Origin of the sequence: Herbidospora solisilvae (assembly GCF_009901565.1) — a bacterium.
Classification (GTDB): domain Bacteria; phylum Actinomycetota; class Actinomycetes; order Streptosporangiales; family Streptosporangiaceae; genus Herbidospora; species Herbidospora solisilvae.
The window spans coordinates 57,188-111,561 of the sequence record NZ_WXEW01000014.1; the positions used below are offsets into that span (position 1 = coordinate 57,188).

The 54,374-nt window shown below is 71.1% G+C and carries 60 protein-coding genes (2 of these 60 running past the window's edge); 29 read left to right on the forward strand and 31 right to left on the reverse strand.

What is annotated here, in order from left to right; all coding sequences use genetic code 11:
- Positions 1–286, reverse strand: partial view of an MBL fold metallo-hydrolase gene (locus tag GT755_RS36715; RefSeq protein ID WP_161484169.1) — the beginning only. The gene continues 428 nt to the left of window position 1, outside the view; the window shows 286 of its 714 coding nt (coding positions 1–286); it begins with the start codon at positions 284–286; the stop codon falls past the left edge of the window.
- Positions 287–296: 10 nt separating this feature from the next.
- Complete coding sequence (locus GT755_RS36720) at positions 297–926, reverse strand: DUF6758 family protein (RefSeq protein WP_161484170.1); 630 nt, start codon at positions 924–926, stop codon at positions 297–299.
- Between the two features lie 72 nt (positions 927–998).
- On the opposite strand from GT755_RS36720, the gene GT755_RS36725 reads away from it, so the two are divergent.
- Positions 999–1,358, forward strand: a complete 360-nt coding sequence (locus GT755_RS36725; protein ID WP_161484171.1) for an NUDIX domain-containing protein — start codon at positions 999–1,001, stop codon at positions 1,356–1,358.
- A gap of 3 nt (positions 1,359–1,361) precedes the next feature.
- On the opposite strand, the gene GT755_RS36730 is transcribed toward GT755_RS36725, so the two are convergent.
- Both GT755_RS36730 and GT755_RS41470 read right to left on the reverse strand, forming a co-directional pair.
- Positions 1,362–4,100: a beta propeller repeat protein gene (locus GT755_RS36730; protein ID WP_161484172.1), complete on the reverse strand. Its 2,739-nt coding sequence runs from the start codon at positions 4,098–4,100 to the stop codon at positions 1,362–1,364.
- Positions 4,101–4,892: 792 nt separating this feature from the next.
- Positions 4,893–5,819, reverse strand: coding sequence for a CPBP family intramembrane glutamic endopeptidase (locus tag GT755_RS41470; protein ID WP_161484173.1), 927 nt, complete (start codon positions 5,817–5,819; stop codon positions 4,893–4,895).
- A 146-nt stretch (positions 5,820–5,965) separates the two neighbouring features.
- On the opposite strand from GT755_RS41470, the gene GT755_RS36740 reads away from it, so the two are divergent.
- Together GT755_RS36740 and GT755_RS36745 are read left to right on the forward strand one after the other, a co-directional pair.
- Complete coding sequence (locus GT755_RS36740) at positions 5,966–6,640, forward strand: hypothetical protein (RefSeq protein WP_161484174.1); 675 nt, start codon at positions 5,966–5,968, stop codon at positions 6,638–6,640.
- Positions 6,641–6,673: 33 nt separating this feature from the next.
- Complete coding sequence (locus GT755_RS36745) at positions 6,674–7,231, forward strand: DUF6529 family protein (protein WP_161484175.1); 558 nt, start codon at positions 6,674–6,676, stop codon at positions 7,229–7,231.
- Positions 7,232–7,296: 65 nt separating this feature from the next.
- Here GT755_RS36745 and GT755_RS36750 read toward each other — a convergent pair whose 3' ends face one another.
- A complete protein-coding gene (locus tag GT755_RS36750; protein WP_202610950.1) occupies positions 7,297–8,232 on the reverse strand; it encodes an HpcH/HpaI aldolase/citrate lyase family protein in 936 nt (311 codons plus the stop codon).
- A 115-nt stretch (positions 8,233–8,347) separates the two neighbouring features.
- Here GT755_RS36750 and GT755_RS36755 point away from each other — a divergent pair, with 115 nt between their 5' ends.
- Positions 8,348–8,908 (forward strand): biotin transporter BioY, encoded by a 561-nt coding sequence (locus GT755_RS36755; protein WP_161484177.1) that lies wholly within the window; start codon positions 8,348–8,350, stop codon positions 8,906–8,908.
- Positions 8,909–8,940: 32 nt separating this feature from the next.
- Complete coding sequence (locus GT755_RS36760; RefSeq protein ID WP_161484178.1) at positions 8,941–9,306, forward strand: hypothetical protein; 366 nt, start codon at positions 8,941–8,943, stop codon at positions 9,304–9,306.
- On the opposite strand, the gene GT755_RS36765 is transcribed toward GT755_RS36760, so the two are convergent.
- Positions 9,290–10,237: an EamA family transporter gene (locus GT755_RS36765; RefSeq protein ID WP_202610951.1), complete on the reverse strand. Its 948-nt coding sequence runs from the start codon at positions 10,235–10,237 to the stop codon at positions 9,290–9,292. The genes GT755_RS36760 and GT755_RS36765 overlap by 17 nt on opposite strands.
- An 81-nt stretch (positions 10,238–10,318) precedes the next feature.
- Here GT755_RS36765 and GT755_RS36770 point away from each other — a divergent pair, with 81 nt between their 5' ends.
- Both GT755_RS36770 and GT755_RS36775 read left to right on the forward strand, forming a co-directional pair.
- The gene (locus GT755_RS36770; RefSeq protein WP_161484179.1) at positions 10,319–11,527 is read left to right on the forward strand and encodes a magnesium transporter MgtE N-terminal domain-containing protein; all 1,209 of its coding nucleotides are present in this window, start codon (positions 10,319–10,321) and stop codon (positions 11,525–11,527) included.
- Positions 11,520–11,993 carry a DUF1003 domain-containing protein gene (locus tag GT755_RS36775; protein WP_030451817.1) on the forward strand — a complete coding sequence of 158 codons (474 nt, stop codon included), beginning with the start codon at positions 11,520–11,522 and terminating at the stop codon, positions 11,991–11,993. The genes GT755_RS36770 and GT755_RS36775 overlap by 8 nt, the downstream gene beginning before the upstream one ends.
- Here the strand turns inward: GT755_RS36775 and GT755_RS36780 are convergent.
- Positions 11,952–12,401 (reverse strand): MarR family winged helix-turn-helix transcriptional regulator, encoded by a 450-nt coding sequence (locus GT755_RS36780; RefSeq protein WP_328794747.1) that lies wholly within the window; start codon positions 12,399–12,401, stop codon positions 11,952–11,954. The genes GT755_RS36775 and GT755_RS36780 overlap by 42 nt on opposite strands.
- Positions 12,402–12,465: 64 nt before the next feature.
- Here GT755_RS36780 and GT755_RS36785 point away from each other — a divergent pair, with 64 nt between their 5' ends.
- On the forward strand, positions 12,466–13,605 hold the full coding sequence (locus GT755_RS36785) for an Mrp/NBP35 family ATP-binding protein (RefSeq protein WP_161484181.1): 1,140 nt from the start codon (positions 12,466–12,468) through the stop codon (positions 13,603–13,605).
- A 138-nt stretch (positions 13,606–13,743) separates the two neighbouring features.
- On the opposite strand, the gene GT755_RS36790 is transcribed toward GT755_RS36785, so the two are convergent.
- The 4 genes from GT755_RS36790 to sigE form a co-directional block, all read right to left on the reverse strand.
- Positions 13,744–14,100 (reverse strand): sec-independent translocase, encoded by a 357-nt coding sequence (locus GT755_RS36790; protein ID WP_030451820.1) that lies wholly within the window; start codon positions 14,098–14,100, stop codon positions 13,744–13,746.
- Positions 14,101–14,162: 62 nt separating this feature from the next.
- A complete protein-coding gene (locus GT755_RS36795; protein ID WP_161484182.1) occupies positions 14,163–15,545 on the reverse strand; it encodes a S1C family serine protease in 1,383 nt (460 codons plus the stop codon).
- 126 nt (positions 15,546–15,671) lie between these two features.
- Positions 15,672–16,205 carry an anti-sigma factor family protein gene (locus GT755_RS36800; RefSeq protein WP_161484183.1) on the reverse strand — a complete coding sequence of 178 codons (534 nt, stop codon included), beginning with the start codon at positions 16,203–16,205 and terminating at the stop codon, positions 15,672–15,674.
- A complete protein-coding gene (gene sigE, locus GT755_RS36805; RefSeq protein WP_030451823.1) occupies positions 16,202–16,831 on the reverse strand; it encodes an RNA polymerase sigma factor SigE in 630 nt (209 codons plus the stop codon). The genes GT755_RS36800 and sigE overlap by 4 nt, the downstream gene beginning before the upstream one ends.
- A gap of 127 nt (positions 16,832–16,958) precedes the next feature.
- Between sigE and GT755_RS36810 the strand changes: the two genes are divergently transcribed.
- Entirely contained in the window at positions 16,959–17,588 is a 630-nt protein-coding gene (locus tag GT755_RS36810) for an O-methyltransferase (RefSeq protein ID WP_161484184.1), read from the forward strand.
- Here the strand turns inward: GT755_RS36810 and GT755_RS36815 are convergent.
- Positions 17,572–18,951 carry a leucyl aminopeptidase family protein gene (locus GT755_RS36815; RefSeq protein WP_161484185.1) on the reverse strand — a complete coding sequence of 460 codons (1,380 nt, stop codon included), beginning with the start codon at positions 18,949–18,951 and terminating at the stop codon, positions 17,572–17,574. The two genes, GT755_RS36810 and GT755_RS36815, sit on opposite strands and share 17 nt — an antisense overlap.
- A gap of 143 nt (positions 18,952–19,094) precedes the next feature.
- Positions 19,095–19,262 carry a DUF3117 domain-containing protein gene (locus tag GT755_RS36820; protein ID WP_081898355.1) on the reverse strand — a complete coding sequence of 56 codons (168 nt, stop codon included), beginning with the start codon at positions 19,260–19,262 and terminating at the stop codon, positions 19,095–19,097.
- A gap of 183 nt (positions 19,263–19,445) precedes the next feature.
- Between GT755_RS36820 and GT755_RS36825 the strand changes: the two genes are divergently transcribed.
- Positions 19,446–20,213, forward strand: a complete 768-nt coding sequence (locus GT755_RS36825; RefSeq protein WP_161484186.1) for a PaaX family transcriptional regulator — start codon at positions 19,446–19,448, stop codon at positions 20,211–20,213.
- On the opposite strand, the gene GT755_RS36830 is transcribed toward GT755_RS36825, so the two are convergent.
- Positions 20,203–20,748 carry a DNA-3-methyladenine glycosylase I gene (locus GT755_RS36830; RefSeq protein WP_161484187.1) on the reverse strand — a complete coding sequence of 182 codons (546 nt, stop codon included), beginning with the start codon at positions 20,746–20,748 and terminating at the stop codon, positions 20,203–20,205. The genes GT755_RS36825 and GT755_RS36830 overlap by 11 nt on opposite strands.
- The gene (locus GT755_RS36835) at positions 20,742–21,077 is read right to left on the reverse strand and encodes a hypothetical protein (RefSeq protein ID WP_051759467.1); all 336 of its coding nucleotides are present in this window, start codon (positions 21,075–21,077) and stop codon (positions 20,742–20,744) included. The genes GT755_RS36830 and GT755_RS36835 overlap by 7 nt, the downstream gene beginning before the upstream one ends.
- Before the next feature lie 44 nt (positions 21,078–21,121).
- On the opposite strand from GT755_RS36835, the gene GT755_RS36840 reads away from it, so the two are divergent.
- Positions 21,122–21,319 carry a hypothetical protein gene (locus tag GT755_RS36840; RefSeq protein WP_161484188.1) on the forward strand — a complete coding sequence of 66 codons (198 nt, stop codon included), beginning with the start codon at positions 21,122–21,124 and terminating at the stop codon, positions 21,317–21,319.
- Between the two features lie 7 nt (positions 21,320–21,326).
- On the opposite strand, the gene GT755_RS36845 is transcribed toward GT755_RS36840, so the two are convergent.
- The 3 genes from GT755_RS36845 to dapE form a co-directional block, all read right to left on the reverse strand.
- Positions 21,327–21,896, reverse strand: a complete 570-nt coding sequence (locus tag GT755_RS36845; RefSeq protein ID WP_034383615.1) for an LOG family protein — start codon at positions 21,894–21,896, stop codon at positions 21,327–21,329.
- Complete coding sequence (locus tag GT755_RS36850; RefSeq protein ID WP_030451831.1) at positions 21,896–22,666, reverse strand: LOG family protein; 771 nt, start codon at positions 22,664–22,666, stop codon at positions 21,896–21,898. The genes GT755_RS36845 and GT755_RS36850 overlap by 1 nt, the downstream gene beginning before the upstream one ends.
- A gap of 240 nt (positions 22,667–22,906) precedes the next feature.
- Positions 22,907–23,956, reverse strand: a complete 1,050-nt coding sequence (dapE, locus tag GT755_RS36855; RefSeq protein WP_161484189.1) for a succinyl-diaminopimelate desuccinylase — start codon at positions 23,954–23,956, stop codon at positions 22,907–22,909.
- Positions 23,957–24,003: 47 nt separating this feature from the next.
- Between dapE and GT755_RS36860 the strand changes: the two genes are divergently transcribed.
- Positions 24,004–24,774 carry a hypothetical protein gene (locus tag GT755_RS36860; protein WP_328794748.1) on the forward strand — a complete coding sequence of 257 codons (771 nt, stop codon included), beginning with the start codon at positions 24,004–24,006 and terminating at the stop codon, positions 24,772–24,774.
- Here GT755_RS36860 and GT755_RS36865 read toward each other — a convergent pair.
- The 3 genes from GT755_RS36865 to fdxA are packed head-to-tail and all read right to left on the reverse strand — an operon-like array spanning position 24,771 to position 26,865.
- Positions 24,771–25,373 carry a DUF4178 domain-containing protein gene (locus tag GT755_RS36865; protein ID WP_161484190.1) on the reverse strand — a complete coding sequence of 201 codons (603 nt, stop codon included), beginning with the start codon at positions 25,371–25,373 and terminating at the stop codon, positions 24,771–24,773. The genes GT755_RS36860 and GT755_RS36865 overlap by 4 nt on opposite strands.
- Positions 25,374–25,429: 56 nt before the next feature.
- Complete coding sequence (gene dapC / locus GT755_RS36870; protein WP_161484191.1) at positions 25,430–26,515, reverse strand: succinyldiaminopimelate transaminase; 1,086 nt, start codon at positions 26,513–26,515, stop codon at positions 25,430–25,432.
- A gap of 23 nt (positions 26,516–26,538) precedes the next feature.
- Positions 26,539–26,865, reverse strand: a complete 327-nt coding sequence (gene fdxA / locus GT755_RS36875; protein ID WP_030451836.1) for a ferredoxin — start codon at positions 26,863–26,865, stop codon at positions 26,539–26,541.
- Positions 26,866–26,962: 97 nt separating this feature from the next.
- On the opposite strand from fdxA, the gene GT755_RS36880 reads away from it, so the two are divergent.
- From GT755_RS36880 to GT755_RS36925, 10 genes are all read left to right on the forward strand, one after another.
- Positions 26,963–27,169, forward strand: coding sequence for a putative acetyltransferase (locus tag GT755_RS36880; RefSeq protein WP_202610952.1), 207 nt, complete (start codon positions 26,963–26,965; stop codon positions 27,167–27,169).
- 46 nt (positions 27,170–27,215) lie between these two features.
- The gene (locus GT755_RS36885) at positions 27,216–28,295 is read left to right on the forward strand and encodes an ABC transporter substrate-binding protein (protein ID WP_161484192.1); all 1,080 of its coding nucleotides are present in this window, start codon (positions 27,216–27,218) and stop codon (positions 28,293–28,295) included.
- Between the two features lie 82 nt (positions 28,296–28,377).
- Positions 28,378–29,130, forward strand: coding sequence for a class I SAM-dependent methyltransferase (locus tag GT755_RS36890; RefSeq protein WP_161484193.1), 753 nt, complete (start codon positions 28,378–28,380; stop codon positions 29,128–29,130).
- A 105-nt stretch (positions 29,131–29,235) separates the two neighbouring features.
- Positions 29,236–30,978, forward strand: coding sequence for a hypothetical protein (locus GT755_RS36895; RefSeq protein ID WP_161484194.1), 1,743 nt, complete (start codon positions 29,236–29,238; stop codon positions 30,976–30,978).
- A gap of 6 nt (positions 30,979–30,984) precedes the next feature.
- A complete protein-coding gene (locus tag GT755_RS36900; RefSeq protein ID WP_030451841.1) occupies positions 30,985–33,039 on the forward strand; it encodes a UvrD-helicase domain-containing protein in 2,055 nt (684 codons plus the stop codon).
- Between the two features lie 48 nt (positions 33,040–33,087).
- Positions 33,088–34,917: a sigma factor-like helix-turn-helix DNA-binding protein gene (locus GT755_RS36905; RefSeq protein WP_161484195.1), complete on the forward strand. Its 1,830-nt coding sequence runs from the start codon at positions 33,088–33,090 to the stop codon at positions 34,915–34,917.
- A 46-nt stretch (positions 34,918–34,963) separates the two neighbouring features.
- A complete protein-coding gene (locus GT755_RS36910) occupies positions 34,964–35,926 on the forward strand; it encodes a GH25 family lysozyme (protein WP_161484196.1) in 963 nt (320 codons plus the stop codon).
- 10 nt (positions 35,927–35,936) lie between these two features.
- Positions 35,937–36,635 carry a hypothetical protein gene (locus GT755_RS36915; protein ID WP_161484197.1) on the forward strand — a complete coding sequence of 233 codons (699 nt, stop codon included), beginning with the start codon at positions 35,937–35,939 and terminating at the stop codon, positions 36,633–36,635.
- A 20-nt stretch (positions 36,636–36,655) separates the two neighbouring features.
- The gene (locus GT755_RS36920; RefSeq protein WP_202610953.1) at positions 36,656–36,922 is read left to right on the forward strand and encodes a FitA-like ribbon-helix-helix domain-containing protein; all 267 of its coding nucleotides are present in this window, start codon (positions 36,656–36,658) and stop codon (positions 36,920–36,922) included.
- On the forward strand, positions 36,919–37,308 hold the full coding sequence (locus GT755_RS36925) for a type II toxin-antitoxin system VapC family toxin (RefSeq protein WP_161484198.1): 390 nt from the start codon (positions 36,919–36,921) through the stop codon (positions 37,306–37,308). Before GT755_RS36920 ends, GT755_RS36925 begins: the two co-directional genes overlap by 4 nt.
- Here the strand turns inward: GT755_RS36925 and GT755_RS36930 are convergent.
- Genes GT755_RS36930 through mshB form a run of 5 tightly spaced genes read right to left on the reverse strand, consistent with a single transcriptional unit; the run spans position 37,301 to position 40,465 of the window.
- Positions 37,301–38,251 carry an MBL fold metallo-hydrolase gene (locus tag GT755_RS36930; protein WP_328794749.1) on the reverse strand — a complete coding sequence of 317 codons (951 nt, stop codon included), beginning with the start codon at positions 38,249–38,251 and terminating at the stop codon, positions 37,301–37,303. The genes GT755_RS36925 and GT755_RS36930 overlap by 8 nt on opposite strands.
- A 28-nt stretch (positions 38,252–38,279) precedes the next feature.
- Positions 38,280–38,714: a hypothetical protein gene (locus GT755_RS36935; protein WP_161484199.1), complete on the reverse strand. Its 435-nt coding sequence runs from the start codon at positions 38,712–38,714 to the stop codon at positions 38,280–38,282.
- A 15-nt stretch (positions 38,715–38,729) separates the two neighbouring features.
- Positions 38,730–39,218, reverse strand: coding sequence for a flavin reductase family protein (locus GT755_RS36940; protein ID WP_030451849.1), 489 nt, complete (start codon positions 39,216–39,218; stop codon positions 38,730–38,732).
- Between the two features lie 5 nt (positions 39,219–39,223).
- Positions 39,224–39,667 (reverse strand): DUF6113 family protein, encoded by a 444-nt coding sequence (locus GT755_RS36945; RefSeq protein ID WP_161484200.1) that lies wholly within the window; start codon positions 39,665–39,667, stop codon positions 39,224–39,226.
- A gap of 9 nt (positions 39,668–39,676) precedes the next feature.
- Positions 39,677–40,465 (reverse strand): N-acetyl-1-D-myo-inositol-2-amino-2-deoxy-alpha-D-glucopyranoside deacetylase, encoded by a 789-nt coding sequence (mshB, locus tag GT755_RS36950; protein WP_161484201.1) that lies wholly within the window; start codon positions 40,463–40,465, stop codon positions 39,677–39,679.
- Positions 40,466–40,484: 19 nt separating this feature from the next.
- On the opposite strand from mshB, the gene GT755_RS36955 reads away from it, so the two are divergent.
- Positions 40,485–42,518: a prolyl oligopeptidase family serine peptidase gene (locus tag GT755_RS36955; protein WP_161484202.1), complete on the forward strand. Its 2,034-nt coding sequence runs from the start codon at positions 40,485–40,487 to the stop codon at positions 42,516–42,518.
- 10 nt (positions 42,519–42,528) lie between these two features.
- Here the strand turns inward: GT755_RS36955 and GT755_RS36960 are convergent, their stop codons facing one another.
- Both GT755_RS36960 and GT755_RS36965 read right to left on the reverse strand, forming a co-directional pair.
- The gene (locus GT755_RS36960) at positions 42,529–44,262 is read right to left on the reverse strand and encodes an ABC transporter ATP-binding protein (protein ID WP_161484203.1); all 1,734 of its coding nucleotides are present in this window, start codon (positions 44,260–44,262) and stop codon (positions 42,529–42,531) included.
- Positions 44,259–45,941 (reverse strand): ABC transporter ATP-binding protein, encoded by a 1,683-nt coding sequence (locus GT755_RS36965; RefSeq protein WP_161484204.1) that lies wholly within the window; start codon positions 45,939–45,941, stop codon positions 44,259–44,261. The genes GT755_RS36960 and GT755_RS36965 overlap by 4 nt, the downstream gene beginning before the upstream one ends.
- Before the next feature lie 92 nt (positions 45,942–46,033).
- Between GT755_RS36965 and GT755_RS36970 the strand changes: the two genes are divergently transcribed.
- Together GT755_RS36970 and GT755_RS36975 are read left to right on the forward strand one after the other, a co-directional pair.
- Positions 46,034–46,267, forward strand: coding sequence for a hypothetical protein (locus tag GT755_RS36970; RefSeq protein ID WP_030451855.1), 234 nt, complete (start codon positions 46,034–46,036; stop codon positions 46,265–46,267).
- Between the two features lie 2 nt (positions 46,268–46,269).
- Complete coding sequence (locus GT755_RS36975; RefSeq protein WP_161484205.1) at positions 46,270–46,845, forward strand: Clp protease N-terminal domain-containing protein; 576 nt, start codon at positions 46,270–46,272, stop codon at positions 46,843–46,845.
- Positions 46,846–46,909: 64 nt separating this feature from the next.
- Here the strand turns inward: GT755_RS36975 and GT755_RS36980 are convergent, their stop codons facing one another.
- The 3 genes from GT755_RS36980 to GT755_RS36990 are packed head-to-tail and all read right to left on the reverse strand — an operon-like array spanning position 46,910 to position 50,312.
- Entirely contained in the window at positions 46,910–47,656 is a 747-nt protein-coding gene (locus GT755_RS36980; RefSeq protein WP_161484206.1) for a succinate dehydrogenase/fumarate reductase iron-sulfur subunit, read from the reverse strand.
- Positions 47,653–49,578 (reverse strand): fumarate reductase/succinate dehydrogenase flavoprotein subunit, encoded by a 1,926-nt coding sequence (locus GT755_RS36985; RefSeq protein WP_161484207.1) that lies wholly within the window; start codon positions 49,576–49,578, stop codon positions 47,653–47,655. The genes GT755_RS36980 and GT755_RS36985 overlap by 4 nt, the downstream gene beginning before the upstream one ends.
- Positions 49,575–50,312, reverse strand: a complete 738-nt coding sequence (locus tag GT755_RS36990) for a succinate dehydrogenase cytochrome b subunit (protein WP_328794750.1) — start codon at positions 50,310–50,312, stop codon at positions 49,575–49,577. Before GT755_RS36990 ends, GT755_RS36985 begins: the two co-directional genes overlap by 4 nt.
- 153 nt (positions 50,313–50,465) lie before the next feature.
- On the opposite strand from GT755_RS36990, the gene GT755_RS36995 reads away from it, so the two are divergent.
- The 4 genes in view from GT755_RS36995 to GT755_RS37010 are tightly spaced (at most 48 nt apart) and all read left to right on the forward strand, a layout consistent with a single transcriptional unit that may run on beyond the window.
- Positions 50,466–51,410 (forward strand): LysR family transcriptional regulator, encoded by a 945-nt coding sequence (locus GT755_RS36995; protein WP_161484208.1) that lies wholly within the window; start codon positions 50,466–50,468, stop codon positions 51,408–51,410.
- 48 nt (positions 51,411–51,458) lie between these two features.
- Positions 51,459–52,613, forward strand: a complete 1,155-nt coding sequence (locus GT755_RS37000; RefSeq protein WP_161484209.1) for a PP2C family protein-serine/threonine phosphatase — start codon at positions 51,459–51,461, stop codon at positions 52,611–52,613.
- Position 52,614: 1 nt separating this feature from the next.
- Positions 52,615–54,174: a sensor histidine kinase gene (locus tag GT755_RS37005; protein WP_161484210.1), complete on the forward strand. Its 1,560-nt coding sequence runs from the start codon at positions 52,615–52,617 to the stop codon at positions 54,172–54,174.
- Positions 54,167–54,374: the 5' end (the start) of a response regulator gene (locus GT755_RS37010; RefSeq protein ID WP_161484211.1), read on the forward strand. The gene runs 245 nt beyond the window's last position; the window shows 208 of its 453 coding nt (coding positions 1–208); it begins with the start codon at positions 54,167–54,169; the stop codon falls past the right edge of the window. Before GT755_RS37005 ends, GT755_RS37010 begins: the two co-directional genes overlap by 8 nt.

Here is a 54,374-nt window from a genome sequence, read left to right on the forward strand (position 1 = left end):
GCCGCCACAGACGCTTGTCTTTGGGGGCGAGGGCGATCACCGCCTCGTCGCGGGCGGCCACCTCGATGGCGCCGCCGACGTGGTCGGGCAGCCCGTGGGTGCAGATGACGGCGAGAACCTGCCGCTCGCCCACCTTCTCCAGGATCTTCTCCGCGTCGCGCGCGGGGTCGATGACGATGACCTCGTCGTCGTCTCCCACGATCCAGGTGTTGTTCTCAACCTTGTGCTCGACGTCGTCGATCTCGACGACCCCCGAGGTCACCACTCGCTCGATACGCGCTGTCACGAACAGCACTCTAGCCCGTTCCCGCCGCGCCTTCCCCCGTCAGACGTGGAGAGAACGCCCCGAAGGGCACGTCCCACTCCAGATCACGGAGATCGGCCAGCGCGAGTTGCATCAGGGCGATCAGATTCCCGGCTTCACCCGGCCAGGCGACCGTCCAGAGCCAGCATCCGGCGGCCTCGCCGACGTACACCGCTCTGTCCCCCGGCACGCCGTCGGTCACCACCCAGAGCGGGATGGAGTGCCCGTTGACCTCGATCTTGGTGAGCGGGACGCCGGTCACGACGTCACCGGGGTCGGGGCCCGGCAGGCCGGCGTACGCCGACCCGAGGCCGACCCCCGGCTCCTCCGAGATGATCAGCACGTCGGCGGGCCCGAAACTGAGCGACGGCCCGGAGACCGCGACCACGGCGGCCCGGTCACCCGCCTCGGCGAAGCCGGTCACCAGCCACCCGGCGGGCAGGGGCCAGGGCACCCAGGCGGGCACGGCCGAGCCCCTGATCAGCTCGACGGCGGCCGGACCAGGCCGATGGGAGCGATGCGGCAGCACCTCGCCGTGGACGGTGCACCGCCAGGCGCTCGACCAGATATTGGGTTCGCTCAGCGGGCCGAAGCACCGGGGACAGGTGGGCGCGGCTCTCACAGTTACTCACCGTGCTCCGATGCCCGGGACCCGTCAAGGCCTCCCGGGGGTTTTAGCCGTAATCTTGGCGTTATGCGCTGTGTTGGGGCAATCATCCGCGACACCGAGGGTCGCCTCCTGCTCATCCAGCGTGGCCATCCCCCGTCGGAGGGCCTGTGGTCCCTGCCCGGCGGCCGCGTCGAAGAGGACGAGACCGACGGCGACGCCCTGCGCCGCGAGGTCCGCGAGGAGACCGGCCTGGAGATCGAGGTGGGCGCCCTGGCCGGGACGATCGTGATCGGCTTCTACGAGATCTTCGACTATTACGCCCACGTGATCGGCGGCGACCTCAGGCCGGGCGACGACGCGGCGGCGGCCGTCTGGGCCACCGCCGATGATCTTGTACGTCTCCCGCTGACGAAGGGCCTCCTCGACTTCCTCGACGATCTGTGATCGCTACGCGTCCCCCGACGACAGCGTGCTGCGCCAGATGGTGATGTTGTCGGTCCTGCTCGTCGTCGAACGCCCCACCGCGATGACCCGCTGGCCCGAGATCGTCACCGCCTCCAGCCACTGCGCGCCCGCCCCGCCGAGCCCGTCTTCCACGAGCCCGTGCCGGACCCACACCAGCCCGTCCTCCGACGCCCACACCGAGCTGTCCACCTCACTGCCGGTCCCGTGGGCGCCCACGGCGACGATGCCGCGCTCGCTCGCCGTCAGGTCGAGCACCACGGCCGGGGCCTCGGCGGGCAACCAGGCGAACTCCCAGCTTTCGCCGCCGTCGCCGCTCACCGCCGAGAACGGCCGGGTGCCGTCGTCGGTCAGGGCGGTCCCGGTGGCGATCAGCTTTCCGTCGCGGACGACGATGTGGCGCAGCCCCGCCGACTGGGCGTCGTCGGGCAGCACCCGGTTCCTGGCCTCCCACTTCAGCCCGTCGGCGGAGACCCAGACGACCCCGTTCTCGCGTTCGGAGCGGCCGGTCCCGCCGATGGCCACGAAGCCGTCGCCGGTCGCGGCCACGTCGTGGATGCGCACCTCGGCCGCCCCCGCGGGCAGGTCGCCCACGCGGGTGAACTTCTTCAGGTCGCCGGTGAACCAGAGCGCGGGGCCGATCCCGGCGCCGGTCTGGTCCTCTCCGGCCAGCACGTAGCCCTTGGGCCCGGCGGCGACCGTCTGGGGCGCCAGGTAGTAGTGGCCCTCGGGCGCGGACATCTCCGGCCCCGGCCGCCAGCCCTTGCCGTCGGACGACACCACCAGCAGCGGCTTGGTCACCAGCAGGTCGGCCATCGTGCTGCCGACGGCGAGCCAGCCCTTGGGGCCGTAGGCGACGTCCGAGAGCGCCTGCCGGCCGGACCCGCCGAGCCACTGGGAGTTGATCGCCTTCCAGTTCGCGCCGTTGTTCCCGCTGGTCCAGATGCCCGCGTCGCCGTTGGCCGAGCCCACCGCGACGAACGCGCCCCCGGCCGCCAGCACGCCCGAGGTGTTGCGCGCCAGCCGGTTCAGGCCGGGCACGCTCTCCAGCGGCACGGCCCGCGCGGCCTTGCCCTTCTCGGCCGTCATCAGGACGGGCAGGTTCTCCACGTCTCCCGCGCCGCGTTTGTCGCCACCGGCGACCAGGCGTCCGCTGTCGGTGATGGTCAGCCCGCGCAGCGTTCCGGGGATGAGGCCGAGGTCGGCCCGTTTCCGCCAGTCGCGGCCGTCGTCGCTAGTGAAGAGGGCGTACTCCTCCCACGCCGACTCCACGACGGCGGCCAGGCCCGCGCCCGAGGCGGACAACCCGCGCACGCCGCTCCCGGCCGGGCTCAGGGGCCCGATGGTCCCGCACGCGGTCCAGTTCTGGCCTTCGGGCGAGCAGTGCACCCGTACACCCGGACCCGGGAAACGCTGCCCCGTCGGCACCAGCACGAAGCCGTCGGCCGAGGCCGCCAGCGCACCGGTCTCGGGCCTGATGTCGGGCAGCGCCGTCGCCGTACGCAGCCACGATCGCCCCCCGTCGTCGGAACGCAGGATCACCGTGGCGGTGCCCGAACCGGGCTCGGCCAGGGCGACGACCTTGTCTCCCTTGGCCACGACCGCCTTGACGGTGCGGATCATGTCGGGAGTGCCGATCCTGGGGGTCTCCACCCGCGTCCACGCCTGCCCGTCGGCGGAGGTCCAGGCGACCGCGCCCGGCGTGCCGTCGCGCTGGACGGTGCTGCCGACGGCGACGAAGCCGGTGGCGGTCCGGGCCAGATCGGTCACCCGGTCGGATTCGAGGAACATCCCCAGCCTGGCCGGGTCGACCGCCGCCCACGACTGGCCGTCGGCCGACGTCCACATGCCCCGGCCCTCGGGCCCGGCGGGGTCGGTGCTGACGGCGAGCCACTTGCCGCCGCTGCCGACCACGCGGCCGGGCGATCCCGGCGCGGCCTCGTAGCCGGGCGGCCCGTTGACCTCGCCGAGCGTCCAGTCCTTGCCGTCGTTGACGGAGACGATGAACAGGGGCCGCGCGATGGCGCTGGTGGTGTCGGTGCCGACCGCCACGATCGTCGACCCCGATGAGGCGACCGAGGTCAGCACCTGCCGCGACCCGTTGCCGGGCAACCCCGGGGCCTGGAACGCCGAGTCGCCCGACTGCCCGTCGCCGACCGCGAGCCGGATGCCCGACGTGGCCGGGGCCGTCGCCCACCGCACCACGAACAGCCCGAACGCCGCGGCCGTGATGACCGCCACGATGACCAGCAGCGGCAACCCGATCCTCGGCCGCCGCCGCTGCGCCCGCACCCCGCGCCGCCCGTGCTTGCCGCCACGGGGAGGCCCCAGCGTGGCCAGCACGTCAGGCCGCAACGGCCGCCCCCCGGGTGGCTTCCCGATCCGCTCGGGCGGCGCCTTCCGAACAGCCGGCACCACCGCCGGCACGTCCTTCTCCCGCCGCCCCGGCCCGAACTCGGGCTCCGGCACGAACTCGGGTTCGGCCGCGATGGCCGGCCGGACCCGGATGCCGTGCTCACGGGGCGGTCCGGAGGCGACGAGTTTGTCGGGATAGTCCGTACGCGCGGGCCGGTCGTCGTCATCGGGCCGCTGCGGAGTCGAGTAGGGCCGATGATGCCGGGGCGGAAAGTCGGAGGGCCGGCTCTGCCGCAGGCCGGGGTCGGGCGGGTAGATGCCCTCGGGCGTGGCGTCTTCGGCGCGGATGGCGGGGTCGACGGGATACATGGGCTCGACACCGGGCGGCAGTCCCCCCTCCCGGACGGCCGACCGTGCCACATCACCGAAAGGCCCCGCGTCATCCGGTGACCGGCCGAGATCACCACTCGCCGAGACCGCGCCTAACGATCGACCGGCCTCGGCATAGGGATCAGCACCTCGCGATCGACCTGCTTCGCCAGGAGAATCGGCACCCCGCAATCGATCGGTCTCGCCATAAGGATCAGTCCCTCGGGATCCGCCCAGCCCTTCGACCGGTGCTACCTCTCGCGGTCGTGCGGGCCCGCCCAACGGGTCTGACGCCTCCGGCTCAGTGAGATCGCCCTCGCCGGAAGGTGGCGGCGGCTGGGGTAACGGGGATTTGCCGAGTGGCCAGATCACCTGGTCCTGGGGTTCGCCCGGGCGCGGGCCGATCGGGCCGTGGCGGCGTTCGCCCAGGGCCTCGAACGGTAACGAGCCGATCGCGCGCCGGGGCTGGGTCGTCTCCAGGTCGCCCGGCCGGGGCTCGGGCTCGTCGGCGTCGTAGGGGCGGCGGCCTCGTACCGGAGGATCTTCGGGAGTCGGCGCGGCGAAGGGCGGCAGAGCCCAGGGTGAGGTGCGCGGGCGGGGACTCTCCTCAGGGGTCGTGGCAGGGCCCGGTGGCGAGTGATGGAGCTTCGGGGGCACATCCGGCTGCTCCTCGTCTTCGGGGGGCACGGCCACTTACCTCCTCTATCAGGACCGTTCCACATATGTCTGGGAGGGACGCAATCCCTCTGATACCCCTCCCGCAACCCACGATCACCTCCTCTCTAGTGAGATTTATCCGCCCTCCACTGAAATTCCCGACTTACGAGCAAGAACCACGACACCAACCCCAAAAACGCCAAATTGCACGATCGTTCCCACCAGGGTCTGCCAGGGCAGCGATCCCTGCGCCAGCGCCGAGCCGAGCTCCCCCGCCACCGCCGCGATCCCGAACGCTCCGATGTTGTTGACCGCGTGCAGCGCGATGGCCGCCTCCAGCCCGCCGGTGCGTACCGAGACCCATCCCATCAGCACGCCGAACCCGAACGTATAGGCGATCCCGAAGTCGGTGTAGCCGTGGAAGGCCGCGAAGACGCCCGACGAAATCAGGATCCCCCACCAGGGATTGCGCAAATAGGCGCCGAAAGCCTGAACCACCCAGCCCCGGAACGCGTACTCCTCTGCAGCCGCCTGCACGGGCACGAGGAGAAGGATCATCACCAGCGGCACGAGCACTTCCGACCAGCCCGCCCAGCCGTATCCCGGAGAGACGCCCGTCGCCAGCAGGGTCAGGGCCTGGGCCGCCTCCCCCAGCACCACCGCGAGGATCGCCAATGGAACGCACCGCAGGAGCCACCCCCACCGCAGCCGCCCCGCGACCGAGGAAAGGGTGCCGGGCGGGCGACGCTGCACCAGCCAGGCCGCCCCCAGCACGAGCGGGGTCATGATCGCGATCGCCACGAGCTGGAAGGCGAGGTCGAGCACGGGGTCTTCGAACAGGGCCCGGCCCGGGGTCGTCGCCGTCGGCTGACGCGTGACCACGGCCACGAGCACCGCGACCAGGCCCAGCGCCGCCGTCAGGGCGACGTAGACGACCACGATCAACACGGTCCCGAGCGGCGGCCGCCACCAGCGGTGCGCCGGGGTGCGCGCGAGCTGGTCGTACCGCGAACCCGGAGGCGGCGGGACGATCCACGACGTGAGCGATGGCTGCTGGATCACGGTCCCATTGTCATCACAGACGAGTGCGCATTAGTCCACAGACAGACGCGGCCCGCCGCGATTCACTCTGGGGCAGGAAACAAACCCAGGAGAGACGGAACATGAGCCGGCTAGGACCCATTTACACATTGGCCGTCGGAGTGGTGATGACCGCGGGCCTGACGGTGGCCAGCGCGACCGCCTCGCCCCAGATCCAGGAGACCTCGGCCGTGCCCGCGGCGGCAGGGGCCGACCCGCTGGCCACGCCCGAGGCGACCGACGAGGCCACCCCCGACGCGACCCAGGAACCCGAAGAGGTGGCCGCCCCCGAACCGGAGGAGGACCCGACCCCGAAGAAGGCCGACTACGCGGGCGTCGTCGACCAGAACGGCGGCCTGATCGCCATCTCGATCAGGAACGGCAAGGTCGTCGGCTACTTCTGCGACGGCAAGATCGAGGCGTGGCTGAAGGGCACCGCCGCGGACAACACGCTCACCCTCGAAGGCAAGGACACCCTGGTCACCGCAGCGCTGCGCGGCGGCAAGGCGCAGGGCCGCATCGAGTACAAGAACAAGAGCTGGCGCTTCTCCGCCGCCACCGTGAAGAAGCCCTCGGGCCTCTACCGCGCCACCGCCCAGGTCCGCGGCGCCCGCGTCGTCGGCGGCTGGATCAAGCTCCCCAACGGCCAGTCGGTCGGCCGCATCATGCTCGGCGAGAACTCCGGCGAGGCCGCGGCGGCCTTCGACGGCGGCGTCCAGGAGTGGTACGGCATCCCGCTCACCCCCCAGGACCCCGACCAGTTCATCGACTCCTTCCTGGCCCCCGCCGCCCCGGCCTCCTGAACCCCGCCGCCCCCGAACGCTTGAGAGCCTGAGATGTCCCACACCCAAGTCGCCCCGCAGCACCGCGGCGCCGTCGCCCTCCTCGTCATCCCCGTGCTCGCCGGCGGGCTGGTCGCCGCCGCCCTCGGCGTGTACGGCGAACTGCACCCCCCGACCGGTTTCGCCTTCGGCCTGGCCGGGTTCTCCGGCCCGCTGGCCATGAAGGTCTGGCTGACCACACTCGCCGCGCTGCTGGCGATCGTGCAGGTGTTCTCGGCGTTCGCCATCTGGGGCCGGATCCCCGTGCGGGGTTCCTGGCCTGGGCCGGTGCACCGGTGGTCGGGACGCCTGGCGTTCCTGGCCACCGTGCCGGTCGCCTTCCACTGCCTCTACGCGGTGGGCGCGCGCTACGACGATCCTCGCGTCATGTTCCACTCGATCTTCGGCTGCCTCTTCTACGGCGTGTTCGTCACGAAGATGTTGTCGCTGCCCAAGCGCGGCCTGCCCGGCTGGGTGCTGCCCGTGGCCGGGGGCCTGGTCTTCACCCTGCTGATCGGCCTCTGGCTGACCTCGTCGTTCTGGTTCTTCACCACGATCGGCGTGCAGTTCTAGACGCGCCTTCGAAGGGCAGGTTCAGCACGCGAGACACGGCCGGCCTTCGGCCGTCCGCGTCTCGCTCAGGGCCGCTCGAAGCTCTTCGTCCGGGCGAGCCCTGCGGCGCGGCCCTTGGCCGCCACCACCAGCGCCATCTTGCGCGACGCCTCATCGATCATCTCGTCGCCGAGCATGACCGCGCCGCGCCGCTCGACCGTCGTGTAGTAGTCGTAGGCGTCGAGGATGAGCTCAGCGTGGTCGTAGTCGTCCTGCGCGGGCGAGAAGACCTCGTTCCCGGCGTCGATCTGGCCGGGGTGCAGCACCCACTTGCCGTCGAAGCCCAGCGCCGCCGCGCGCGCCGCGACCCGGCGGAACCCGTCGACGTCCTTGATCTGCAGGTAGGGCCCGTCGATCGCCTGGAGGCCGTGGGCCCTGGCCGCCATGAGGATGCGCATCAGGATGTAGTGGTAGGCGTCGCCCTCGGCGTAGCCGGGCGGCTGCTCCCCCACCACGAGCGTGCGCATCCCGATCGAGGCCATGAAGTCGGCCGGCCCGAACACCAGCGTCTCGACCCGGGGCGAGGCCTGGGCGATCTCGTCGACGTTCACCAGCCCCCGGGCGCTCTCGATCTGCGCCTCGATGCCGATGACGCCGACGGGCAGCCCGACGGCCTTCTCGACCTGCGTCAGCAGCACGTCGAGCCACCGGACGTGGGAGGCGTCCTCGACCTTGGGCAACATCAGGCAGTGGAGCCGGTCGCCCGCGCCTTCGACCACCTCGATGACGTCGCGGTAGGTCCACGAGGTCGACAGGTCGTTGACCCGCACGACCACGGTTTTCCCGCCCCAGTCGCCCTCTTTCAGCGCGGCGACGATGTTCCCGCGCGCCGACTCCTTGGCCAGCGGGGCCACCGAGTCCTCCAGGTCGAGGAAGACCTCGTCGGCGGGCAACCCCTGGGCCTTCTCCAGGAAACGGGGGTTGCTCCCGGGAACCGCCAGACACGTACGACGCGCGCGCATGCGCCCAACCCTACAAAGCCGGGCGGCGGACGTTGTGCCGGGGCGCATACGGGCTCCCCAGGTGATCTATGTGATTAATAGGGAGGTAATGCCTCTTCCATCAGGGAGTCCAGAGATGTCCCGAGTCGTCGCCGCGAGCCGTCCCGCGGTTCTGTCCGACCTCATCCCCGGCACGATCGTCCGCGACGTCGCGCTCGTCGTCGGCGCCGCCGCGCTGACCGGCCTGGCCGCCCAGGTGGCGTTCCCGGTGCCCGGCAGCCCCGTGCCGGTGACCCTCCAGACCTTCGCCGTGCTGCTCTCCGGAGCCACCCTGGGCCTCTACAGGGCCGCCGCCGGCATGGCCCTCTACCTGCTGGCGGGCCTGGCCGGCGTGCCGTGGTTCACCGCCGCCGGCGACGCCACGCTGGGCTACGTCGTCGGCTTCTTCCTGGCCGCGTCGGTCGTCGGCGCGCTGGCCGGGCGGGGTGGTGACCGCACCGTCCCGAGGACGGTCGTCACCATGATCGTCGGCACGGTGCTGATCTACCTCGTCGGCGTGCCGTGGCTGGCCGTGGCCGCCGACATGAGCCTGGCGACCGCGATCGAGAAGGGCGTCGTGCCCTTCCTCATCGGCGACGGGCTGAAGGTCCTCGTCGCCGCGGGACTGCTTCCCGCAGCGTGGAAAATCGCCTCCTGACAGGCGTTTTGACCTGTGGAAAACTGGCGGTCATGAGCCTCGCGTTGATCGAAGACGCCGCGAAGCGGTCGAGCGTGCTGTGGGTGGTGCTGCCCCAGGGCACCCGCCTGGCCTGGCACGTCTGGCATGACGACGCCATCTATCTGGTGGTCGGGGGCGGGGAGCAGAACCTCCCCGGCCTCACCGCCCAGCACGAGATCGAGGTCGTGCTCCGGAGCAAGGACAACGGCGCCCAGCTCGTCCGCTTCCCGGCGGCGGTCGAGGTCGTCGACCAGAAGACCAGCCCCGAGGTGATCGCCGCCCTCGCCAAGGAGCGGCTGAACGCCCCCGACGCGGCCGGGCTGCCCGCCCGGTGGGCCAAGCGGTCGTCGGTGGTCCGGCTCAGGCCGACGGGTTGAGCACGGGCTCGCGCGCGGCGGGCGCCTCCTGCGGGGCCCGCCGTACCGTCGCCGTCTGGGCCAGCAGCGCGCCGAGCAGCACCACCGCACCGCCGATGATCTGGTAAGCGCCCAGGGCCTCCCCCAGCAGGAAATAGGCGATCAGCGCACCGGTGATGACCTCCAGCGAGGCCACCGTCGCCCCCACGGCCGCCGAGAGCCGCCGCACCGCCGTCACCCCGGCGATGTACGCCACCACGGTCGCCACCAGGATCAGCCACCCGGCCGCCCCGGCGACGGGCAGCGTGTTGCCCGCCACGGTCACGACGTCGCCGAAGACCGCCCACTCGATCGACCAGGGCCGCGCGAACGGCAGCAGCACGACCGCCGCCCCGATCATGCCCCAGGCCACCAGGCCCAGCGGGTCGACGTGCAGGTTGTCGCTCATCAGGAAGTAACCGGCGCAGCACGCCGCCGCCAGCAGGGCCAGCACCAGCCCGAGGGCGTCGAGCCGCAGCCCGTCCCAGACCTCGACCACGACCGCCAGCCCGGCCACCGCGATCACCGCGCCGATGCAGGCCGCCTTCGGCAGCCTGATCCGGCGGACGAACCGCACCCAGAGCACCACCAGGACCGGCGAGGTGTACTCGATCAGCAACGTCACGCCGACGGGCAGCCGCTGGATGGCCAGGAAGTACAGGGCCTGGACCCCGGCGACGGCGACCAGGGCGTACACCCCGAAGAAGAGCCACTGGGAACGGGGGATGCGCAGCGCGGCGGGCCGCAGCAGCGCCAGCGCGGCCAGCAGCAGCAGCCCGGCGCCGGCCATGCGCACCCACACCGACTCCAGCGGGGCCAGCCCGGCGGCGTTCAGATACTTCGCCATGGGTCCGGAGAACCCGAAGCACACGGCGGACACGGCCGCGATTCCAAGGCTGACTGACCGGATCATGACTCTTCCCTGTAACTACCGTTGACCTACTTTGATCCTGTCATATCCAACCGGACCGGGGCATCCCCATAACCTGCCAGCGTGGAGCGGATCTTCGTGGCCCGGCTGGCCGGGCTCGCGGTGTTCGATCCCGCCGGTGACAAGATCGGCCGGATCCGGGACGTGGTCGTCGCACTGCGCGGCCCGCTGCCCCCGCGTGTCCACGGCTACGTCGTGGAGGTCCAGCCCCGCCGCCGCGTGTTCCTCCCGATCACCCGGGTGATCTCGGTGGAGGCCGGGGCGGTCATCTTCACCGGGCGCCTCAACCTGCGCCGCTTCGAGCAGCGCGAGTCGGAGACGCTCGCGATCGGCGAGCTGCTCGACCTGAAGATCACCGTCGAGGGCGAGCCCGGCACCGTCCTCGACCTGGCCATGGAGCAGCCCGATCCGCCCGACTGGCTGATCACCAAGGTCGCCTTCCGGCGCGGCACCCGCCGCAGGGGCGAGACCACGGTCGTCGACTGGGGCCAGGTCAGCGGCTTCGAGGTGGCGCAGAAGGACCAGGGCGCCCAGAGCCTGCTGGCCGCCTTCGACGCCATGCGCCCCGCCGACCTCGCCGGAGTGCTCCAGGAGCTGCCCGGCAAGCGCATGGCCGAGGTGGCCGCCGCGCTCAACGACGACCGGCTGGCCGACGTGCTGGAGGAGCTGCCCGAACGCGACCAGGTCACGGTGCTGGGCAACCTCGACGCCGAACGGGCCGCCGACGTGCTGGAGCACATGGGCCCCGACGACGCCGCCGACCTGCTCCAGGAACTCCCGCCCGAACAGGCCGAGCGCCTGCTGGCCCTGATGATCCCCGAAGAGGCCGATCCGGTACGCCGCCTCCTCGGCTACGCCGAGGACACCGCCGGCGGCATGATGACCACCGAGCCCGTCATCCTGCCCCCCAACGCCACCGTCGCCGAGGCGCTGGCCCGGCTGCGCGTCCGCGAGCAGCCGCCGTCGATCGCCGCCCAGGTGTTCGTGGCCCGCCCGCCGACCGAGACCCCCACCGGCCGCTACCTCGGCATCGCGCACATCCAGCGATTGCTCCGCGAGCCCAGCTTCGCCCTGATCGGCTCACTGGTCGACGGCAGCGTCGACCCGATCAGACCCGAGTTCTCCCTCCCCGAGGTGGCCTCCTACCTGGCCACCTACAACCTGGTGGCGGCCCCGGTGACCGACGAGGACGGCCGCCTGATCGGCGCGGTCACCGTCGACGACGTCCTGGACCACCTGCTGCCCGAAGACTGGCGGGAGCGACATGACTGAAGGCCGGCTCGACCAGCCCCGCGAACTGCGCAGGCGACTGCCCATCCGGTACGACCCCGAGGCGTTCGGCAAGTGGTCGGAGAAGTTCGCGCGTTTCCTGGGCACGGCCAGGTTCCTCGTCTACATGACCGCCTTCGTGATCGTCTGGGTCACCTGGAACACCCTCGGCCCGATGAGGTTCGACCCCTACCCGTTCATCTTCCTGACCCTGATGCTCTCGCTCCAGGCGTCGTACGCCGCCCCGCTGATCCTGCTCGCGCAGAACCGGCAGGACGACCGCGACCGGGTTCAGGGCGAGCAGGACCGCCACGCGGCGGAGCAGAACCGGGCGGAGCTCGAATATCTGACCCGGGAGATCGCCTCGTTGCGCATCGCCTTGGGTGAGGTCGCCACGCGCGACTTCATCAAGGCCGAGGCTGAATGGCTAGTGGACCAGCTTGACGGCAAGGGCGGCACACTGCCCTAGCTCGGCCCCGCTCAGCCGCTCGACGAACTGGGCCCGCACACCGCGCAGGTAGGTCGGGGTGGCCTCGTCGAGCAGCGCCGTGCCCTTGTCGGTGAGCACGGCGTAGAGGCCGCGCGCATCGCTCGGGCAGGCCTGCCGTTCGACCAGGCCGTCGCGTTGCAGCCGGTCGATCAGCCGGGTCAGCCCGCTGCGCGACAGCAGCACCCGGTCGGCGAGGTCGTTCATCCGCAGCCGCTTGTAGGGCGCCTCGGACAGTTGGAGCAGCACGTCGTACGAGGCCATCGCCAGATCGTGGGACTCCAGGAGGTCGGATTCGATGCTCCGGGTGATCCGCATCTGGGCACGCTGCATCGTGCGCCAGACCTCGATTTGTTCCGCCGACAGGACAGGCGGACTTGTCGGACTCACCCGCGTCATCCTAGAGGTGCGACCTCGATTCGTATGACAGGTCGCCAGTTCGTAGCATGACTACATGGCACCGACCCCAGAAGTGGTGACCGCGGCCCTGGCGACGGTCAACGACCCCGAGATCCGCCGGCCGATCACCGAGCTCGACATGGTCAAGAGCATCGACATCGCCCCTGACGGGCTGGTGCGCGTAGGCGTCTTCCTCACTGTCGCCGGCTGTCCGATGAGAGACACCATCACCCGCGACATCACGGCCGCCGTCTCCAAGCTCGACGGCGTCACGCGCGTCTCCGTCGAGATGGACGTGATGAGCGCCGAGCAACGTAAAACTCTGCAAACGAAACTGCGCGGCAACCGGGGCCCCGAGAAGGAGATCCCCTTCGCCCAGCCCGGCTCGCTGACCCGCGTCTTCGCGGTCGCCAGCGGCAAGGGCGGCGTCGGCAAGTCGTCGGTGACGGTCAACCTGGCCGCCGCCATGGCCTCCTCCGGCCTCAAGGTCGGCGTGGTCGACGCCGACATCTACGGCCACAGCGTGCCCCGCATGCTGGGCGTCGGCGAACGGCCGACCAAGGTCGAAGACATGATCATGCCGCCGGTGGCCCACGACATCAAGGTCATCTCGGTCGGCATGTTCAAGCCCGAGGGCAACAGCGCGGTGGTCTGGCGCGGCCCCATGCTCGACCGGGCGCTCCACCAGTTCCTCGCCGACGTGTTCTGGGGCGACCTCGACGTCCTGCTGATGGACCTACCGCCCGGCACCGGCGACATCGCGATCTCGGTCGCCCAGCGCATGCCGACCGCCGAGATCCTCGTGGTCACCACCCCGCAGCAGGCCGCCGCCGAGGTCGCCGAGCGGGCCGGTTCCATCGCCGCCCAGACCCACCAGCAGATCGCCGGCGTCATCGAGAACATGTCCTGGCTGCCCTGCCCCCACTGCGACGAGCGCATCTCGGTCTTCGGCGAGGGCGGCGGCCAGACCGTCGCCGACGCCCTGACCCGCACTCTCGGCTCCCGGGTGCCGCTGCTGGGCCAGATCCCGATCGACACCCGCCTCCGCGAGGGCGGCGACGAGGGCAAGCCGCTGGTCCTCACCGACCCCGACGCCCCGGCCGCCGCCGAACTCCGCCGCATCGCCGCGGGCCTCAGCAAGAAGAGGGGCGGCCTCAAGGGCATGAAGCTCGACATCAGCCCGGCCGGCCGCTAGATCCTTCTTCTCCGTTACGGCTCCGCCGACCCTGGCAGCCGCCCGCCGCCTCCGGTCCGCGCCGTAACCGCCGCCGACCGGCCGCGCCCGGGCAAAACGAAAGGCCCGCTCCTGTAGGAGCGGGCCTTTCGGCTGGGCTCAGGTCGCCTCGTTGTCGTAGGGCGGGATCTCGCCCGCCGTCAGCTCCACCGTCACCGGAGGAGGCGGCGGGTCGGCCGCGGCCGTCTCGCCCGGGGTGGCGTTCCAGTCCTTCTCGACGTCGTCGAGCAGGTGCTTGCGGACGAAGTTCTTGGGGTTGAGGTCGGTCGGGTCGAAGTTCTTGAACTCCGGCCCGAGGTTGGCCTCAAGGTCGGTGCGGGCGTTGTTGGCCATCTGCCGGATCTGCCGGAGCGTGCGGCCCGCCTGCGAGGCGACTCCCGGCAGCTTCTCAGGCCCGAACACGAGCAACGCGATCACTACTAGCGCCAGGATCTCCGCCCAGCCGAGTCCGAACACCGTAGATCTCCCTTGCCCTGCCCGAACCGTCGTGAATCAGACTAGTACCCGGGCAGGCGTGCTCACGAGGGCTGGGCCGACGGAGCCGGCGCCGCCCCGATCACGACGTCCACTGTTCGCTCGGCGCCCGCCCGGCTGTATTTGAACGGGACCCGGTCGCCCGGCGTCTTGCTGCGGATCGTGACGATCAGCTCGCGGCTGTCGCTGATCGGCTGCCCGTCGACCTCGAGGATCACGTCGCCCGCCCGCAGCCCGGCCTTGTCGGCGGGCCCCTGCGGGGTGATCGGCGGAACCCCCCGGTCGGGCGCGTCGGCGATCCGGACGCCCTCCCCCTGGTAGTTCTGGTCGATCGTGATCCCGATCCGGGACGTGCGGGCCGAGCCGGTCGAGATGAGCTCCTCCGCGATCCGGCGGACCTGGTTGACGGGGATGGCGAACCCGAGGCCGATGCTGCCCGACTGCTGCCCGCCGAGCTGCTGCCCGGCCCCGATCGTGGCGATGGCCGAGTTGACGCCGATGACCTCGCCCCGGCCGTTGACCAGCGGGCCGCCCGAGTTGCCAGGGTTGATCGCCGCGTCGGTCTGGATGGCGTTGATCAGCGCCGAGTCGCGCCCGCTCTCACCGCCGGCCTCGACCGGCCGGTTGAGCGAGCTGACGATGCCGGTGGTGACCGTTCCGGTCAGCCCCAGGGGCGAGCCGATCGCGATGACCGGGTCGCCGACCACCATCGAGTCGGAGTTGCCCAGCGCCACCTCGGGCGAGCCGAACGTCTCGTCGGGCTTCACCACGGCGATGTCGGAGTTGGGGTCGCGCCCCACGATCTGCGCGGTGGTCGACTGGCGGTTGGCGAACCGGATGCGGATGCCCCCGCCCGACCGCGCCGCGGCGGCCACGACGTGGTTGTTGGTGACGATGTAACCGCCCCGGATCAGGAACCCGGAGCCGGTGCCCGACTGCCCGCTGCCCTGCACTTCGAGCGAGACCACGCTGGGCAGCACCCTGGCGGCCACCCCGGCGACCGACTCGGGCGCCCGCCCGGTCGGCGCGGCGGCCGGGGTCGGGATCGCGTAGCCGGGGTCGATGCCGGCGGTCGGACGGGTCAGCAGATAGGTGCCGCACGACGCCGCGCCCCCGGCCACCAGCGCGACCACGAGCCCGAGCGCGGCCAGCGTGGAGGTGCGAGGACCGGCACGGCGCTCACGCCGGGGCAACTCGGGCATCCCGCTGGGCGGCGGCGCCCACCCCTGCCCCATGCCGTAGGCGTTGGGCGGCGGGGGTGGCGGGAAATAGGTCTGCGTCGGTTCTCCGCCGGGAAGCGGGGGCGGCGGGTGGGCCGCGCCCGGCTGCTGGGGCCGGCGGGGGGCGTCGTCCTCCTCGCCCCACTCGCCCACCGGATAGAACTCAGGCCGCCCGTACGCGTCGTCGTCACGCGTGTCGTCGGTCATCGGTGCAGTCACTCCCAGCGATCGTGGCGGGGCCGCCACCCAGTCTCATGAGAAAGGCACACGACCCGTTTTACACGCCAGATCGTATGCCGTCTCACTGCCCAGACGTGGTGCCGGTTAGTCGCGTCAAGGAACAAGCTTGGGCGAGGGACCGGGTGACGGGGAACCCGGCAGCCGGCCGTGGGGCGACGCGGTGACCTGCGGGGGGAACATCATCTCGGGCGCGGGGGCAGGGCGAGGCTCGCCGTTGACCAGGAAGAGCGACCCGAGGGCGACCGCCGCCGAGGCCACCCCGACCGCGACGTAACCGGCCGCGCGGCGGCGGGGGCTACGGCCGGGGCCGGTCGCGCCAAAAGGACGGCGGGCCGGGCGGGTGTCGGCGGGCGCGATGCTGTAGGGGCCGGGCAGCTGCCGGGGCAACTGGCCCGGTAGAGGGCGGGCCGGAGGGCCCATGTCTCCCAACCGCAGCAGCGACATGGTCAGGTCGGCCGGCATGGCGGGCGGGTCGAGGGAGCGCAGGCGGCTCTTCAGCGCCCGCATCCCGTCGACCTCGGCCCGGCAGTCGGCGCAGAACGTGAGATGGGCGAGGGCGCGCTCGCGCTCGTGGTGCGCGAGCTCGCCGTCGATCAGCGCGGAAACGCGCTCACCAAGATGCGTCATGCTCCCTCCCGGGTGAACGATGAAGGGGGAAGCTGGTCACCGCGCGGCGCACGGTGATCGAGCGCGTCACGCAGTTGCGCGCGCGCCCGGTGGATGCGGCTGCGGACGGTGCCGAGCTTGACGCCCAGCGTCGCCGCGATCTCCTCGTAGGAGAGGCCCTCGATGTCGCAGAGCACCACGGCGGCCCGGAACTCAGGCGCCAGCGCGTCGAGCGCGGCCTGGATGTCGGCGTCGAGGTGGTTGTCGTCGTAGGCCCGCTCGGGGGACGGCTCGCGGCCGTGCATGCGCTCGGCGGCGTCGTCGGCCAGCCCCTCGAACCTGATCCGCTGCTTGCGGCGGGCCCCGTCGAGGAACAGGTTGGTGGTGATGCGGTGCAACCAGCCCTCGAACGTGCCCGGCTGGTAGCTGGACAAAGAGCGGAACACCCGGACGAAGACCTCTTGGGTCAGGTCTTCGGCGTCGTGGACGTTGCCGGTCAGCCGGTAGGCGAGCCGGTATACCCGTGCCGAGTGGTTTCTGACGACCTCCTCCCAGGTGGGAGGTGTCCAGGTGGACGCCTCAGCGCCCGCCTGGTGGTCGTGATCGTCCACCGGCAATCCTCTCTCCAGGACCGTTGCTACAGCCATAGTGCCTGGTTTCGCCCCTTCCTGCGTACCAGCGGCGAACGACCTGAACAAAGACCGTTCAAAGCTGCAACGTCCCCGTTGCGGCGTGAGTTCCCGATCGGGGCGTACTCCCCTACGCTTGCCAACCATGAACACGGCGAGCCTGGCCCATGCGGAGGACTTCGTCCCGGAGGACGACGTCCTGCGCAACGCGCGACAGCGCGGCGAGGAGGTGGGCGCCACGCCCATCCTGCCCGGCGGGGGCGCCGCGCTCTGTTTCCTGGCGACCGCGGTCAACGCGCGGTCGGTGGTCGAGATCGGCACCGGTTGCGGCGTCTCGGGCCTGTGGTTGCTGCGGGGAATGCGGTCTGATGGCACGCTGACCAGCGTCGACGTCGAGCCGGAACACCAGCGGCTGGCCCGGCAGACGTTCGCCGAGGCGGGGTTCGCCAGCGGGCGCACCCGGCTCATCGTGGGGCGGGCCCTCGACGTGCTGCCGCGCCTGGCCGACGGCGGCTACGACCTGGTCTTCTGCGACGCCGCCAAGCAGGAATACGGCGACTACCTGAGCGAGGCGCTGCGGCTGCTGCGGCCCGGCGGGATCGTGGCCTTCGACAACGCCCTGTGGCACGACAGGGTGGCCGACCCCACGCAGCGCGACCCCGAATCGGTCGCGGTCCGCGAGGTCGGCCGTCTGGTCAGGAACGACGAGCGGCTGCGCCCGCTCATGCTGCCGCTGGGCGACGGCCTGCTCGCCGCCGTCAAGCTGACGAACTGAGCCAGTCGAGCAGCAGCCTGACGCCGAAGCCGGTGCCGCCCTTCTCGTTGCGCGCGGGGCCGGCGATGTCGAGGTGGGCCCACGGCCGGTCGCCGGTGAACTCCCGCAGGAACAGCGCGGCCGTGACCGAGCCCGCGCCGGTGCCGCCCTTCGTCTCGATGTTGGCGATGTCGGCGACGTCGGAATCGAGACCGGCCCGGTAGTCGGCCAGCAGGGGCATGCGCCACAACCGCTCGCCGGTCCGGCCCGCCGCCGCCAGCAGGCCGCCGGCCAGGGCGTCGTCGGTGGCGTAGAGGGCGCCGAAGCCGGTGCCCAGGGCGACCTTGGCGGCGCCGGTCAGGGTGGCGATGTCGATCAGCACGTCGGGGTCGAGGTTGCGGTCGGCGTAGGCCAGCGCGTCGGCCATCACCAGGCGGCCCTCGGCGTCGGTGTTCAGCACCTCGACGGTCCGGCCGCCGTACTGGGTGATCACGTCGCTGGGGCGCTGGGCGTTGCCGCCGAAGGCGTTCTCGGCGCAGGCGATCAGGCCGGTGACCTTGACCGGCACGTCGAAGGCCTTCAGTGCCGACAGGACGGCGATCACGGCGGCGCCGCCGGCCATGTCGGTCTTCATGTCCTTCATGGACGCCGACGGCTTCAGCGACAGGCCGCCGGTGTCGAAGGTGATGCCCTTGCCGACCAGCACGACGTGGCGGGTCGCGCCCTCGGGGGCGTAGGTCATCGTGATCAGGCAGGGCGGGTTGACCGAGCCCTGGCCGACGGCGCGGATGCCGCCGAAGCCGACCAGCTCGGTGTCGACGGTGACCTCGACGCCCTCGCCCGCCAGGGCGATCGCCTGCTCGGCCAGCCAGGCCGGGGACTTGATCGACGAGGGGGTGTTGGTCAGGTCGCGGGCGTCGCTGGTGGCCTTGGCCACCGCCTCGCCGCGCGCGACCGCTTCGGCGTCGGCGCCCGAGAGCACGATCTCGTGGACGGGCGTGGTCTTCGGCTCGCCCAGCTTGAAGGTGTAGGTGCCCAGGAGCGCCCCGGCGACCAGCTCGGCCACGTCGCCCTCGGGCGGGGCGACGATGGTCAGCCGGTCTCGGCCCTGGACGCGGCCGGCCAGCGCGGCCCCCGCCTTGCGGAGATCGGCGGCGGCGGGGCCGGTGCCGTACAGGAGCACGCGGCGCACCCCGTCGGCGGCGGCGACGGGTATCTCGACGACCTCTCCGGGCTCGCCCTTGGCCTCGTAGTGCGCGAGCAGGGCCGGGGCGGAGACCGGCAGCTCGACGTCGGGGGCCAGGTCGGGGCCGAACGGGACGGCGAGGAACTCCGCGTCGCCGTCCGCATGCGCCACGGTGGTCACGGTGGTCTCTATGGGCACGGTTTCTCCACGTTCAAGAATGGAAGCGAGACACGGACCGCCGAAGGCCGGCCGTGGCTCGCGCTGGGAATCTGCCCCAAAGGAACGCGGCCCCGGCGCGGGGATCCGCGGCGGGGCCGTCGTCGCTCGATATCCGGCTGTAGTCAGCCGACCACGTTCTTCAGCGCGTCACCGAGGGCGCCGGCCTCATCCGCCGATAGCTCGACGACAAGCCGACCGCCACCTTCGAGCGGGACCCGCATGACGATGCCCCGGCCTTCCTTGGTGACTTCCAGCGGACCGTCACCAGTCCGCGGCTTCATCGCCGCCATGCGTGTATCCCTTCCCGCGTTGTCGGCCGTCCAATGAAGGGTGGCCGGCGCATTCACGTCTTCTGTGATGTCCTATTATCCCGCCTCCGGGTTCAAAAAGGTAACGGGAGAGGACTCGGTTGAGGATCAAAGCGGTTCGCCCATGGATTGTCGGCGGCTGTTCCTGACTCCACACTGGGTGGGATGAACGCCCGAGCCGCGCTTTTCGACCTCTACGGCGACCATCTGCGCAGCCGCGGAGGCCAGGCGTCGGTGGCCGCCCTGGTCCGGCTGCTGGCGCCTCTGGAGATCGCCGCGCCCGCCGTCCGGACCGCGATCTCCCGGATGGTCCGGCAGGGGTGGCTCGACCCGGTCCGGTTGCCCCAGGGGCCCGGCTACGCGGCCACGCCGAAATGCGTGCGACGTCTCGACGAGGCGGCGGCCCGGGTCTACCGGGGCGGCACGATCACCTGGCCGGGCCGCTGGCACCTGCTGGTGATCGAACCCGTCCGCGAGCGGACCCGGCGGGAGCGCCTGCGGGCCCACCTGTCCTTCCTCGGGTACGCCCCCCTCTCGGAGACCACCTGGATCGGCCCCCGGGCCTCGCCCGAGCTCGACCAGCTCGACCTGCACGCCGACCGCTTCGAGGCGGTGCTCGACGGGGACCCGGTCGACCTGCTGGCCAGGGCCTGGGATCTCGACGCGATCGGCCGTGCCTACGAGGAATGGCTCGCGGGGGCCCGGCCGCTGGTCGACGGCCTGCCCGGCGACGCCCCCGACGACCAGGTCTTCGCGGTCAGGTCGCGCCTGGTGCACACCTGGCGCAACTTCCTGTTCCGCGATCCGGGCCTGCCGGCGGCGCTGCTGCCCTCGGGGTGGCCGGGCGACAAGGCGCGGGCCTATTTCGAGCAGGAGGCCTCGCGCCTGATGCCCAAGGCGGGGGCCTTCGTCGAACGCACCCTCATCTCCTAGCTATGCAGCCTTCGATGTGGTCGTTGACCAGGCCGATCGCCTGCATCAGGGCGTAGGCGGTGGTGGGGCCGACGAACCGGAAGCCCTTCTTCTTGAGCTCCTTGGCCAGCGCCTGGGAGTTCACCGTGGACGAGGGGATGTCGGCCATCGTCCTGCGGACCGGGGAGTCGGGCTCGGCGTACTTCCAGACCAGGGCCGACAGGCCTTCGGGGAGTTCGAGGGCGGCTCTGGCGTTGGCGATGGCGGCGTCGACCTTGGCCCGGTTGCGGACGATCCCGGCGTCGGCCATCAGGCGTTCGACGTCTTTCTCGGTGTAGGCCGCGACCTTCTCGATGACGAAGCCGTCGAAGGCCCGGCGGAAGTTCTCGCGTTTGCGCAGGATCGTGATCCACGCCAGGCCCGACTGGAAGGCCTCCAGCGTGACCCGTTCGTAGACCTTGTCGTCGCCGTGGACCGGGCGGCCCCACTCGTGGTCGTGGTAGTCGAGGTAGAGCTGGTCGCTGGTGGCCCAGGCGCAGCGGACGACCTCTACCATGCCTCTTCCGAATCGAGCGACTTGGCCTGGAGGCGGCTCGCCATCAGCTCGGCCACCTTCTGCTCCAGGACGGCGATGCGGGTGTCGCGTTCGCGGATGGCGGTCGCGGCCCGCTGGAGGGTCTCGTCGACCGAACCGGTGTGGTAGCCGACCAGGCCGACCGGGAACTGCACGGTCACCAGGTCGACGGCGGTCACCTGGGCGGCGTCGGGGAGCTCCAGCGGCGGCACGTCGGGGGGGAACTCCGCCATCGCCCCGCCCTGGCCCATGGAGACCCAGACCACGCAGCCCACGACCGCGAGCGCGGCGAGAACGAGTACGACCAGCACATACGAATCGTGCCACATGTGCCGAGCGTGAGAGCATCGAGGACGTGGCAACAGAGACCATCGAGCTGCCGGCCGACCTCGACGAGGCCATCGCCGTGGCGGCCGTCGCCACCTGGCGCGGCCCGGCCGAGTTCCGCCTGGCCGACCCGGCCCACGCCGAGGCGATCGAGCAGGCGGTCGCCATGACCGAGGCCATCGCCGGGCGCAGGCCGCCGGCCCTGGCCCGGCGCGGGCTCGCCTGACCGGCCGCTACGCCTCGTCGATCCCGGGCACGATCCGGGGGACGGTGTGTTCCAGCAGGTCGAAGGCCTCTTCGACGGTCGTGGCCCAGGAGATGCCGTCGAAGACGTCGGGGCGGGTGAAGCCCTGGTCGTACATGCCCTCGACGAGGTCTTTCAGCGGGGTGTAGAGGCCCCACGGGTCGAGCAGGACCAGGGGCCTCTGGTGGATGCCGAGGACCCGGGCGGTCCAGATCTCGAAGAGTTCCTCCATGGTGCCGATGCCGCCGGGGAGCACCAGGAAGGCGTCGGAGCGGGCGTCCATGACGCTCTTGCGCTCGCGCATGCCGGTCGTGACGACCAGCTCGGTCGAGTCGGTGTCGGCGATCTCGATGTCCACCAGGACCTGGGGGATCACGCCGATCGTCTGGGCGCCGCCGGCGCGGGCGGCGCGGGCGACCTCGCCCATGCACGACACGATCGCGCCCCCGCTGACGAGGTGGTGGCCGCGCCGGGCGAGCTCGGCGCCGACGTCGGCGGCCAGCCGGAAGTACTTCGGGTCGATCTTCTGGGAGGAGGCGCAGAAAACGCAGACGAACATTACTGCGCGTCTCCCACGAGGCTGGCCTCCTCCTCGCGGCGGCGGTCGGCCTCCACGATGATCCGCACGGCCTCGTCGACGTCGTCGGTGACCCGGATGAGGTCGACGTCCTGCGGGGAGATCTTGCCCTCGCCGAGGAGTGACGACTTGATCCAGTCGACCATCGGGCCCCAGAACGACGAGCCCATGAGGATGACCGGGAACGAGGTGACCTTCCGGGTCTGGACGAGGGTCAGCGCCTCGAACAGCTCGTCGAGGGTGCCGAAGCCGCCCGGGAGGGTGACGAAGCCGCACGAGTACTTGACGAACATGGTCTTGCGGACGAAGAAGTAGCGGAACTCGACGCCCAGGTTGACGTATTCGTTCATCGACTGTTCGTGCGGGAGCTCGATGCCGAGGCCCACGGAGATGCCCCCGGCCTCCATCGCGCCCTTGTTGGCGGCCTCCATACAGCCGGGGCCGCCGCCGGTGATGACGCCGTAGCCGGCGTCGGCGAGCGCGGCGCCGAGGCGGACGCCGAGCTCGTAGTCGGGCGAGTCGGGCTTGGTGCGGGCCGAGCCGAAGACGGTGACCGACGGCGGGAGCTCGGCCAGGGAGCCGAAGCCCTCGACGAACTCGGCCTGGATGCGCAGCACCCGCCACGGGTCCATGTGGAGCCAGTCGGCCGGGCCGCGCCGGTCGAGCAGGCGCTGGTCGTGGGTGGAGTCGGGCACCATCTCGCCACGGAGCAGCTGCGGGCCCTGGCGACGTTCACGGCGAATCGTGTTCATGGGACGCCACGCTAGCCGCTCAGGATGGCCGTGGAAAAAATCTTGAGAATCCACACGGAACCGTGGAACCGGATTTCGTTCAGGCCGCGTCTAACAGTCGAGGGTGCTGCTCGGGACGGAAAGTGGCTTTCCCCGCCAAATGGCCGGCGAGGAAAGCCACTTTCTTCTTTCTGCGGGCAGTTTGCCTGTCTATAAGGCAAGTTCAGGGCGCGTGACACGGTCGGCCCTCGGCCGCCCGCGTCACGCTTGCAACCAAGCCGTCATGACCCGCTCGGCCTCGACGATCTTGTCGAGTTCGACGTATTCGTCGACTTTGTGGGCCATCGCGGGATCGCCCGGTCCATAGTTCACCGCCGGAACTCCGAGTGCGGAGAAACGGGCCACATCGGTCCACGCGACCTTCGCCCGGGCTTCGCCGCCCACCACTCTCGCGAACGCCGCCGCGACCGGGTGATCGAGGCCGGGCCGGGCGCCGGGGGCCGAGTCGGTGATCGTCACCTCGAAGCCGTCGAAGACCTCGCGCAGGTGGTTCTGGGCCTGCTCCTCGGTGAGGTCGGGGGCGAAGCGGTAGTTGACCGTCACCACGCACTCGTCGGGGATGACGTTCCCGGCGTGGCCGCCGCGGATCAGCACGGCGTTGAGGCCCTCGTGGAATTCGAGGCCGTCGACCACGGGCCGCCTGGGCTCGTAGGCGGCGAGGCGGTTGAGGATCTGGCCGGCGCCGTGGATCGCGTTGAAGCCCAGCCAGCTGCGGGCGCTGTGGGCGCGTACACCCCGGGAGACGATCTCGGCCCGGATGGTGCCCTGGCAGCCGCCCTCGATCACGCCGTCGGTCGGTTCCATCAGCACGGCGAAGTCGCCGCTCACCCAGTCGGGGTGTTCGCGCACCAGCAGGCCGAGGCCGTTGCGAGCCGCCTCGACCTCCTCCAGGTCGTAGAAGACGAGGGTCAGGTCGCGGTTGGGGGCGCCGAGAAGGGCCATTTTGAGCTGGACGGCCACGCCGGCCTTCATGTCGGTCCCGCCGCAGCCGATCAGGCGGTCGCCCTCGACCCGGCTCGGCACGTTGCCGGCGATCGGCACGGTGTCGAGGTGGCCCGCCACGACGACACGCTCGGCCCGGTTCAGGAAGGTGCGGGCCACCACGTTGTTGCCGTGGCGGTCGACGGTCAGGTGGGGCAGCCGCCGCAGCGCCTCCTCGATCGCGTCGGCCAGGGCCTTCTCGTCACCGCTCTCGGATCGGACGTCCACCAGAGCGGCGGTCAGCGTCCTCACGTCCTGATCAAGTCGCATGTCTGCCGAGCCTACGGCAGGGCCCCGAGAAGGTAGGTTCTTGGGCTGTGACACGGCGTCCCTCCAGAACAGCACTGACCATCGTGGCCATCGTGGTCGTCCTGGCGGGAGCGATATTCTTCGCCGGTTACCAGCTGATGAAGAGGACCGAGCCCTTCGTGCTGGGCGAGGGCTGCACGATCACCGTAGCGTCGGGCACGCTCGACCTCGATCTCGAACAGTCTCAGGTGGCGGCCACCATCGCCGCCGTCGCGGCCCGGCGCAAGTTGCCCAAGCAGGCGCTGGAGATCGCCTACATCACGGCGATCCAGGAGTCGAAGATGACCAACATCGCCTTCGGCGACCGCGACTCGGTCGGCATCTTCCAGCAGCGGCCCTCCCAGGGCTGGGGCACGGTCAAGCAGATCATGGACCCGGTCTACGCGACCCGCCGCTTCTTCGCCGCCCTGGAGAAGGTCGACGGCTACCTCGACATGAGCCTCCACGACGCCGCCCAGGCCGTGCAGCGGTCGGCCGACGGCGGCGCCTACGCCGACCACCGGCGCAGCGCCGAGATACTGGCCACCGCCTTCCGGGGCGAGCAGCCCCGGGCGGTGCACTGCTGGTATCCGCCGAAGGAGTCGCCGCCCCCGCCGCAGGACGCCGCGGCGAAGAAGGAGTTCACCCGGGCCAGGGGCGCCTCCAGGGAAGACTGGCTGAAGGCCACCTGGTTCGTCACCCACGCCCCGGTCTACGGGCTGCGCCAGGTCGTCCACGACGGTTACGTGTGGACCGCCTCCGCCGGCCAGGACGGCTGGCAGCCGGTCAAGGAACGTTAGGGCTTCCGGTCGACCTGGATGGAGCCGGGCGTCAGGGGCAGGGCGTAGGAGGCGACCCACTGGCCGCCCTGGACCCGCTGGAACGACAACAACCGCCCGTCGTGGGCGCGGTAGTCGGCGAAGTCGAGCAGGCCCCGCTCGGGCAGGCCGGTCATGCCCTCGGCCCGGTAGGCGACGGTGCCCCGGTCGCCGGGGAAGAACTCGACGCCCTCCATGATCAGCATGCTCTTGGCCGGGACCATGCCCAGGGCCTGGACCGGCGTCCACAACATGACCTCGAGGCCCTCGGGCCGTTCCTGGACCGAGAGCCAGTGGACCCGGCGGCTGCCGTCGTCGAGCAGGTGCTCGGTCCACTCGTCGCCCTGCCGCATCAGGTGGAGGGCGCCGATGGCCTTGTAGCGGGTGCCCTCCACGGTGGCGGTGTCGCCGACCTGGAGGGTGCGGGGATCGAAGTAGTCGTATTCGTCGAATAAGTCGTCGTCGACCTCGACGGCCGCAGGGGCCCGGCCACGCCCCTCACGGCGAGCGGTGGCGAGGTAGGCGAACAGCACGACGACCACCGCCGCGAGGCACAGACCGAGCACCACCGCTGTCGTCATGGCGCGCGATCCTATCAACACAAACGCGTCATATCCGCCCGTATGAGGGCGGCTCGCTACTCGGTTGTGAGGCGTGCGACCGCTGCGGCGATTCTTTCGTCTGTGGCGGTGATCGCGACCCGGACGTGGCTCTCTCCGGCGGTGCCGTAGAAGCTGCCGGGCGCCACCAGGATGCCCAGTTTGGCCAGCCGGGCGACCTGGTCCCAGCAGCCGGTGCCGTCGGTGGCCCACAGGTAGAGGCCGGCCTCCGAGTGGTCGACGCGCCAGCCCGCCGATTCGAGCGCGGTCCGCAGGGCGGTGCGCCGGGCCGAGTAGCGCTCGCGCTGCTCGTCGGCGTGGGCGTCGTCGTCGAGGGCGGCCGTCATGGCGGCCTGGACCGGCTCCGGCACGATCATGCCGGCGTGCTTGCGCACCTCCAGCAGGCGCTTCACCAGGGCCGGGTCACCGGCCACGAAGGCGGCGCGGTAGCCCGCCAGGTTGGAGCGCTTGGAGAGCGAGTGGACCGCCAGCAGCCCCTCGTGGGAGCCGCCCGACACGTCGGGGTGGAGGATCGAGACGGGCCGCTTCTCCCAGCCCAGCTCGATGTAGCACTCGTCGGAGGCGACGATCGCGCCGCGCTCACGGGCCCAGGCGACCACCTTGGCGAGGTGTTCGGCCGGGAGCACCTTGCCGGTCGGGTTGCTCGGCGAGTTGACCCAGACCAGGGGCACCCGCTCCGGGCCGAGCGAGAGCAGGCCGTCGGTCGGGAAGGGCTCGGCGCCGGCCAGCCGGGCGCCCACGTCGTAGGTCGGGTAGGCCAGCGACGGGAAGATCACCTTGTCGCCCGAGCCGACCCCGAGCAGGGTCGGCAACCAGGCGACCAGTTCCTTGGAACCGATGGTGGGCAGCACGCCGGCCGGGTCGGCGGTCACGCCGTGGCGGCGGGCCAGCCAGCCGGCCGCCGCCTCGCGCAACCGGGCGGTGCCGTAGGTGAGCGGGTAGCCCGGGCTGTCGGCGGCGTCGGCGAGCGCCCTGCGCACGACTTCGGGAACCGAGTCGACGGGGGTGCCGACCGAGAGGTCGGCGATGCCGTCGGGATGTGCCTCGGCGGTCGACTTGTACGAGGCCAGGCTGTCCCACGGGAAGTCGGGCAGGGCGATCACGAAGGACTCTCCAGTGCTGAGCGTCAGTGGTCTTCCGCCTGCGGCGGCAGCGCGGCGACGATCGGATGGTCCTTCTCGATCTTGCCAACCTTCGAGGCGCCGCCGGGCGAGCCCAGCTCCTCGAAGAAGTCAACATTGGCCTTGTAGAAGTCCTTCCACTGCTCGGGCAGGTCGTCTTCGTAGAAGATGGCCTCCACCGGGCAGACCGGCTCGCACGCCCCACAGTCGACGCACTCGTCGGGGTGGATGTAGAGCATGCGCTCGCCCTCGTAGATGCAGTCGACAGGGCACTCTTCGATGCACGCCTTGTCCAGAACATCCACGCAAGGCTGCGCGATGACGTAGGTCACCTCTAGCTCCTTCTTTCCGGCACGACATGGGCCGCAGGTTGCTCCGTCCTAGTATTGCGGTGACTGTCAGGTGGCCGGAACAGGAGGGGCCAATGTCATGGCCTTCCAGCTCAAGGTGACCATCACGCCGGCCGACGTCGGCAGGCGGGTCACCGTCCGCAGGGCACTGCCCGAGGGCTTCCGCGACGTCGTGGGCGTGCTGGAGTCGTGGGAGAACGGCGTGCTCTCGGTGCGCAAGCGCGACGGCACGCTCGTGGAGTTCCCAGAGAAGGTCATGGCCGCGGCAAAGGTCGTCCCAGGCTGAGCGTGCCGTCTCGACGCGGCGTGACCCGGCCCCAAGCATTCGATCCGTGACCAGACTCGTGACCACTCCCGCGCTGGCGGCCCTGCTGGCCCTCGCGGCCTGTTCGTCCCAAAGCGGCGAGACCAAGGCCCTCCCGCCGGTCAACGTGAAGGGCGCCAGCCTCCAGGCCGGCTTCGGCAACTTCGAGCGGCTGGTCGAGGCCGCCCAGAAGGAGGGCAGGCTCACCGTTGTCGGGCTGCCCCGCGAATGGGTCAACCACGGCGAGCTGATGGACGTCTTCTCCGACAAGTACGGCATCCAGATCGAGTCGCTCAACCCGGCGGCCAACAGCCAGCAGCAGGTCGACGCCGTCGCCACGGCCCAGAAGCCCGACGTCTTCGATCTAAGTGTCGACGTGGCCCTGGCCAACGCCGCCAAGTTCGCCCCCTACCAGGTGACCGGCTGGACCGACATCCCCGACGAGGTCAAGGCCGCCAACGGCACCTGGTACGCCGGCTACGGCGGCTACATGTCGATCGGCTACGACCCGCGCAAGATGAAGGCGCCGGCGTCGTACGCGGAACTGCTCAAGCCCGGCGGCCGGCCGGCCGGCACCACGGTCGCGCTCGCGGGCGACCCGCTGAAGAACGCGAGCGGATTCAACGGCGTGATGGCGGCCTCCATGCAGGGCGGCAAGTTCGACGCCCGCAGGGGCGTGCAGGCCTTCTCGGCGCTGAAGAAGGCCGGGGCGGTCGCCGCCGCGCCCGAGCAGGCCACCGCGGTGCTCGACTGGGACTTCCTGAACGCCGCCCGCTCGGCCGCCAACAAGGCCAACTGGCAGGTGACCATCCCGGCGGGCTCGATCCTGGCCTCGCCCTACGTGCAGGCGATCAGCGCGAGCGCACCCCACCCGGCGGCGGCGCGGCTCTGGACCGAGTTCCTGTTCTCCGACGAGGGCCAGAACATCCTGCTCAGGGGCTACGCACGGCCGTCGCGGATGGAGGCCATGCAGATGAAGAGCACCATCGACAACGAGGCGGCCGGGAAGCTGCCGAAGGTCAACGGCACGCCGGTGTTCCTGACCATCCCGCAGCAGGACGCCGCCAAGGAGTACCTCCAGAAACACTGGTCTCAGCAAATGAGCTGAAAAACACTGATTCCACGGCTGCCGTACAGTATGCGGAAACCGTGGAAGTGAGCCCATCTTGCGATATGACACACCTACGCTCATGAGGTGGAACGCTCGCGCCTACGACAGCTCATTCGGCTATGTCTCGGCGCAGGGCGCTCCCCTCGTGGAGCTGCTCGACCCGCAGCCGGGTGAGCGCGTGCTCGACCTCGGCTGCGGCACGGGCGTGCTGAGCGGCGAGATCGCCGTCCGCGGGGCGTACGTGCTGGGGATCGACGGCTCACAGGCGATGATCGAGACGGCCATCGCCCAGTTCCCCCGCCTCGACTTCACCGTGGGCGACGGCCACGACTTCACCGTCGCCCAGCCGTTCGACGCGGTCTTCTCCAACGCGGCCCTCCACTGGATGAGCCGCGACCCCGACGCCGTCATCGACTCGGTCCGCGAGGCCCTGCGGCCCGGCGGCCGGTTCGTGGCCGAGCTCGGCGGGGCCGGCAACTGCGCCGCCCTCACCTCCGCCATGCTGACCGCCTGGCGCGAGCACGGCCTGCGCGAGCCCGAGCTCCCCTGGTACTTTCCCAGCCCGGCCGAGTACGCCGTCCGTTTGGAACGCGCCGGGTTCACCCTGCGCATCCTGGAGCACTTCGACCGGCCGACCCCGCTCGACGAGTGCCCCAACGGCGCGGCCGACTGGGTGCGGATGTTCGCCGGGTCGCTCCTCGACGGCGTGCCCCCGGCGACGGTCGAGCCGCTGCTGCGCCGGGTGAACGAACTCGCCGCCCCCGCCCTCCGCCACGACTCCGGCTGGATGGCCGACTACGTGAGACTGCGTTTCGCAGCGGTGCGCCACTGAAGGGTGACACCATCGTTTGTGGCTGTTCGTCACGGATGAAACTCCCGCCACGGCAGGGGATTTGCCAGACTATGGTCTGGTCTTACGGAAGTGATGGGGATAGCGATGAACTTCTGCCTGAGTGACCTCGTGCCACCGCTGCGCTGGAGTGACGCTGCCACCATCCTGGCCGGCCGGGCCGGATTACCCGACGCGTGGTGGCGCTCGCTCCCGATGGGCCGGGTGCTGCCCGCCTTCGGGGTCGACGCGCTGGCCGAGTTGCTGACCGATCTGACCCTGGAGCGGTGGCCGGCGGCGGCGGTGGGCGACGTGCTGCCCGCGCTGCACGTGCTCGACCCCGACGACGCCGACGACCCCCAGGTGGGGATCGCGCTCGACCGGGCCGGGTCGTGGCCCGGCCTACTGGCGCTGACCGGCCGGGAGCTCACCGAGCAGCCGTTCGTGAAGGCCCGGCCGCTGCTGGCGGCGCTCTATTCGGCGGTGCTGACGAAGCTGGCGGCGACCGGGGCTCCGTCCAGGCCCGCGGTGGAACCCGAGCCCGAGGCGCCCGCCGAGGAGCCCTACGAGACCAGGGCCGCGCTCAAGGCCCCCTACCGGGCGCCCTTCGAGACCAAGGCGCGGGCCGAGGAACCCGCCGTGGCCGACACGCCCGAAGAGGCCGACGACGAGCCCGCCGGACCGCCCACCGGACCGCCCGTCGCGCCGGTCGTGCCGCAGCCCCGGCTCACCGGTGACGACGACCCCGACTTCCCCGAGCTGATCGACCGGGTCTTCGCCTCGCTCGACGACCAGAGCTGGATGGTCGCGCAGAACCGGGTCTTCACCGACTCCCCCACCTCGCCCGAGTCCCTCTCCAAACTGCTCGGCGTGCCCGCGAGCCTGATCGAGGTCACCGAGAACACGCTGCGGGCCCGGCTCAAGGAGTGGCTCGCCTCGCCGCCGGCCGCCCGCTACCGCGGCTACCTGCTCAGCCTGACCGACCTTCTCGGTGTGGCCGCCCCCAAGTCGCGGCTCGTCAACGCCGCCGAGTGGCACACCCGCGAGCTGCCCTCCCTCGACGTGCTCGCCTGGCAGTTCGTGCTGGCCACGCTGCCCGGCTACCAGGTCTCCGGCGACTGGGTCGTCCAGGGCGACCTGGCCGAGCTGCACGAGCGGACCCGCGGCCTGATCGTGAACGCCGACCGCCCGCCGACCGTGTCGCGGGCCCTCGAACTCGTCTCCTCCCTCGGCATCCACCCCGAGGTCGCCAAGGAGTGGCTGGAGAACGTCCCGCAGTTGCGGATACAGAGTCCCAACGGCGCGGCGCCCGCTCCGGCTGCTCCGGCGGCTCCGCCTCCAGGGCCGTCCGACGTGTCGCAGACGCACCGCTGCTTCCGTCAGCCCGACGGGCGCTGGTGGTTACGGGTCGACGTCGACGCCGGGCATCTGGCGGGGACGTCGGTCGGCCTCCCGGAGGGCTTCGCCCTCTATCTGGGATTGTCGCCGGGTGGCGAAAGAACGGTGCGCAGCGCCGCCGGAGACGTCACGATGACCTGGCGGGAGTCCCCCGCCATCGACTCGCTCGGCCGCATCCTCAGTGAGGTCGCGGCCAAGGAGGGCAGCCACATCTTTCTCACCCTCTCCGACGAGGGCATGCTCAGGGTCCGCCATCTCCCCGCCGCCAACTCCGGCGACACGATCGCGCGGGCGCTGCGCCTGGTCGGTTACACGGCCCCCGGCGGCAACTCCGACCAGGCCGACCGCGTGATCGCCACGCGCATCGGCCTGACCGGCCCGACCCCGCCCGACGAACTGCGGGCCCGCCTCCGAGAACGTGGGGACAGAGATCTGCTGTCCCTGCTGGGTTAGGCCCCCATGCCCCGCCTCGCCGTCTCCCTGGACTTCACTCAGGAACTCGCCGCACTGGCCCGCCCCGTGCGGCGGGACGCCGTGGTGTCCGTCAGACGGTTCCTGCACAACTCGCCCGCCGGCCCCGTGCCCGAGCGGGTGCGGAACGCGCGCGACCCCCGCGTGACGACGTTACGCCTGGCCGACCGGCACCGGGCGGTGGCCGTGCGCCAGCGCGACGTCTACTGGCTCGTCACGATATTGCCCGACGCCGAGGCCTACACCTACGCGCAACGGCACCGCTTCACCGTGAACTCCGCGATCGGCGTCATCGAGGTCTGGGACGCCGAGGCCCTGTCCCGCGTCGAGCCCGCCCTCCGCCGGTCGGCGGCCGGGTCGAGCAAGCGCCTCTACGGCCACATCTGCGAGACCGACCTCATCGACATCGGCATCGACCAGGAACTGCTGCTGCCGATGGTCCGGATGATGGCCACCGACGCCCACCTGGCCGCCGTGGAACCCCTGCTGCCCGAGAGCCAGTACGCCCCCCTCGCGGTCCTGGCCCGCGGCGGATCGCTGGCCGAGGCCTGGCGCGAGCTCGACGGCTGCCGGGTCACCTCTGCGGAGAACATCGACCTCGACGACCTGGAGGCGGCGCTCCACCGCTCCCCCGGCCAGGCCGCCTTCGCCGCCGACCGGGTCGAGCTCGACCGGGTGCTGACCAAGCCCCACTGGTGCACCTTCCTCTACGCCCCGCAGCACACCTACGCCAACTGGCCCGTCTACGACCGGCCCGTCCTGGTCACCGGCGGCGCCGGCACCGGCAAGACGGTGATCTCGCTGCACCGGGCGGCCTACCTGGCGAAGGAGAACAGCGGGCCGATCCTGCTGACCACCTTCTCCCAGGTGCTCGCCAACGAGTTGTCGGCCAAGCTCGACCTGATCATCGACGACGAGGTCGTGCGCAAGCGGGTCGAGGTCACCAACGTCGACCGGCTGGCCCACCGCATCGTCGCGGCCCATGAGGGCAAGGCCCCCACGCTGGTCGGCGACGTGACCAAGTTGTGGGAGGAGGCGGCCGGGAGCCGCTTCGGGGCGGCGTTCCTGCTGCGCGAGTGGGAGCAGGTGATCCTCTCCCAGAACCTGCGCACCCTCGACGAGTACCTGGCGGCCGAACGGCCCGGCCGGGGCGTCCAGCTCAACGCCGACATCCGCACCAGCGTGTGGCGGGCGGTGGAGCACGTCGAGGGCCGCCTCCGGGAGTCGGGGCGGCGTACCCTCCTCCAGCTGGCCTCCGAGGGCGCGGAGTTGCTGGGACGCACGACCGACGTGCTCGAGAGCGACGCGCCCCGGCGGGAGCCGTACAAACACGTGGTGATCGACGAGGCGCAGGACCTGCACCCCGCGCAGTGGCGGTTGCTCCGGGCCGCGGTGCCACCGGGCCCGAACGACATGTTCATCGTCGGCGACCCCCACCAGCGCATGTTCGACACCCGCGCGGCTCTGGCCGGCATGGGCATCCCGGTCCGCCGGTTCCACCTGAAGATCTCCTACCGGCTGCCGCACGAGATCCTGTCGTTCGGCGTCCGGCTCCGCGGCGGCGGCCCCGTCGACGGCCTGGTCGAGGGCGCGGCCGAGATGTACGGCTACCGCTCCACCGTCCACGGCCCGCGCCCGCTGGTGCGCGAGTACGTCTCCCAGGAGGCCGAGATCGGCGGCCTGGTCGCCCACGTGAGCGACTGGCTGGCCGACGGCGTCGCCCCCGAGGAGATCGCCGTCACCGCCCGCACGGTCGAGATCGTCCGGATCGCCCGCGCCGCCCTGCGCGACGCGGGCATCGAGGTGAAAGTCACGATGCTGCACGGTATGAAGGGGCTGGAGTTCCGGCGGGTGGCCGTGATAGGTGTCGCTGAGGGGATCATCCCGGCGCCCGACGCGCTCACGCCCCACGCCGAAGATCCGATGGCACGAGCGCACGACCTGCAGCGAGAACGGGGGTTGCTCTATGTCGCGTGCACGCGGGCGAACGAGTTGCTCTACGTGTCCTACTCCGGTCGCGCGAGTCCCTTCCTTCCCGCCTGATCCCCTAATCTGAACTGCGGATATATTCCCCTTGCCGGTTGGACCTGCATGAATTTGAGCCTGAGCGACATCGTGCCCCCCCTGCGCTGGACCGCGCCCAGCCAGGTGGAGCCGATCGCCAGCGACCCCGGCCTCCCGAACTCGTGGTGGCAGGCGCTCCCGATCGACCGCGCCTGCGCCACGGTCGGGCCGGCCCAGATCGCGGCCAAACTGGCCGACCTCACGTCCGCCTGCTGGGGACACCTGATCCTCGGCGACATCATGCCGCTGCTGCGGTTCACCGCACCGGCCGAGAGCCAGCGCACGCCGGGCAGCCGCGACAGCGTGCGGCTGCTCTTCGCCGGGGTGCTCGACCGGCTCATGGACACCGAGCCGCTCAACCCGCTGGCGAGCGTGCCGCCCGCGGTGCCGGAACGGCCGCTGCCCGAGATCATCGACGAGCTGTTCCAGCGGCTCGACGACCGGCAGCGCGCCATCGCCCGCGACCGGCTCTACGCCGAGCACCGCGCCACGCTCGACGAATTGGCGCAGCGGTTCTCGGTCACCCGGGAGCGCATCCGGCAGATCGAGCGCGACCTGCGCGACCACGTCGACAACTGGCTGCGCGGCCAGGAGGCGACCCCGCTGACAGCCCACCTCACGTGGCTGCGCACCCGGCTGGGGTCGGCGGTCCCGGCCGACGACCTGATGGCGGCGGTGCCCTGGCACCGCACCGAACTGGCCACGCTGGGCATCCCGGCCTGGCGGTTCGTCCGCACGCTGCTGACCGGATATGACCAGGTCGACGGGTGGCTGGTGGCCGGGGGCGCCGACGAGCTGCGGGAGAAGACGCGCCAGCTGTTCACCGACGGGCCGGTGCCGCTGGCCGAGGCGGTCGGCATGGTCGCCCAGCTCGGGGTTCGCGAGGACGTCGGGGAGCGCTGGCTGGGGGCGGTGCCGCAGCTCCGGCTGCTCGAAGGCCACGTCGTGCCGTGGCCGAGGAGCGTGAACGACAAGGCCGAGGCCGTCTTGGCCGTGGCCGGCACCCCGCTCACGCCCGAGGAGATCCAGAACCGGATCGGCGAAGACTACAGCCTGGTCGGCATCCGCAACCAGCTCACCGCCGACGACCGTTTCCTGCGGCTCGACCGGAACAAATACGGCCTGGCCCGGTGGGGCGGCGAGGAGTATCTCGGCATCCGGGAGATGATCGCCCGCGAGATCGAGAAGGCCGGCGGCGAGGCCTCGGTCAACACGATCGTGGCGTCCCTGACCTCCCGCTACGAGGTGAGCGAGAGCTCGGTGCGGGCCTACGCCGGCGGCCCCGGGTTCGAACGCACCCAGCGCGGCTGGATCCGGGTCGCGGGCGCCGAACCGGCCGACTACCAGCCGCGCCGCGACGTGTCGATGACCCGCCGCTGCTTCCGCAGCCGCGACGGCCGCTGGTGGCACCGGGTCGACGTGAACGCCGAGCACCTGCGCGGCTCGGGCTCCCCGCTGCCGACCGGCTTCGCGGCCCACCTCGGCATGGCGCCCGGCGGCCAGCTCACCGCCTCGACCCCGCAGGGCGAGGTGGTGATCTCGTGGCACAACCAGCCGACGATGGGTTCGATCCGCCCGATCCTGGCCGAATACAACGCCGCCGAGGGCGACCACGTCTTCCTGACCGTCTCCGACGGCGGCGAGCTGCTGACCCGGTTCCTGCCGCAGGGCGCGGCCGGGCTGCCGCCGCTGAACAAGGCCCTCCACCTGATCGGATACACCGCCCCCGTCGCCTCCGAGGCCGAGGGCCTGCGGCTGATCGGCGCCCGCATCGGCATGCCCGACGGCGCGGGCAAGGACGATGTGCTCGCAAGGCTGAGAGAACGCGGGGATCGCGACATTCTTCTCTATCTGTAAAGAAGGTTTGTGGGACGATCGTTCTCCGCACGGGGAAGGATCATGAATGTACGCCGCTTTGTTACTGGTCGCGTCGACGACCGTGATGGGGGCCGACGTCAGCAACTGGACCGGTGACGTCGACTGGACCGAGGTCAAGGGCAAGGGCGCGGAGTTCGTCTTCGTGCACGCCACCGAAGGTCCGAACTACAAGAGCCCGCGCTTCGGCACCCAGTTCTCCGGGGCGCTGACCGAGGGCATGTACCGGGGCGCCTACCACTTCGCCCAGCCGCACGAGTCGGGCGGCAAGGAGCAGGCCGACTTCTTCGTCCGCAACGGCGGCAACTGGACCGCCGACGGGCGCACGTTACCCGGGGTGCTCGACGTCGAGGACAACCCCTACAACAACCGCAACGGCCTGAACAGCTGCTACGGCCTCGACCAGGACGAGATGGTCAAGTGGATCGGCGACTGGTTGTCCCGCTACAAGGCGTGGACCAAGCGCGACGCGATCATCTACACGACGACCTCGTGGTGGAAGACCTGCACGGGCGACACCAAGAAGTTCGCCAAGAACCCGCTGTGGATCGCCCGCTGGGGCGCCGACCCGGGTGAGCTGCCGGCGGCGTGGAGCAAGTGGACGTTCTGGCAGAAGGCCGAGAAGGCCGACCACGCCGGGGGTGCCGACGTGTTCAACGGCTCGTTGTCGCAGTTGCACGCGCTGGCCGACCCGCCGGTCCGGCTGCTGATCTCCGGCGGCGCCAAGAGCCGGTCCCAGTACGTCCTCAAGCTCTCCAACACCGGCGCCAAGCTGGCCACGAAGATCAACATCTCGGGCAAGACCTTCGGCAACAACCGCCTCACCTACGCGCCGAAGGCGTGCAAGCGCACCGCGACCACGGTCAAGTGCACGATCAACAACCTGGCCCCCGGCCGCAGCGTCACCCTGAAGTTCTCCACGAAGCCGAGGGGCGCCAAGCCGGTCGGCATCAACTTCCTCGTCGGGTCGACGAAGGTGACGCTCAAGTAATGTCGGAAGCATGTTGCGGCTCTATGACACCCGTCACCGGCTCGTGGAGCCGCTCCTGCCTCCCGGCTCACGCGCGCTGCGCGCCTACACCTCCGCCGGCCTGCCGGGGCAGGTGCACGCCGACCTGATCAGGCGGGTGCTCGAACGGTCGGGCGTCCGCGTGATCGCCTGCCGCGACCTCGCCGAAGACCTGACACCCCTGAACGTGCGCCCCGCCGAGCCCGTCGCCGACGGGATGCCCGGGGCCTTGCGCCTTCTCGGCGGCCGCGTCGACCTCTACCTCAGCGACACCGCCGAGGTGGTGGACGACGCGGCCGTCCGGCACCACGCCAGGAGCGCCGCCACCCTGGACGCGCCGATCCCCGACGACCCCCTGCCCGTCCGCCTCGCGCTCATGGAGCACCGCTACCGCGACGCGGCCACCCTCACCCCGGACGATCTCCGTGAGGCCGGCGACACCATCGGCCGCTGGCGCCGGAAGGTGGCCGAATGGGCCGAGGAGCCCAGCTCCCCGATCGCCAAGGACCACGCCGACGCCGTGAACGAGGCCTTCGACGACGACCTCGACACCCCGGGGGCGCTGCGCATCCTGCGCGCGCTGGAGGACGATCGCGAGGTTCCGCCGGGCTCGAAGTTCGAAACCTTCCTGCACGCCGACCACATCCTGGCTCTGGACCTCTCGGCCGACATCGGCCGCCTCCCTCGCTAGCAGGTTGCTAGCATGGATTCGTGGCGGGAATCATCTACATCCGGGACGTCGACGACGACGTCATCGAGACGCTGAAACACCGGGCCGCCGAGGCGCGCATGTCCCTGTCCGCGTACGCGGCGCAGCAGCTCACCATCGCGGCCCGGCGGCCGAGCAACGCCGACGTGATGCGGCGGGCCCGCGATCTGGCCGCCGCCCGGCGTGACCGAGGCGCGGTCACGCCGACGACCGAGGAGATCGCCGAGGCGGTCAGAGCCGACCGCGACCGCGACGGCGGCGCCCGGTGATCGTCGACTCCTCCGCTCTCATCGAGGCGTTCACCTCCGCCGACCCGAACGACGACCTGCTCAAGACCCTGGAATCCGGCGACCTGCACGCGCCCCACCTGCTGGAGCTGGAGTTCGCCTCCGTCCTGCGGGGGCTGGTGCTGGGCGGCAAGCTGGACGCGGCGACCGCGGAGGAGAGCAGGCAGCTCTACGCGGAGACCTGGATCCAGCTGCAACCGGTGTCGGGGTTCATCGACCGCATCTGGGAGTTGCGGCACAACTTCACGCCCTACGACGCCGCCTACATCGTGCTGGCCGAGGCGCTGGAGCTGCCGCTGGTGACCTGCGACGCCAAGCTGGTGCAGAAGGGCGGCAACCACGCCGCCCAGATCCTGCTGTTCAGGTGATCGCGCGGGTCTCCCCCACGGCCAGGTCCCACAGGTCGGCCGGTGGGAGGCCCCTGCGGGTCCACTCGCGGCGGGCCTCCTCCACGGGTTCCAGCAGGGGTTCGCCCGACAGGACGAAGGTGCCCCAGTGCATGGTGGCCATCCGCCGGGCGCCCACGTCGAGGGTGGCCTGGACGGCCTGGGCCGGGTCGACGTGGAAGTTCTTCATGAACCAGCGGGGTTCGTAGGCGCCGACCGGCATCAGGGCCACGTCGATGCCCGGGTGGCGGCGGCCGATCTCGGTGAAGTGGTCGCCGTAGCCGGTGTCGCCGGCGAAGAAGACGCGCTGGTCGTGCCACGACAACACCCAGCCGCCCCATAACGTCCGGCAGGTGTCGAACAGGCCCCGGCGGGACCAGTGGCGGGCCGGGACGAAGTCGAAGCGGACGTCGCCCACGTGGGCCGACTCCCACCAGTCGAGTTCGACGACGTTGGTGAAGCCGCGCCGGGTGAACCACGAGGCCAGGTTCGCGGGAACCAGGACGGCGGTGTCCCTCGGCAGGCGGCGGACGGTCGGGGCGTCGAGGTGGTCGTAGTGGTTGTGGCTGATGACGACCGCGTCGACCGGCGGGAGGTCCGACCAGGCGACGCCGGGCGGGGTGAGGCGCTGGCGGACGCCGGGGATCTTCCGCGACCACACCGGGTCGGTCAGCACCGTCAGGCCGCCGATCTGGACGACGTAGGTCGCGTGGCCGACCCATGTGACCAGGGCGTCGGTGCCCGTCGGGGAGGGCAGGCCGTCGCGGTGGACGGGGATCTGGTCGGCGTCGCCGATGTCGGTGCGCAGTTCGCCGTGCCCGACGACCGACGCCAGTTCCTTGAACGAGGCGAGCGGAGAGAGCAGCCGGTCGGCGAAACCGCCGCTCCAGCGTGGGGCTCCGAGAGGGATGTGCGTCTGGGTCACCCTCTTGGTGATCCCCCTGACACGGGAATTATGCGTCGCCGCGCGATCGGCCGCGCCGCCACCACGGGGGCACCCGGGCGTAGCCGCCGTCGTCGAGGTCGGCCAGGCGCTCGAACGGGTTGTAGGTCGCCGGGTTCCCGCACGTCAGCACCGACACCAGCACCGAGACGACGTAGAGCGGCAACATCGGCAGGCCCACGCAGGCGGCGTACTGGCTGGCGTGGCGGGACTCGTGGAGGAGGAGCCGGCCGCTCAGGTAGCCGTAGGGGTGCTTGGTCAGCACGACGTTGCCGACGGTGAAGGCCCCGGCGATGGGGAACGACAGGCGGTAGCCGTGGGCGTACACGAGACCGAGTTCGCCCTTGTGCAGGGTCGCCCCGCCGATGCGGGCGATCAGCAGGCCCAGCGGGGTCGACAGGTTGATCCAGTTGACGGCGCGGCGGAAGCGGAAGTACGGCCCCATCAGCACATCATGCGCTCACTCGGCCAGGAACGAGTAGTGCCCCCGGTGGTAGATCAGCGGCGCGGCGTCACGCGGGGTCGCCACGGTCTCCACGCCGCCGACGACGATCGAGTGGTCGCCCGCGTCGTGGACGGCGACGGTCCGCAACTCCATGGTGGCGATGGCCCGGTCGAGCAGCGCGACGCCGAGCGTGCCCCGGTGGTGGGGGAAACCGGTCAGCTGGCCCTCCAGCGACCGGCCGCGTTTGGCCAGGTAGCGGGAGACCTCCTCGTCGTCTTCACCGAGGACCGAGACGCCCCACACACCCGCCCGGAGGACCGTGTCGTGGAAGCGGGCGACCTTCTCGGCGCAGAACAGGGCCAGCAGGGGGTCGAGCGACACCGACGCGAAGGAGTTGACCGTCATCGCGTGATCGGTTCCGGCCGGGTCGACGGTCGTGACGATGACGATCCCGGTCGCGAAACGGCCGGCCACCTTCCGGTAAAGATCCCTGTCGGCGAGCACGCACCTTACCTTATGCGGACGTTCTGCCTGAGCAGCCAGGAGCCTCCCGCGGACGGGGCGAACACGACGGCCAGGGCGACGGCCACCAGACCGCCGTAGAGGTAGATGTATCCGCCCAGCGTGGCCGCGATGGCCAGGTCGCCCTCCGGGCGGGGGCCGGCCAGGATCATCGACGGGATCACCCAGCCGACGGCCACCACCCCGGCCGCCATGCGGGTGCGCATCAGGCGGCCCATCGCGTAGGGGAGCCCGAACAGGATCAGCACCGCCAGGACCGCCCCGACGGGGAGGGTGCCGAACAGGTACCACTCGTGTTCGAAGGCGCCCACGACCCCCACGACCAGGCCGAGCATGAACAGCACGCCGTAGGCGGCGCCGGTGACGGCGGGCTCGGCGCCGCTCGGACCGTCGTCGTGTTCGGCGGTCTCGGGAGCGGCGTTCACCATCATGGGCTGAGGCTAGCCGATGCCGGCGAACAGGTCGTCTTCGCGCCCCGCTACGGAGGGTCCCGCTTTGCGCACGAAGTGTTCGACGCCGCGCGCCTCCTGGCCGACGCCGTTCGACAGGGCGAAGCGGGGGGCGTCGACGGTGATCTGGGTGGCGTGGGCGCGCAGGGCGTTGAGTTTGGCGTCGAGGTAGGGGCGGGCGTCGATCGAGGTGGTGACCGTCTCGCGGCCGTAACCGAGGGCGTCGACGTCTTCAGGCTGGAAGATCTCCATGCGGGCCGCCGCCTCCAGCATCTCGGAGCGGAGCTGGGCGGTCTGGTAGAACTTCGCGACCGTGCCGGCCAGCTCGAACGCCCGCCAGGCCACGCGGTGGGCCTGGATGTGATCGGGATGGCCGTAGAGGCCGTTCTCGTCGTAGGTGACGATCACCTGGGGGCGTACCGCCTCGATGATCGCGAGGAGCCGCTCGGCGGCCTCGTCGACCGGGGCGCGCCAGAAGCAGCGGGGGTCGTCGTTTTCGGCCGCGCCCATCATGCCGCTGTCGCGGTAGCCGAGGAAGCGGTGGTCGTCGACGCCGAGGTTCCGGCAGGCGGCCGCCAGTTCCCGCTCGCGGTAGGCGCCCAGCTCGTCGGGGCCAAGGTGAGCGAGGGTCGAGGGGATGATCTCCCCCATCTCGCCGCGGGTGCAGGTGACCAGGGTCACGTGGGCGCCCTCGGCGGCGTAGCGGGCCATCGTGGCGCCGGTTCCGATCGTCTCGTCGTCGGGATGGGCGTGCACGAGGAGGAGGCGTCGGTCGGGCATGCTGGCACTATAAGGGGCTATGACTGAGAGCTTCCCTCGCCTGCATGCCCGGACCCGCCGGTTCACGCTCGGGGTGCCGCGCGGATTCACCCTCACCCCCGCCGGTGACAAGGTGATCTTCCAGCGGACCAAGTCGGGCACCGACCCCGTGACCTGCCTGTGGGAACTCGACGTCGCCTCGGGCGAGGAGCGGCTGCTCGTCGACCCGCTGATCCTGGGTGCGGCCGAGGAGGAACTGCCGCCGGAGGAGCGGGCCCGGCGGGAACGGGCCCGCGAGTCGGCCGGCGGCGTGGTCGGGTTCTCCCACGCCGGGCACCGGATCGTCTTCACCCTTTCCGGCGCCCTGTACGTCTGGGAGGCCGGCGAGATCCGCTGGCTGAAGACCCCGGGAGGGGTGATCGACCCGCGCCTGTCCCCCGACGGCGGCAAGGTCGCCTACGTCAGCGGCGGGCGGCTGCGGGTGCAGGACCTGGAGACCGGCTCCGACTTCGAGGTGGCCGGGGAGGACGGCGCGACCTGGGGCCTGGCCGAGTTCATCGCCTCCGAGGAACTCGACCGCATGCGCGGCTACTGGTGGTCGCCCGACGCCTCGGCGCTGCTGGTCGCCCGGGTCGACGACTCTCCGGTGCAGGTCTGGCACATCGCCGACCCGGCCAACCCGGGCAACGACCCGGTCGCGATCGCCTATCCGGCGGCCGGCACCGCCAACGCGCGCGTCAACCTCTACATCGTGGGCCTCGACGGCATCCGCACCGAGGTGCCCTTCGAGCACGAATACCTGGTCACCGCGTCCTGGGACGCGTTCGGGCCGTTCATCGTGACGCTGTCGCGCGACCAGAGGTCGCTGCGGCTGCTCGCGGTCGACCCGACCACGGGCGGCACCACCCTGATCCGGGAGGACGCCGACGACAAATGGGTCGAGGCGGCTCCGGGCGTGCCGGCGCACACCGCCGACGGCGCCGTGGTCTGGGTGGCCGACGCCGACGGCGGGCGGCGGCTGTTCGTGGGCTCCGATCCGGTGACGCCACCGTCGCTGCAGGTCCGCAGCGTGGTCGACGTCGACGGCAACGTGGTGCTGTTCACCGCGAGCGGCGGCGACCCGGCGCAGGTGCAGTTGTGGTCGTACGCCCAGGGCACCCTCAGCCCTCTCTCGACCGACGCGGGCGTGTTCACCGGACGCCGCAGCGGCGGCGTGACCGTCGTGGTGGCGCAGTCGCTCGACCACGAGGGCGTGTCGGTGCGGGTGATCCGGCTCGACGGCAGCTCGGTGCCGATCGCCAGCGTGGCCGAGCGGCCCGGTCTCGACCTGCGCGTCTCCCTTTCTCGGGCGGGCTCCCGCGAGTTGTCCACGGCCGTCCTGCTGCCGTCGTGGCACGTCGAGGGGTCGGCCAAGCTGCCGGTCCTGATGGACCCCTACGGCGGCCCGCACGCCCAGCGGGTGCTCCACTCCCACCGGATGTTCCTGGAGCCGCAGTGGTGGGCCGAGCAGGGCTTCGCGGTGATCGTCGCCGACGGGCGCGGCACCCCCGGACGCGGCCCGGCCTTCGAGCGCGAGGTCCACCACGACTTCACCGTCACCCTCGACGACCAGGTCGAGGTGCTCCAGTCGATGCCCCACCCCGACCTCGACCTGACCAAGGTCGCGATCCGGGGCTGGTCGTTCGGCGGCTACCTGGCGGCCCTGGCGGTGCTGCGACGGCCCGACGTGTTCCACGCCGCCATCGCGGGCGCGCCGGTCACCGACTGGCGGCTCTACGACACGGCGTACACCGAGCGTTATCTGGGCCACCCGTCCGAGGGCCACTACGAACACTCCTCGCTTCTCGCGGCCGACGCGGAGAAGCTGGAGCGGCCGCTGATGCTGATCCACGGCCTGGCCGACGACAACGTGGTGGCCGCCCACACGCTGCGGTTGTCGTCGGCGCTGCTGGCCGCCGGGCGGCCGCACACCGTGCTGCCGCTGTCGGGCGTCACCCACATGACGCCGCAGGAGGTCGTGGCCGAGAACCTCCTGCTGCTCCAGGTGGAGTTCCTGCGGCGCGCCCTGGGCTGATCCCCCGGGGTCAGCGCCGCCAGCTCTCCCACAGGGCCGCGTAGGGGCCGCCGGCCATCACCAGTTCCTCGTGGGAGCCGAGTTCGCTGATCCGGCCGTCCTCGACGACGGCCACCCGGTCGGCGTCGTGGGCCGTGTAGAGACGGTGCGCGATGGCGATCACGGTGCGCCCGTCGAGGACCGCCGCCAGCGACCGCTCCAGGTGGCGGGCCTGGCGGGGGTCGATCAGCGAGGTCGCCTCGTCGAGCACCAGCGTGTGGGGGTCGGCCAGCACGAGCCGCGCCAGCGCGAGCTGCTGCGCCTGCGCGGGCGATAGGGCGGTGCCGCCCGACCCGACCTCGGCGTCCAGGCCCAGTTTCTCGGCCCACTCCCAGGCGTCCACCGCCTCCAGAGCGCGCTTCACGGCGTCGTCATCGGCCTCGGGACGGCCGATGAGGACGTTGTCGCGCAGCGTCCCCTTGAACACGTGGTGCTCCTGGGTGACCAGGGCGACCTGGCCGCGCAGCTCGGCCAGCGGCAGCTCGACCAGCGAGGCCCCGCCGACGGTGACGCTGCCGGTCCGCGGGCCGTGGATGCCGGCCAGCAGCCGCCCGAGGGTCGACTTCCCCGCGCCTGAGGGGCCCACCATGGCCAGGCGCTCGCCCGGCCGGACGTCGAGGTCGATGCCGTGCAGGACGTCGTGTCCTTCCCGGTAGGCGTACCGCACGTCCTCGGCCCTGATGGCGTCGCCGTCGGGGGTCGCCTCCGAGGGAACCCGGTCGTCGGGCACGTTGGCGACGCCCAGCAGGCGGGCCATCGAGGCGCTGCCGACCTGGAGCTCGTCGATCCACGACAGCAGCCGGTCGAGCGGGTCGACGAGCTGCTGGATGTAGAGCGTGCCCGCGGTGACCTGGAACAGCGTGACCCAGCCCTCCAGGTAGAACAGGCCGCCGAGGAACAGCGTGGCGACGACCGGGATCACGTAGCCCATCTCGACCGACGGGAACCAGACGGTCCGCAGGCTGAGCGAGTAGCGTTCGGCGGCGTAGGACTCCCGGATGTCGTCGTCGGTCCGGTCGCGGCGGCGGCCGGCCAGGCCCAGTGCCTCGACGGTCCGGGCGCCCTCGACGGTCTGCGCGAGGCCCTCGGTGAGGTTGGCGTACGCCGCGCCCTCCCGCAGGTAGGCGGGCCCCGACCGGTTCAGGTACCACCGGGTGGAGATCCACAGCAGCGGCACCGCCAGCAGCGACGGCAGCACCATCAGCGGTCCGACGATGACCAGCGCGCCGATCATGAACACGCCGGTGACCAGCGCGATCAGGATCTCCGGCACCGCGTGCCGGACGGTCCGCGACAACGAGTCGACGTCGCGGGAGGTCCGGGTGATCAGGTCGCCCGAACCGGCCCGCTCGACCGTGGACAGCGGCAGCGCGAGCACCCGGTCGACGAACTCCTGGCGCAGCTCGGCCAACACCTTCTCACCGAGCCGCGACGACGCGTAGACGGCGAACCTGGTCAGGATTCCCTGGGCGATCACGAATCCGGCGATGGCCAGCGCGATCGTGTCGACGCGCACGTCGTGCGCGCCGTCGGCGACCGACTGCACGAGGCCGCCCAGCAGCGCCGGACCGGCGAGGCCGGTGAGCGCGGCCAGGCCGTGCAGGGCCAGCGCGGCCGACAGCTCTTTCGGATACTTGACCATCAGGCGCCGGGCGTAGGCGCGCACCTGTGCCTTGTCGGCGACCGGCAGGATCTGGCGGCTCATCGGTCCTCCCCTCGGGTGACGGTGGCGCGGTAGGCGGTGCTGGCGGTCAGCAGCTCGCGGTGGGTGCCCTCGGCGGCCGTCCGGCCGTCTTCCACGTAGAAGACGTGGTCGGCCCGGTCGAGCACGAGCGGGCTCGTGGTGACGACGAGGGTGGCTCTCCCGGCGCGGGCCTTGGCGAGGCGTTCGGCGATGCGGGCCTCGGTGTGGGCGTCGACGGCGCTGGTCGGCTCGACCAGGATCAGGATCTCCGGGTCGGCGGTCAGCGCCCGCGCGAGCCGCAGCCGCTGCTGCTGGCCGCCGGAGAACTCCCGCCCGGCCTCGGCCACGTGGGTGTCCAGGCCCTCGGGCAGCGCCTCGACGATGTCCTCGGCGCAGGCGGCGTACACGGCCGCCTCGACGTCGCCGTGGCCCCTGACGTCGAGCTCCTCACGGAGGGGCCCGGCGAACAGCGCGGCGGCGTTGTCGGCGACGAGGATGTGCCCGCGCACCGCCTCGACCGACAGGTCGGCCAGCGGCACGCCCGCGAGCGTCACCCGGCCGTCGGAGTAGCGGCCCAGGCGGTCGGCGATGGCGCTCGCCTCCTCGGGCGTGGCCGCGGCGAGCGCGGTGACCACGCCCTCGCGGACCACGACACCCGACTCCTCGTCGCGCAGGTCACCGTGGCGGGCCTGGGCGTCGCCGCCGGTGATCTCGGGCTCCAGCGACAGGATGCGGACGACCCGCTTGGCCGCCACGACGCCCTTGGTGAGCTTGTCGGCCGCCTCGGTGAGCGTGCGCAGCGGGGCGATCAGGAAGACGGCGTACCCGTAGAAGGAGACCAGTTCGCCCGCCGACAGGTCGCCCGCGAGCGCGAAGCGGGCGCCGAGCCAGGTCACGCAGGCGATCAGCAGGCCGGGCAGCAGCACCTGGGCGCCTTCGAGCAGCGACTCGACCGAGGCGACCCGCACGCCCGCCGCCCGGGTGCGCTGCGACTCGGCCCGGTAGCGGTCGGCGAACACCTGCTCGCCGCCGATGCCGCGCAGCACGCGCAGCCCCGCGACGATGTCGCCGGCCCGGGTGGCGAGGTCGCCCTGGAGGTCGCGATGGGCGTGCTGCCTGCGGTGCAGCGGCCGCAGCAGCGGGCTGATCACCAGCGCCATCAGCGGCACCCCGATCAGCACGAGCAGGCCGAGCGGCATGGAGGACGACAACATGATGACGGTCACGACGACGACGGCGACGAGCGCGCCCGCGCCGCGCAGGATGATGTCCATCGCGTTGCCGATGTGGGCGATGTCGGAGTTGCCGACGCTCACCACCTCGCCGGTCGACAGGCGCTTGGGCAGGGTCGCGCCCAGGCGGGTGGCCTGGCGGCTCGTGAGCTGGACGGTCGTGTAGGCGGAGGAGATCCAGGTGTAGACGGCGCAGCGGTGGCGCAGGACGCCGGTGAGGGCCTGCACCGCGCCGAGCCCGAAGAGCACCGCCGACCAGCGCGCGAGCTCGCCGGCGTCCTTGTCGATCACGGCGTCGACGCCGAACCCGATCACGGCCGGGATGAGGGCCTGGGTGGTCCACCACAGGATCGCGTAGGTGATGCCGAGCCACATGGGCAGGCCCTGGTCGCGGGCCATCCACCAGAGGTATCTGCCGGGCCCGCGCGTGTCTGGTTGGCCGGGATCGCCGGCCGGAAGAGCGCGCATCCTGCAAGCGTGGCAATCTCGCTGAACAGCCGTCCAGCCATTTACGTCAACGCGGGTTGACACGATCACGGGCGTCAACCTACATTGACACCATGAACGAGACAGCGCAGCTCGCCTCCGACGCGAGCAGCCGCGATCCCTCGATCGGTCTGCGGGCCGTGAGGGCACTGCGGATCCTCGTCGACCGCCTGGAGGCCCTCCAGGTCGAGAACGCCCGTGAGCAGGGCTGGTCGTGGCAGGACATCGCCGTCCACCTCGACGTCACCAGACAGGCCGTCCACAAGAAGTACGCGGGCGGGCGCGGCCTGCTCAGACGGGGAGACTGACGATGTTCGAACGATTCACCGACGACGCCCGCCGGGTCGTCACCGCCGCACAGGTGGAGGCCCGGCGCCTCAACCATCCGCGCATCGGCACCGAACACCTCCTGCTGGGCATGCTCCAGGACCCGGAGTCCCTGGCCGCCCGCGTCCTCACGGGCCTCGACCACGGAGGCGCCGAGGCCCGGCTCCGCGACATCCTCAACCAGCCCGCCGGGCGGCGCGGGCACGAACTCGACGCCGAACTGCTCAGCACCATCGGCATCGACCTCGACGCCATCAGGGAGAAGGTCGAGGAGGCCTTCGGTCCCGGCGCCCTCGACCGCGAACCGGTCCGCGACCACCGGGGCCACCTGCGCAGCGGCAGGCACATCCCCTTCGGCCCGCGCGCCAAGAAGACCCTGGAACTGTCGCTGCGCGAGGCCATCGCCCTCAAGCACAAGGCGATCACCGACGGGCACGTCCTGCTGGGCCTGATCCGCGAGGGCGAGGGCCTGGCCATGCAGATCATCACGGAGGCCGGCATCTCTCCCGCACGGGTGCGCGAGGCGCTCGTACAGGAACTGAGCAGCCCGGCCAGATGAAAGCACGATCCCCCGCCAAAGACCGGCCATTTGGACCTTGGCGGGGGATCGAGCGCACCTGTCCCTACCCAGACTTGCGGGATGCTCTCAGGTAGTCGGCGTTCATGCGAGCGATCGTGTCGAGAGGGATGCCCTTCGGGCATACCGCGGTGCACTCGCCGGTGTTGGTGCAGCCACCGAAGCCCTCCTCGTCCATCTGCTCGACCATGGCACGGGCCCGGGAGCCGCGCTCGGGCTGGCCCTGCGGGAGCAGGCCCAGGTGGGTGATCTTCGCGGCGGTGAACAGCGAGGCCGAGCCGTTCGGGCAGGCCGCCACGCACGCGCCGCAGCCGATGCAGGTCGCCGCGTCGAACGCGTCGTCGGCGTCGACCTTGGGGACCGGCATCGCGTGGGCGTCGGGGGCCGATCCGGCCGGGACGGAGATGAAGCCGCCGGCCTGGATGATGCGGTCGAACGCCGACCGGTCGACGACCAGGTCCTTCACCACGGGGAACGGCCGGGCCCGCCAGGGCTCGATGACGATGGTGTCGCCGTCCTTGTAGTGGCGCATGTGCAGCTGGCACGTGGTCGTGTTCTTCTGCGGGCCGTGGGCGACGCCGTCGATCATCATCGAGCACATGCCGCAGATGCCCTCGCGGCAGTCGTGGTCGAACGCGACCGGGTCGTCGCCCGCCAGGATGAGCCGCTCGTTGAGCACGTCGAGCATCTCCAGGAACGACATGTCCGGGGAGACGTCCTCGATCTCGTAGCGCACCAGCCGCCCCTCGTCGTCGGGGCCGCTCTGCCGCCAGACCTTCAGGGTGAGGTTCACTTGTAGCTCCGCTGGGTCATCTTCACGTACTCGTACTCGAGGTCTTCCTTGTGCAGCACCGGGCCGTCGGGAGTGGACTCCCAGGCGGCCACGTAGGCGAAGTGCTCGTCGTCGCGCAGGGCCTCGCCGTCGGCGTCCTGCGACTCGGCCCGGAAGTGGCCGCCGCACGACTCGGTGCGGTGCAGGGCGTCCAGGCACATGAGCTCGGCCAGGTCGAAGAAGTCGGCCACCCGGCCGGCCCGCTCCAGGGCCTGGTTGAGCTCCTCGTTGACGCCGCTGACCTTCACGTCCCGCCAGAACTCCGCACGCAGCTCGGGGATGCGCTCCAGCGCCTTGCGCAGGCCCTCCTCGGTCCGCTCCATGCCGCAGTAGTCCCACATGAGCTTGCCCAGCTCGCGGTGGAAGGAGTCGGCGGTGCGGGTGCCGTTGACCGACAGCAGCTTCTCGATCCGGTCCTTCACCGCGACCTCGGCGTCGGCGACGGCCTGGTCGTCGATCGGGTCGAACCGGTGCGCGTCGGCCAGGTAGTCGCCGATGGTCGTCGGCAGCACGAAGTAGCCGTCGGCCAGGCCCTGCATCAGCGCGCTCGCGCCGAGCCGGTTCGCGCCGTGGTCGGAGAAGTTGGCCTCGCCGATCACGAACAGGCCCGGGATGGACGACTGGAGGTCGTAGTCGACCCAGAGCCCGCCCATCGTGTAGTGGACGGCCGGGTAGATGCGCATCGGCTGGGTGTACGGGTCCTCGCCGGTGATGCGCTCGTACATCTCGAAGAGGTTGCCGTACTTCTTCTCCACGGCGTCGCGGCCGAGGCGGGCGATGGCGTCGGCGAAGTCGAGGTAGACGCCCAGGCCGCCCGGCCCGACGCCGCGGCCCTCGTCGCAGACGTTCTTGGCGGCGCGGGAGGCGATGTCACGCGGCACCAGGTTGCCGAACGCCGGGTAGATGCGCTCCAGGTAGTAGTCGCGCTCGGCCTCGGGGATCTCCCCGGCCGGACGGGTGTCGCCGCCCTTGACCGGCACCCAGACGCGGCCGTCGTTGCGCAGCGACTCCGACATCAGGGTCAGCTTCGACTGGTATTCGCCGGAGACCGGGATGCAGGTCGGGTGGATCTGGGTGTAGCACGGGTTGGCGAACATGGCCCCCTTCTGGTGGGCCCGCCAGATCGCCGTGGTGTTGCAGCCCTTGGCGTTGGTCGACAGGAAGAAGACGTTGCCGTAGCCGCCGGTGGCCAGCACGACCGCGTCGGCCAGGTGGGTCTCGACCTCGCCGGTGACCATGTCGCGCACCACGACGCCCCGGGCGCGGCCGTCGCTGACGATCAGTTCGAGCATCTCGTGGCGGGTGTGCATCTCGACGGTCCCGGCCGCGATCTGCCGCTCCAGCGCCGAGTAGGCGCCGAGGAGGAGCTGCTGGCCGGTCTGGCCGCGCGCGTAGAAGGTGCGCGACACCTGGGCGCCGCCGAAGGAGCGGGTGTCGAGGAGACCGCCGTACTCGCGGGCGAACGGCACGCCCTGGGCCACGGCCTGGTCGATGATGTTCACCGACACCTGGGCGAGGCGGTAGACGTTCGACTCGCGGGCGCGGAAGTCGCCGCCCTTCACGGTGTCGTAGAAGAGGCGGTAGATCGAGTCGCCGTCGCCACGGTAGTTCTTGGCCGCGTTGATGCCGCCCTGCGCGGCGATCGAGTGGGCCCGGCGGGGCGAGTCCTGGTAGCAGAACGACTTGACCTTGTAGCCCAGCTCCCCCAGGGTCGCGGCGGCCGAGCCGCCCGCGAGGCCGGTGCCGACCACGATGACGTTGATCTTGCGCTTGTTGGCCGGGTTGACCAGCCGGGCCGAGAACTTCCGCTTCTCCCAGCGGTCTTCGATCGGGCCCTCGGGCGCCTTGGTGTCCTTGATCGGCGCGCCTTCGCGGTAGTTCATCGTACGACTCCAAACGTGATCGCCAGCGGGACGACCAGGAACCCGAGCGTCAGCAGGGCGCTCAGCCCGGCCGCGCTCGCCTTCAGCACGGGGTAGCGCCGGGCCAGGCCGAGGGTCTGCAGGGCGCTCCACAGGCCGTGCCGCAGGTGCAGGCCCACCATGACCACCGAGATCACGTAGAACACGGTGATGTACCAGCGCGAGGGGTCGAACCCGGCGACCATCCGGTCGAACGGGGTGGCCTCGTGGCCCTCGGGGTTGGCCACGCCGAAGGTCATGTCGAGCAGGTGGTAGATCACGAAGAAGAAGACGATCACGCCGCCCCAGCGCATGGTGCGGGTGGCATAGCCGTCGGCCCTCGACTTCACCTTGGCGGCGTACTTGACCGGACGGGCGTTGGCCGCCCGGCGGGCCAGCACGATCGCCGAGTACATGTGGGCCGCGATCGCCACGACCAGGCCCGCCTCGAGAAGGGTCAGCAGGCCCCGGTGCGGCAGCAGCGGGTAGCCGACCTCGCGGAGCCAGGCGGCGTAGCCGTTGAACGACTCCGCGCCGGCGAAGATCTTCAGGTTGCCGGCCATGTGGAGGACCAGGAAGAGCACCAGGACCGCGCCCGACACGGCCATGACGGCCTTCAGGGAGTTCGACGAGACCCGGCGCCGGGATCGCCGGGGCCGGGAGGGTATCTGGGTGACCGGTTCGGTGGCCTTGCCCCGGTCGATGGTGGCAGTCACGTACAAGGACGCTAGGTACCTGCGCAATCGTCGTCCAAGTCATCGCGGTTCTGGTTTCGATAGCCGGTGGCTATGTGCTCTGGCCTGGCGCGGAAGCCCTTGCGGCCAGGGGGACCGCGTGCGACGAAAGTCACAGCCGTAAGGTGATGAACTGTGCAGTTGCAGCAGCTCGCCTATTTCGTGGCGGTGGCAGAGACGCGCCACTTCACCCACGCGGCCGAGCGGATGCGGGTGGCCCAGCCGTCGCTGAGCAAGCAGATCAAGACCCTGGAGGCCGACCTCGGCGCGCCCCTGTTCAGCCGGGCGCGGGGCAACGTCACCCTCACCCCCGCTGGGGAGGCCCTGCTGCCGCTGGCGCGGCGCATGCTGGCCGACGCCGAGACGGCCCGGCGCGAGGTCGCCGAACTCGCCGGGCTGCGGCGCGGCCGGGTCAGGCTGGGGGCCACGCCCTCGCTGTGCGCGGGGCTGCTGGCCGACGCGCTGGCCCGGTTCCACCACGACTACCCAGGAGTGGAGATCCAGGTCGAGGAGGGCGGCTCACGCGACCTCGTGCGGGCGCTGGCCCGGGGACAGCTCGACCTGTCGCTGATCATCCTGCCGCTGCAGGGCGACGACCCGTCGCTGGTGACCGAGGAGATCCTGCGGGAGCACCTCGTGGTGGCCGCCCCGGCCCATCTGGCCACGGGTCAATCCACCGGCCGCCGTCCCCACGTGCGCATCGACGAGCTGCGGCGCCGTCCGCTGGTGATGTTCCGGCGCGGGTACGACCTGCGCGAGGCCACCCTGAACGCGTGCCGCCAGGCCGGGTTCGAACCCCGGTTCGCCGTGGAGGGCGGCGAGATGGACGCCGTGCTCCGGTTCGTCGAGGCCGGGCTCGGGGTGGCCGTGGTGCCCTCGATGGTGCTCGACGGACGGCCCGGCCTGGTGGGCGCGCCCCTGCTGCCGGGGCTGCGCAGAACCGTTGCGCTGGCGCACCGCAAGGATGTCGAGCCGACTCGGGCGGCCCAGGCCTTCAGGGCCGTCCTGCTGGCATTCCTCGACGAGGCGACCCGCGAAGGCACCCTCCCCGAAGGCGTCGAAGCGCTCCCCCAGCACTAGTGGCCTGTCGCTACTATTTGGGGTGCCCTCCTCTGGAAAGAGGCCTTCGTGCCCGCTCTCTCCCATGGTTTGCCCGACCTCGTCACCCTCCTCCTCATAGAGGACGACGCCGAGGACGCTTTCCTTGTCGAGGAGCTGCTGGCCGAGGCGCAGAAGCCGCCGAAGATCATCTGGGCCCGCAGCCTCGCCGAGGGACGCGACCGGTTCACCGCCGAGGTGAGCTGCGTCCTGGTCGACCTGTCGCTGCCCGACGCGATGGGTCTGGACGCCGTGCGCCAGGTGACCGCCATGGCGCCCGACACGGCCGTGGTCGTGCTGACCGGCCTCAACGACGTGCAGATCGCCATCGACGCGGTCGCCGCCGGCGCCGAAGACTATCTGATCAAGCAGGACGTCGACGGCAAGCTGCTGGCCCGCGCGATCCGCTACGCCATGGAGCGCAAGCGCGGCGACATCGCCGAACGCGAGCTGGTGGAGCAGCGCCTGATCCGCGAGGAGACCGCCCGGCTCGAACACGGGCTGCTCCCGACGCCGATCCTCCACACCGACGCCCTGGTCCACCAGTCGACCTACCTGCCCGGCCGCGAGGCGGGCCTGCTCGCGGGCGATTTCTGGGACACCATCCAGACCGCCGACGGCGCGATCCACGTCCTGGTCGGAGACGTCTGCGGGCACGGCCCCGACGAGGCCGCGCTGGGCGCGGCCCTGCGCATCGCGTGGCGCACCCTCACGCTGGCCGGGCTCGACGGCAACGGGGTGCTGCGGACGATGGACTCGGTGCTGCGGCTGGAGCGCGGCTCACCGGAGATCTTCACCACGCTCGTCACCGCGACGATCGCCCCCGGCCTCGACTCGGCCCGGCTCTACGTGGTCGGGCACCCGCCACCCGTGGTTATCCTCGGTGACGACGTCGAGGTGGTCACCGAGGTGCCGTCGGGCCCGCCGCTCGGGATCTTCCCCGACATGGAGTGGGTCCCGGTCGACATCACCCTGGGCGAGCCGTGGTCGCTCCTCTTCTACACCGACGGGCTCATCGAGGCCACCGTGGGCGACGGCCGCGACCTGCTGGGCACCGAGGGGCTGATCCGTTTGGTCCGCGAACAGGGCGGTATCTTCCTCGACCAGTTGATCGAACAGGTCAAGACCATGCACGCCGACGCGCTGACCGACGATCTCGCGGCCGTCGCGCTCTCCCGGAGGTGACATGAGCAGGACCCTCAGCCCGCTCGCCCCGCCCAAGCCGCCGCGCGGGCTGGGGAAGCTCCCCGCGGGCCGCTGGTTCCTCCTGGTCGGCGCGATCGTGACCCTGCTGTTCGCGGCGTCGATCGCGTTCACGCTCCAGACGATGAACTACACCCGCGAGGCCAGGGCGATCCTCATCGAGGTCATCGACCCCATGGTGCTCCACACACTGGAGTTGTCGACGGCGGTCTCCAACGAGGAGGCCGCGATGCGCGGCTACGGCCGCACCAACGAGGCCTTCTACCTCCAGGACTACGACGCGGCCGAGCGTGCCTCGGCGACCGCGCGCGGCAGGATCGAGGCCCTGCTGCCGCGGGTGCCGGAGTTGCGGGACGAATCCGACCGCCTGGTCGAGGCGATCGAGACCTGGCGCACGCGCTACGCCGCCGAGGTCGTCCGGCAGGTGCCCGAACTCGGCAAGGACACCGCCGCCTCGCTCGCCAATCTGAACACCGAGACCTTCGGCGCCGTCCGGGACGCCCTGTCCGCCCAGCAGAACCACCTCACCACCCTCCACGGCGACGCCGCGACCCGCCTGGAGCGGGGCTGGGACGTCTTCTACGGCGCGCTCGCCTCCCTCGCCGCCGTGCTGCTGCTCGCCGGCATCGCCTTCACCCTGCTGGTGCGCTACGTCGTCCTGCGGCCCGTCGCCACGCTCCAGGACCAGGTCCGCAAGGTCGCCGCCGGCGACTTCGACACCGAGCTCAACGTCGCCCGCCCGGCCGAGATGGCCGAGTTGTCGGGTCACGTCGACGCGATGCGCCGCCGGGTGCTGCGCGAGTGGCGGGAGACCCAGCGGGCCCAGCAGGCCCTGGCCGACCAGGCAGCCGAGCTCAAGCGGTCGAACAGCGAACTGGAGCAGTTCGCGTACGTCGCCAGCCACGACCTCCAGGAGCCCCTGCGCAAGGTCTCCAGCTTCAGCCAGATGCTGGAGCAGCGCTACGGCGACCAGCTCGACGACCGGGCCAAGCAGTACATCAAGTTCGCCGTCGACGGCGCCAAGCGCATGCAGCTCCTGATCAACGACCTGCTCGACTTCAGCCGGGTCGGCCGGGTCTCCGACGACCGGGTGCCGACCTCGACGGCCGACGCGCTGCAGACCGCGCTCGACAACCTGGCCGCCCGCATCGAGGACAACGACGCCACGGTCGTGCACGAGAACCTGCCGGTCGTCAGCGGCAACCGAATGCTGCTCACCCAGCTCTTCCAGAACCTGATCGGCAACGCGATCAAGTTCCGCTCCGAAGATCCCCCCGAGATCGTCATCACCGCCGAGCGCAAAGACGGAATGTGGGAGTTCGCCTGTTCCGACAACGGCATCGGGGTGGACGCGAAGTACGCTGACCGCATCTTCCTGATCTTCCAGCGGCTGCACCCCCGGGACGTCTACCCCGGGACCGGCATCGGGCTGGCGCTCTGCCGGAAGATCGTCGAATATCACGGTGGCCGGATCTGGCTCGAAGAGAGCCCCGATCACAAGGGCACCACGTTCCGCTGGACTCTGGAGGCCACTGATGAATGAGCTGCGCTGGATCGACGTCCTCCTGGTCGAGGACGACCCGGGCGACGTGCTGCTCACCCAGGAGGCCTTCGAGGCGAACAAGGTTCGGAACAAGCTCCACATCGTCAACGACGGCGAGCAGGCGATGCGCTTCCTCCGCCAAGAGGGCGAGTACGAGGGCTCGGCCCGCCCCGACCTGATCCTGCTCGACCTCAACCTGC

Excerpts from the sequence above, each read along its gene's own strand:
- GT755_RS36725 (WP_161484171.1), top strand. The coding sequence starts at position 999 with ATGCGCTGTGTTGGGGCAATCATCCGCGACACCGAGGGTCGCCTCCTG.
- GT755_RS36730 (WP_161484172.1), bottom strand. The coding sequence starts at position 4,100 with ATGTATCCCGTCGACCCCGCCATCCGCGCCGAAGACGCCACGCCCGAG.
- GT755_RS36740 (WP_161484174.1), top strand. The coding sequence starts at position 5,966 with ATGACCGCGGGCCTGACGGTGGCCAGCGCGACCGCCTCGCCCCAGATC.
- GT755_RS36745 (WP_161484175.1), top strand. The coding sequence starts at position 6,674 with ATGTCCCACACCCAAGTCGCCCCGCAGCACCGCGGCGCCGTCGCCCTC.
- GT755_RS36750 (WP_202610950.1), bottom strand. The coding sequence starts at position 8,232 with ATGCGCGCGCGTCGTACGTGTCTGGCGGTTCCCGGGAGCAACCCCCGT.
- GT755_RS36755 (WP_161484177.1), top strand. The coding sequence starts at position 8,348 with ATGTCCCGAGTCGTCGCCGCGAGCCGTCCCGCGGTTCTGTCCGACCTC.
- GT755_RS36760 (WP_161484178.1), top strand. The coding sequence starts at position 8,941 with ATGAGCCTCGCGTTGATCGAAGACGCCGCGAAGCGGTCGAGCGTGCTG.
- GT755_RS36765 (WP_202610951.1), bottom strand. The coding sequence starts at position 10,237 with ATGATCCGGTCAGTCAGCCTTGGAATCGCGGCCGTGTCCGCCGTGTGC.
- GT755_RS36775 (WP_030451817.1), top strand. The coding sequence starts at position 11,520 with ATGACTGAAGGCCGGCTCGACCAGCCCCGCGAACTGCGCAGGCGACTG.
- GT755_RS36785 (WP_161484181.1), top strand. The coding sequence starts at position 12,466 with ATGGCACCGACCCCAGAAGTGGTGACCGCGGCCCTGGCGACGGTCAAC.
- GT755_RS36795 (WP_161484182.1), bottom strand. The coding sequence starts at position 15,545 with ATGACCGACGACACGCGTGACGACGACGCGTACGGGCGGCCTGAGTTC.
- GT755_RS36800 (WP_161484183.1), bottom strand. The coding sequence starts at position 16,205 with ATGACGCATCTTGGTGAGCGCGTTTCCGCGCTGATCGACGGCGAGCTC.
- sigE (WP_030451823.1), bottom strand. The coding sequence starts at position 16,831 with ATGGCTGTAGCAACGGTCCTGGAGAGAGGATTGCCGGTGGACGATCAC.
- GT755_RS36810 (WP_161484184.1), top strand. The coding sequence starts at position 16,959 with ATGAACACGGCGAGCCTGGCCCATGCGGAGGACTTCGTCCCGGAGGAC.
- GT755_RS36820 (WP_081898355.1), bottom strand. The coding sequence starts at position 19,262 with ATGGCGGCGATGAAGCCGCGGACTGGTGACGGTCCGCTGGAAGTCACC.
- GT755_RS36825 (WP_161484186.1), top strand. The coding sequence starts at position 19,446 with ATGAACGCCCGAGCCGCGCTTTTCGACCTCTACGGCGACCATCTGCGC.
- GT755_RS36830 (WP_161484187.1), bottom strand. The coding sequence starts at position 20,748 with ATGGTAGAGGTCGTCCGCTGCGCCTGGGCCACCAGCGACCAGCTCTAC.
- GT755_RS36845 (WP_034383615.1), bottom strand. The coding sequence starts at position 21,896 with ATGTTCGTCTGCGTTTTCTGCGCCTCCTCCCAGAAGATCGACCCGAAG.
- GT755_RS36850 (WP_030451831.1), bottom strand. The coding sequence starts at position 22,666 with ATGAACACGATTCGCCGTGAACGTCGCCAGGGCCCGCAGCTGCTCCGT.
- dapE (WP_161484189.1), bottom strand. The coding sequence starts at position 23,956 with ATGCGACTTGATCAGGACGTGAGGACGCTGACCGCCGCTCTGGTGGAC.
- GT755_RS36865 (WP_161484190.1), bottom strand. The coding sequence starts at position 25,373 with ATGACGACAGCGGTGGTGCTCGGTCTGTGCCTCGCGGCGGTGGTCGTC.
- GT755_RS36880 (WP_202610952.1), top strand. The coding sequence starts at position 26,963 with ATGGCCTTCCAGCTCAAGGTGACCATCACGCCGGCCGACGTCGGCAGG.
- GT755_RS36890 (WP_161484193.1), top strand. The coding sequence starts at position 28,378 with ATGAGGTGGAACGCTCGCGCCTACGACAGCTCATTCGGCTATGTCTCG.
- GT755_RS36895 (WP_161484194.1), top strand. The coding sequence starts at position 29,236 with ATGAACTTCTGCCTGAGTGACCTCGTGCCACCGCTGCGCTGGAGTGAC.
- GT755_RS36900 (WP_030451841.1), top strand. The coding sequence starts at position 30,985 with ATGCCCCGCCTCGCCGTCTCCCTGGACTTCACTCAGGAACTCGCCGCA.
- GT755_RS36905 (WP_161484195.1), top strand. The coding sequence starts at position 33,088 with ATGAATTTGAGCCTGAGCGACATCGTGCCCCCCCTGCGCTGGACCGCG.
- GT755_RS36910 (WP_161484196.1), top strand. The coding sequence starts at position 34,964 with ATGTACGCCGCTTTGTTACTGGTCGCGTCGACGACCGTGATGGGGGCC.
- GT755_RS36915 (WP_161484197.1), top strand. The coding sequence starts at position 35,937 with ATGTTGCGGCTCTATGACACCCGTCACCGGCTCGTGGAGCCGCTCCTG.
- GT755_RS36935 (WP_161484199.1), bottom strand. The coding sequence starts at position 38,714 with ATGGGGCCGTACTTCCGCTTCCGCCGCGCCGTCAACTGGATCAACCTG.
- GT755_RS36945 (WP_161484200.1), bottom strand. The coding sequence starts at position 39,667 with ATGATGGTGAACGCCGCTCCCGAGACCGCCGAACACGACGACGGTCCG.
- mshB (WP_161484201.1), bottom strand. The coding sequence starts at position 40,465 with ATGCCCGACCGACGCCTCCTCCTCGTGCACGCCCATCCCGACGACGAG.
- GT755_RS36955 (WP_161484202.1), top strand. The coding sequence starts at position 40,485 with ATGACTGAGAGCTTCCCTCGCCTGCATGCCCGGACCCGCCGGTTCACG.
- GT755_RS36960 (WP_161484203.1), bottom strand. The coding sequence starts at position 44,262 with ATGAGCCGCCAGATCCTGCCGGTCGCCGACAAGGCACAGGTGCGCGCC.
- GT755_RS36965 (WP_161484204.1), bottom strand. The coding sequence starts at position 45,941 with ATGCGCGCTCTTCCGGCCGGCGATCCCGGCCAACCAGACACGCGCGGG.
- GT755_RS36970 (WP_030451855.1), top strand. The coding sequence starts at position 46,034 with ATGAACGAGACAGCGCAGCTCGCCTCCGACGCGAGCAGCCGCGATCCC.
- GT755_RS36975 (WP_161484205.1), top strand. The coding sequence starts at position 46,270 with ATGTTCGAACGATTCACCGACGACGCCCGCCGGGTCGTCACCGCCGCA.
- GT755_RS36985 (WP_161484207.1), bottom strand. The coding sequence starts at position 49,578 with ATGAACTACCGCGAAGGCGCGCCGATCAAGGACACCAAGGCGCCCGAG.
- GT755_RS37005 (WP_161484210.1), top strand. The coding sequence starts at position 52,615 with ATGAGCAGGACCCTCAGCCCGCTCGCCCCGCCCAAGCCGCCGCGCGGG.